The sequence below is a fragment of the Nonomuraea sp. NPDC003707 genome, from assembly GCF_053587055.1.
Window position 1 is genome coordinate 619,134 of record NZ_JBSFNK010000001.1, and the last position, 57,671, is coordinate 676,804.

Genomic DNA, 57,671 nt, shown 5'->3' on the forward strand with positions numbered 1-57,671 from the left:
CGGCGACATCCACGGCTGCCGCTCGGAGCTGGAGACGCTGCTGCGCAGGCTCGGCTGGGAGGGGCTCACGCACCCGGACGGGCGCACGGCCGTGTTCGTCGGCGACCTGGTCGACCGCGGGCCCGACACCCCCGGCGTGCTGCGCCTGGTGATGGACATGGTCGAGGCCGGCACCGCGATCTGCGTGGCCGGCAACCACGAGCAGAAGCTGGTGCGCGCGCTCAACGGCCGCAAGGTCACGGTCGCGCACGGTCTGCAGGAGTCGCTCGACCAGCTCGCGGCGCAGGAGCCGGAGTTCGTGGAGCGGGCCAGGACGTTCATGGACGGCCTGCTCAGCCACTACCGCCTCGACGGCGGCCGGCTCGTGGTCGCGCACGCGGGCCTGAAGGAGGCCTACCACGGCCGCGCCTCGGGCCGGGTCCGCGCGTTCGCCCTGTACGGCGACACGACCGGCGAGACCGACGAGTACGGCCTGCCCGTCCGCTACCCGTGGGCCGACGAGTACCGCGGCCGGGCGATGGTCGTCTACGGCCACACCCCCACGGTCCGCCCCGAGTGGGTGAACAACACGATCTGCCTCGACACCGGCTGCGTCTTCGGCGGCCACCTGACCGCGCTGCGCTACCCGGAGCGGCAGATCGTCCAGATCCCGGCCGAGAAGGTCTGGTACGAGCCGGCCAAGCCCCTCGGCACCGGATCGGCCCGCGATCCCGGCATGCTGGACATCAACGACGTGATCGGCACCCGGCACGTCGAGACCAGGTTCGGCACCAGGGTCAAGGTCCTGGAGGAGAACGCGGCGGCGGCCCTGGAGGTCATGAGCCGGTTCGCGGTGGACCCGCGCTGGCTGGTCTACCTGCCGCCCACCATGGCGCCGCCGGAGACGTCCCGGCTGGACGGCTACCTCGAGCACCCGCACGAGGCGTTCGAGGAGTTCGCCGCCGCCGGGGTGCGCGAGGTCGTGTGCGAGGAGAAGCACATGGGCTCGCGGGCCGTCGCCGTGCTGGCCAGGACGCCGGAGGTGGCGGCGGCCAGGTTCGGCGTGACGGACGGCAGCACGGGCGCCGTCTACACGCGTACCGGGCGGCCGTTCTTCGACGACACGGCGCCGCTGGTCGCGCGGCTGCGCGAGGCGTGCGAGCCGCTCTGGGCGGAGCTGGACTCCGACTGGGTGGTGCTCGACTGCGAGCTGCTGCCCTGGTCGGCGAAGGCCGGCGAGCTGATCCGCTCGCAGTACGCCTCCGTCGGTGCGGCCGCCCGCGCCGCGCTGCCCGAGGCGGTCGCGGCCCTTGAGGCGGCGGCCGGGCGGGGAATGGACGTGGGCGGACTGCTGACCCGCACCCGGCGCCGCTCCGACAACGCTGCCCTGTTCCGCGACGCTTATGCACGCTACTGCTGGCCGGTCGACGGCCTGGAGGGCATCCGGGTGGCGCCGTTCCAGATCCTCGCCTGCGAGGGGCGGGCCACGGCGCTGGAGCCGCACGCCTGGCACCTGTCCACGCTGGCGCTGCTCGACTCGCCGCTGATCGCCCCCACCCGGCACGTCTCCGTCACGCTCGACTCGCCCGGGTCGAGGGCTTCGGCGACCGAGTGGTGGGAGTCCCTGACGGCGGCGGGCGGCGAGGGCATGGTGGTCAAGCCCGCCGCGTACGCTCCCGGGCGGGTGCAGCCCGGGGTGAAGGTGCGCGGGCGCGAATACCTGCGCATCATCTACGGCCCCGACTACACCGAGTCGCTCGACGTGCTGCGCCGGCGCTTCCTGGGCAAGAAGCGCTCGATGGCGCTGCGCGAGTACGCGCTGGGGCTGGAGGCGCTGTCGCGGCTGGCGGACGGCGAGGCGGCCTGGCGGGTGCACGAGCCGGTCTTCGCGGTGCTGGCCCTGGAGTCGGAGCCTGTGGATCCCCGGCTCTGACTAACGCCATGACCTGCGGGTATGTCCCCCACCACGGGGAAGGACCTGCATGGCAACGAAGTTCGCGCACCACGAGCACCTCGGCCACGTCATCTTCATCACGGCGGCCGCGGCCATCGGGGGGTTCTTGTTCGGCTACGACAGCGCCGTGATCAACGGCGCCGTCGTCGGCATCCAGAAGTACTTCCACGTGGGGCCGGTCGAGATCGGGTTCGTGGTGGCCATCGCGCTGCTCGGGTCCGCCGTGGGGGCGTGGGCGGGCGGCGGGCTGGCCGACCGGCTGGGGCGCACCAGGACGATGCAGGTGGCGGCGCTGCTGTTCGCGGTCAGCTCGATCGGTCAGATGCTGCCGTTCGCCATCTGGGACCTCGCGTTCTGGCGCGTGATCGCGGGCTTCGCGATCGGCATGGCGTCGGTGATCGGGCCCGCGTACATCGCCGAGGTGGCCCCGCCCGCCTACCGGGGACGGCTGGGCTCGTTCCAGCAGCTGGCGATCGTACTCGGCATCGCGGTCTCGCAGCTCGTCGACTACGTGATCGTCCAGCTGGCCGGCGGCAACGTGAACAACCCCCTCTGGGGCCTGCAGGCGTGGCAGTGGATGCTGGGCGCCTGCGTCGTGCCCGCCCTGTTCTACCTGACGTTCGCGCTGATCATCCCCGAGTCGCCGCGCTACCTGATCATGTCGGGGCGCACCAGGAGGGCCCGCGAGGTGCTGTCCGAGATCGAGCCCGAGGACGTGGACATCGAGGCCCACATCGCGGCGATCCAGCACGTGCTGCGCACCCAGCGGGTGCCGGGGCTGAAGGACCTGCGCGGGCCCGCGCTCGGGCTGCTGCCGATCGTCTGGATCGGGATCGGCCTGTCGGTCTTCCAGCAGTTCGTCGGCATCAACGTGATCTTCTACTACTCGTCAGTGCTGTGGCAGTCGGTCGGCATCAACCAGAGCGCCTCGCTGCTGATCAGCTTCTCCAGCTCGATGATCAACATCGTGGGCACGTTCATCGCGATCTCGCTGGTGGACAGGATCGGGCGCAAGCCGCTCCTCCTGATCGGCTCCGCGGGCATGGCGGTCTCGCTGGCCACCGCGGCGTGGGCGTTCAGCGCGGCCAGGGAGGTGGGCAAGACGGTCACGCTGCCCGACCCGCAGGGGCTGATCGCGCTCGTGGCGGCCAACGTGTTCGTGCTGTTCTTCGCCCTGTCCTGGGGTGTGGTGGTCTGGGTGCTGCTGGGGGAGATGTTCCCGAACCGCATCCGCGCCGCCGCCCTGGGCGTCTCCGCCGGGGCCCAGTGGATCGCGAACTGGGCGGTCACGGTGACGTTCCCGGCGATGGCGGCCTGGAACCTGCCGCTCACCTACGCCATGTACGCGTTCTTCGCGGTGCTGTCGTTCCTGTTCGTCGTCAGGTGGGTGCGCGAGACCAAGGGCCGCAAACTCGAAGAGATGGGCTAATCTCCGGCACGTGATCGACGACGTCCTGGCCCCCGAGCTCGACGTGCTGTTCTGCGGCATCAATCCCGGCCTCATGTCCGAGGCCACCGGCCACCACTTCGCCCGGCCCGGCAACCGCTTCTGGCCCGCGCTGCACCTGTCCGGCTTCACCCCGCGCCTGCTGGCCCCGGCCGAGCAGCACCTCCTCCCCTCGTACGGCCTGGGCATCACGAACATCGTCGCCCGCCCGAGCGCCAAGGCGTCGGAGCTGACCCGGGAGGAGCTGGTGGAGGGCGGCCTGGCCCTGACCGCGAAGGTGGCGGCCGCGACGCCGGCGTTCCTCGCGGTGCTGGGGATCTCGGCGTACCGCATGGCCTTCGCCCGCCCCAAGGCCCGCATCGGCCCTCAGGAGGAGCTCGTCGGTGGGGCCAGGGTGTGGGTGCTGCCCAACCCGAGCGGGTTGAACGCCCACTGGACCCTGGCCACCATCGCCGACGAGATGGGACGGCTGCGCGGCCACTTGGCCTGATCGGCCTGCCTGGCTTACTTGACCTACTTCGCCGCGAAGTCCTGGGTCCAGTAGATCCGGCCCTGGGAGTTCTTGGCCACGCCGACGCCGATCAGGTTGTACCGGCAGTTCATGATGTTGGCCCGGTGGCCCTCGCTGTTCATCCAGCCCTGGACCACGGAGGCCGGGGAGGGCTGGCCGAAGGCGATGTTCTCGGCGAAGGCCGTGCCTCCGCTGAAGCCGGCCCCCCGGATGCGGTCCATGAAGCTGCGGCCGTCCTTGGAGGTGTGGTCGAAGTAGCCCTGCTTCGCCATGTCGTCGGAGTGGCCGAACGCGGCGGTACGGAGCTGCGGGTCGTGCTTGAGCGGCTGGCAGCCGCCCTTGGCCCGCTCGGCGTTGGTCAGCCTGAGTACCTCGTTCTCCTCGGCCGTGCCGACCGTCCCTCCGGACGACGGGGGCGGCGCGGTGGGCGTCGGGGTCGACGTGCCGCTGGGGCTGGGAGTGGTGGGGGTGGGCGTCGGCGTGCTGTCAGGGGTACAGGTCAGCCGGACGGCCCGGGACTTGGCGGTGCCGCCGCGATAGTCGGTCGCGACCGCGTAATAGGTGCCCGGTTTGCAGGCGAGTGTCAAGGTGATGCGGCCGTCCTTGGAGGCCCCGCTCTTGACGACGGGGTCGGGACCCGGGACGGCGCGCTTGAGGCGGATGCGCAGGAGTGCGCTGTCGTCGCAGTTGCGACGGGTGGCGAACGACTTGATCTTCAATGCGTTGGTCAGGCTGGGCTTGGCCACGTTCACGCGGCACGAGGCCTGCGCCTCGACCGAGCTCTGCGCCGCGGCCTCGGCCGCACTGATCGGCGCGCAGAGCGCCGCCAGGCCGATGAGCCCGGCAAATACCCCAATGGGTCTACGCATAGGGGATTCCCTCCAGTTGCCATAGACGCTGGATGGCAAGGCATTCTGTCGGGAACGAGACCGACTTGTCACTAAATTGCGATATAAATCTCGCAACTCGGGTAAACCAGAGTGCCACCTGAGGCGTCTGTGCCCCCGCTGCCACAGGCCCGAAACTCCTGTCCCACCGGGCTTTGCACGCCCCATGGCCCCCATGGGAGCCACCTAGAGGTACGCGGGGGATCGCTTGAGGGTTCACGAAGAAACCCGCGGCGCATCGTGCGCCGCGGGCTGAGGAGGACCCGGCTCACCCGCGAGGCGGGCCGGGACGACGGATCACTGCTTGGCCAGCAGGGCCACGCACTCCACGTGGTGGGTCATCGGGAAGGCGTCGAAGGCCCGCAGGTCGGAGAGCGGGTAACCGAGCTCCGCCAGCCAGGCCAGGTCCCGCGCCAGCGTGGCCGGGTCGCAGGAGACGTACACGATCCGCTGCGCGTCCAGCGCGGCGATCCGCTCCACCACCTCGCGCCCCAGCCCGGAACGGGGCGGGTCGACGACCACGAGGTCGGCGCGTTCGATCTGGAAGCGGTCCAGCGCCTCCTCGACCCGTCCCCGCTCCACCCGGGCCTGCGGCAGGTCGCGGAGGTTGGCGCGGGCGTCGCGGACGGCGGCCGCCTCCGACTCCAGCCCGAACACCGCCCCCTCGGCACCCACGGCCTCCGCCAGACCGGCGGCGAACAGCCCCACCCCGCAGTAGAGGTCGAGCGCCCACTCCCCCGGCTCCGGCGCCGCGTAGGCCAGCACCGCGTCCAGCAGCGTCTCGGCGGCGCCCGGGTGGACCTGCCAGAAGCCGCTGCCCGCGACCCGGAAGCCGCGGTCGCCGACCTGCTCGTGCAGCACCCCCGAGCCGCGGCGTGGCACCGTACGGCCCTTGCCCTGGTCGAGGAGGATCGAGGCGGGCGCTTCGAGCTCGGGCACGGTGACACTGCGGCGCGGCCTGGGCGAGACGACCACGGCCCGGTCGCCGGACGAGGACGCGATGACCTCGACGCCGGCCGCGCCCGGCCAGGAGTGCTGCTCCGCCCCGACCGCCTCCACCTCCGGGTGGGCGATCAGGCAGGCGTCCACGACCTCGATGTCATGCGAACGGTGCCGGCGGAAGCCCAGCTCACCGCCGGGCCGGGCGGCGAACTGGACGCGGGTGCGCCAGCCGAGCCCGTCCTTGGCGCCCGGCACCTCCTCCACCACGACCTCGCGCGACAGGCCCGCGAGCCGCTTGAGCTGCTCGCCCACGACCTGCGCCTTGAGCCGCCGCTGCGCCTCCAGCGTGGCGTGCTGCCAGTCGCACCCGCCGCACCGCCCAGGGCCGGCGTACGGGCAGGGCGGGACGACGCGGTCGGGCGAGGGCTCCAGGATCTCCACGGCGTCGGCACGCAGGAACCTGGTGGTCTCCTCGGTGACGTCGGCGATCACCCGCTCGCCTGGCAAGGCGTGGCGTACGAACACCACGCGCCCTTCGTGGCGCGCCACACACCAGCCGCCGTGCGCGACCGGACCTACCGTCAGCTCGAGAGATGCCTGTTCCACAGGGACACCCTATGCCCGAGCCTGCTCTCCATCCTTTGCGGTCTGGTCCCAGGGACGTCGCACCGCGCCCGGCGCGAACGGCTCCGGCCTGCCCTTGAGGCGGTCGGAGGAGTGCAGCTGCCAGGGCACGCTCGTCACCATGACCCCCGGCTTGAACAGCAGCCGTGCCTTCAGCCTGAGCGCGCTCTGGTTGTGCAGCGCGTGCTCCCACCAGTGGCCGACCACGTACTCGGGGATGAACACGGTCACCACGTCGCGCGGCGAGCGCCGCCGCAGGGTCTTGACGTAGTCGAGGATGGGCTGCGTGATCTCGCGGTACGGCGAGTCGAGCATCTTGAGCTGCACCGGGATGCCCCGCCGCTCCCACTCCTCCTGCAGCTTGCGCGCGTCCTCGCCCTCGACGCCCACCGTGATGGCCTCCAGCGTGGACGGCCTGGTGGCGCGGGCGTAGGCCAGCGCGCGCATGGTCGGCTTGTGCAGCTTGGAGACGAGCACGATCGCGTGGTTGCGCGCGGGCAGCATGGTCGGCTCGTACTCCTCGCTGATCTCCAGCTCGGCCGCCACGTTGTCGTAGTGGCGCCTGATGCCCTTCATCATGAGGAACAGGATCGGCATCGCGATGCACACGATCCACGCCCCGACCAGGAACTTCGTCAGCAGCACGACCACCAGCACGAGCCCCGTCATGATCCCGCCGAAGAAGTTGATCACGCGGGAGCGGTGCATCTGGTGGCGCACCTTGGGGTCGGTCTCGGTCTTCAGGTGGCGGGTCCAGTGGATGACCATGCCGATCTGGCTGAGCGTGAACGAGACGAAGACGCCGACGATGTAGAGGTTCAGCAGGCGGCTGACGTCGGCCTGGAAGCCCCACAGCAGCAGGCACGCGCCGAGCGCGAGGATGATGATGCCGTTGGAGAAGGCCAGCCGGTCGCCGCGGGTGTGGAGCTGGCGCGGCAGGTAACGATCCTGCGCCAGGATGGAGCCGAGCACCGGGAAGCCGTTGAAGGCCGTGTTGGCGGCCAGGAAGAGGATCAGGGCGGTCACCGCCGAGATCACCACGAACGGCAGCGACCCCCCGCCGAACACCGCGTCGGCCACCTGGGAGATGATCGGCTGCTGGTAGTAGCCGGGGCCGACGGGGTTGCCGTTGGGCAGGCGCAGGTCGGTGGGGACCACGGACGGCTCGGCGATCTTCACGCCCGACGCGAGGCCGAGCGCGATGATGCCGCCGAACATGGTGATCGCGACCAGGCCCATCATCAGCAGCGTGGTGGCGGCGTTCTTGCTCTTGGGCTTTCTGAAGGCGGGCACGCCGTTGCTGATGGCCTCGACGCCCGTCAGGGCGGCACAACCGGAGGAGAACGCGCGCAGGATCAGGAACGCGGCGGCGAAGGCGGTCAGGTTGGTCTGCTCGGCCTCGATGGTGAAGTGGGCGCTCGGCGCCTGGAGCTGCTCACCCAGCACCAGCAGCCGGAACCCGCCCCAGGCGATCAGGGCCAGAACGGCGATCATGAACGCGTACGTGGGAACGGCGAAGGCGGCGCCGGACTCGCGGATGCCGCGCAGGTTGATCACCGTGAGGAGGATCACGATGGCGATGGCGATGGCGGGCTTGTGCTGGCCCACGAACGGAATTGTGGCGCCGACGTAATCGACGCCGTTGGCGACGGACACCGCGACCGTGAGCACGTAGTCGACCATGAGCGCGCTGGCGACGGTGAGCCCGGCGTTCTTGCCGAGGTTGGTGGTCGCCACCTCGTAGTCCCCGCCGCCGCTCGGATAGGCGTGCACGTTCTGCCGGTACGACGCCACGACGGTGAGCATCACGACCACGACGGCGATCGCGACCCAGGGACTGTAGGTGTAGAAGGAGACTCCGGCCAACGACAGGATGACCAGAATCTCTTGGGGCGCATACGCCACAGAAGAGAGCGCGTCACTCGCGAAAACCGGCAGTGCTATCCGTTTTGGGAGGAGTTGCTCGTGAAGCTGCCCGCTACGCAGGGCGCGCCCCACGAGCAAGCGTTTGACAAGATCCGTTACCTTCGCCACGTAACGAGATGCTAGCCCCATGCCGAGGCCTTAAACGAGGCGCTCCCCCCTCGGGCCATACTGGTGTCCAGCAATGGGCCGACCGCGAAAGTGCGGGGGGAAATGCATATAGTGATCATGGGGTGTGGCCGAGTCGGTTCGACTCTCGCTCATATCCTCGAGGACAGCGGCCATTCCGTCGCCATCATCGACCGCGACCCGCAGGCGTTCCGGCGGCTTCGCGCCGGGTTCCGAGGGCGGCGGGTGACGGGCGTGGGCTTCGATCGCGACGTGCTCACCGAGGCCGGCATCGAGTCCGCCGCCGCGTACGTCGCGGTCTCCAGCGGCGACAACTCCAACATCATCTCCGCTCGCGTGGCCCGCGAGACGTTCGGCGTGGACAACGTGGTGGCCCGCATCTACGACCCCCGCCGCGCCGAGGTCTACCAGCGGCTCGGCATCCCCACGGTGGCGACCGTACGGTGGACGGCCGACCAGATCCTGCGCCGCATCCTCCCCGAGGGCGCCGAGCCGCTCTGGCGCGACCCCACGGGCACGATCATCCTGGCGGAGGTCACCGCCAACCCCGAGTGGATCGGCACCCGCGTCGTCGACCTCGAGCACCGCGTCAAGACGCGCGTGGCCTTCATCAACCGCATGGGCGAGGCCCTGACCATCACGGAGGACACCGTGGTGCAGGAAGGCGACGTGCTCCACGTCATCGCCGCGGAGAACGACATGGACCGGATCAACAAGGTGCTCGCCGCGGCACCGGAAGAGGACGAGTGATGCGCGTCGCCATCGCCGGAGCGGGCGCCGTGGGCCGCTCCATCGCGGCCGAGCTCCTGGAGAACGGCCACGAGGTCCTGCTCATCGACGTGGACCCCCGGGCCATCAAGATCGACAGCGTGCCGCGCGCCGAATGGCTCCTCGCCGACGCCTGCGAGATCGCCTCCCTCGACGAGGCCGGGCTCAACAACTGCCACGTCGTGGTCGCCTCCTCCGGCGACGACAAGGTCAACCTGGTGGTCTCCCTGCTGGCCAAGACCGAGTACGGCGTGCCGCGCGTGGTGGCCCGCATCAACCACCCCAACAACGAGTGGCTCTTCAACGAGTCCTGGGGCGTCGACGTGGCCGTCTCGACCCCGCGCCTGCTGAGCGCCCTGGTGGAGGAGGCGGTCAGCGTCGGCGACCTCGTACGCCTGATGACCTTCCGCCAGGGCCAGGCCAACCTGGTGGAGCTCACGCTGGCCGAGGACGCCCCGGTCGTGGGCCAGCGGGCCGGCTCGGTGCCGTGGCCCGTGGACTCCGCCCTGGTCGCGATCCTCAGGGAGGGCCGGGTCCTGGTGCCGACGGCGGACGATCCGCTGGAGGCGGGGGACGAGCTGCTGTTCGTCGCGAACCAGGAGGTGGAGCAGGAGCTCGCCCACCTCCTCTCCCAGCACTAGCCGGTACGAACCCGGGCCCCTTGGGGGGTTCCGGGGCCGAAACACCGGGAGGCGCTTCGCGCCATTCGAGCACTCGGGCCCCGACTCCCAGGGGCTCCGCCCCTTCGACCCCGCAACGGCGCGGTCCTCGCTTGAAGGCGCGCTGCGCGCGACGAGAGCTCGGGCAGCGCCCTGTGGGGGCAGGCCCCCACACCCCCAGGCGGGGACCTGCCGGCCCCCGCGCCCCCGGACGCGACCCCGATGACCGTGGCGACCAGCGTGTCAGACGAGCTGGGCGCGACCGGACTGAATGCCATCCAATGCATGTGCTGCAAGGAGATCTTTGGGATGATGGCTCCGATGCGGGTTCTCGTTCGAGAAGAGGGAGGGGGCGGAGCCTATGTCCTACAGTCCGAAGCTTGCGGCGGCGTTGTCGGGTGCCACGCTTCGCCAACTCGCGCATTGGCGTAAGGCCAGCGCCGGCCGTGGAGCCGTACTCATCCCCGAGATCTCCGAGAACCGTCCCATCCTCTACTCCTTCCGCGACCTGGTGGCACTACGAACCTGTGTGAAGCTGCGCAATGACACCTCGCTGCAGAAGATTCGGCGCGCTCTGGACACGCTTCGTGACGACCTGCAGGAGCGTGAGCACCTGTCGGCTTACCGCCTGGTGGCCGATGGCTCCACGGTCTATCTCGTGGAGCCCGGACAGGCGACCGACCTCGTGCGTCGTAAGGCCCACGTGGTCATCCATGAGATGGTGGACGTCCTACGCCCGTTCTACCGGGATGGCCGGCACATTCCCGATCTGCTCCGGCCTCGTGACCACGTCACCGTCGATCCGGCCATCAGGGGCGGGGTACCGGTGATCGAGGGCACCCGCGTGCCCTATGACGAGGTCGCCGCGTTGTTGCGCGACGGGGTGCCGGCCGAGCAGATCTCCACGTACTACCCGAACGTGACGGCTCCCGCGGCATTGGACGCGAAGGACTTCGCCGATTACGTCGACAGCTATGACCCCCCGAGGGAGCCGCGTGAGGCTGCTGCTGGATGAGAACGTCCCCAAGCCGCTCCATCAGGTTCTCACCACATTTATTCTGAACCACGAAATCGTGCATTTGCTCGATCTTGATGGCTGGTCTGGAACCCGCGATGAGACGCTCTACCCCCGAGCCGCGGCCGACGGGTTTGATGCGATCCTGACAAACGACGGACGACAGATGCAGCGTCCCCGAGAGGTCGCGGCCATCGCCGCCTCCGGAATACATCGAGTCGAATACTCACACAAGCACCCAGGGCTGGTTGGGATGGGCATCGCGATCGCGACCGTTGCGGCCGGCATGCCTGGTGCGTTGGCCTTGCTGGAGGAGTCTGACGGTCAGCGGTTGATCAGCTTGCGTGGGATCGATCCGACTGCGGCAAGCCGCCTCCGTCTCATCGATCCAGCCAAGACGCCGCCGAAGTTCTGGCCCTCGCTTCTGTAGGCATGGCCGCGCCAATTCACGCGAACGGCTGCCCGTGACCCATGGGCAACAGCACGAAGACCCCTCGCCACGGGCGGCGAGAGGTCTTTCCGGAGCGGAACCGGCGCTCAGTCGAAGGTCACGCTGAAGCGCCTGGAGTCATCCGCGTCCATGCAGTTGACGACGACACTCATGGGCAGCACGACGGAGCCCCTGTCCAGGCTCTCGAGGAACCGTTCGCACAGAGTGTCATCCGGCCCCCTCCAGTCGTCGTCGGCGACGGCCGGCCCCGCTGCCAGGAGCAGGGCGGCGGCGGTCGTGGCCAGGGCGGTGACGGCACGTGCGTACATTGGGGCCCCCGATTGGCTCGAAGTGATCCTTCGCCAGCCTTCGTACCCGCGCAAGTGGATCAGCTCTTCTAGGAAATGATCCGGAGATCTTTACCAGGGATCGTCAGGCGGGGGCCACCGGGGGTTTGATCGGGGTGCGGCCGCGGCCCAGGACCCAGAGCATGGCGCCGAGGGCGGCCACCTGGAGCGGCCAGCCCATGGCGATCTTGGCGACGCCGAGGGCGGCGACCGCCTCGTTGCCGCCTCCGAACCAGTAGACCGGCCCCTGCACGGCCACCCGGACCGCGCACGGCAGCAGGAGCAGCCAGGTCAGCCGGGTGCACAGCTTCACGATGCCCGGGTCCTTGTGCCAGGCGGTCGGGTCGCCCGTGACCGAGCCGATCAGGAAGCCCACCACCGGCCACCGGGTGACGATGGACAGCAGCATCGCCACCATGTAGCCGGCGTTCCACAGGATGCCGGGCAGGAAGTAGTCCTTCGCGTCGCCGGTGCGGCTGGCGAAGAACGCGCCGATCGCGATGCCGATCAGGCTGTTGATCACGAACTGCGGCGTGGACCGCTGCACGATCCTGACCGCCAGCAGCACCACCGCGATCGAGACGCTCACGATGAGCGACAGCTTCAGCTCCTCGGTGCTGACCCAGCACACCGTGAACGCGATCGTCGGGATCGCCGCCTCGATGATGCCGCGCACCCCGCCGAAGGCCTTGGCGAGCTGGGCTCGCACCGCCGCCTCAACGGTGTCGTGGGCGACCTCTTCCGCCTCAGCACTCACGTGTCAACTCCCTGGGCGCAGCTCGTAACGCGGATTGAACATCACCTTGCGTCCGTCCTGCATGCTGACCAGGCCCTCGGCCTTGACCGTGCGGCCGGGCTCGATGCCCGCGATCTTGCGGCGGCCGAGCCAGACCAGGTCGATCACGTCGGACCCGTCGTAGAGCTCGGCCTCGAGGGCGGGGGCGCCGCCCCTCGGACGGAGTGTCACCGTACGTAGCGTACCTGCCACGCAGAAGCGCCGACGGCCGCCACACGAGACGATGGGGGTCGCGCCGACCTCGTCGGCGTCTTCTCGCAGTTCCTGGGCCTCGATCTCGGACTGGGGTGAGGCCAGCCGACTGAAGAACCCGCGCAATCCCCCGCGTTTCGGAGGCTCTGCCGTACTCATGATGAATCAGCCTATGTGATGTCGGCGCGATGTCAGCCCTCAGCGAATCTCGCTGATTTCGGGTCCCCGTTTGAACGGGTTGAACCCGGGCCGATCGTCGCCCGTCTCGCCTGCTTGTTCGTTGGGGCGGCGCAGCGGGATGGGCTCCTCGCGGGCCATCGGGTCGCCGCCCCGGACCACCACGACGTCCTTGACGAAGTCGATGTACGCCGCCGCCACGGCCTCGTCCAGCGCCGCCTTGCCGGAGATCACGGCGAGCAGGAACCAGCGGGGCCCGTCGATGCCGAGATATCGGGCGGGACGGGAGCCGTCCTCGACCTTCATCTCGCCCCTCAGCTCGCTGCCGAACGGGCCCTCCCGCTCCTCCAGATGCTGCGCCTGGGCCAGGATCTTGGTCTTGACCTCGTCCCACAGGCCCGAGCTGCGCGGTGCGGCCAGGGCCTGGAGCTGCAGCGAGCTCTCCTCGTAGAGCACGACGACACCGACGTGCTGGTCTCCGACGGAGGCCAGCCGCACGTCGAAGTCGGGATTGTGCGGCAGCCGCAGGCCGCCCAGGTCGATCCTGTCGGTCTCCGGGTGGGGCTCGTCGGCGTCCCACGGGCCGGAATCTCGCGCAAGGGCGGCAGGATCCTGCTCGACGACCTGCTCCGGCTGCTCACGACGACGACGTCGGAACACGTTCCTCACTCTCCTCGCTCGCGGGCCGTCAGCGCGGCCCGATGCTCATCGTCCTGTAGATCCGAACCCGTTGGCGCCGCGCACCGAACCCGGCAGGCTCTCCACCTCGTAGAAGGCCGCGCGCTCCACCCGCTGGACCACGAGCTGGGCCACCCGGTCGCCCCGCTGGAGGCGGAACGGCTCCTTGGCGTCGGTGTTGATCAGCGTCACCCTGATCTCGCCGCGGTAGCCCGCGTCGACCGTGCCCGGCGCGTTGACCAGCGTGACACCGTGCTTGGCGGCCAGCCCGGACCTCGGGTGGACGAACGCGGCGTAGCCGTCGGGCAGGGCGATCGCGACGCCCGTCCCGATGACGGCCCGCTCGCCGGGCAGCAACTCGACGTCCTCGGCCGCGTAGAGGTCGGCGCCCGCGTCTCCCGCGTGGGCGTAGGACGGCATCGGCAGCCCGGCGTCGAGCCGCTGGATGAGGACCTCTACGTTGCTCAAGGGTTCACCTCGTAGTCCTGGGTGTTCTGTACGGTGGCGTGCTTGGCGAAGTGTCCCATGCTCACCTCGACGAACAGCGCCGCCGCGCGGACGGACGGACCGTCGGAGGGCTGTTTCGCCCCTCAGCCTCAAGGTACGCCTTCCCGCCCGCATTGCCGTCGCACCCGGCACGCAAGTGGAGTGTCGTGCCCACGGGAGCGGAGAGGAGACAGGGAGTCACGGCTGACGAGGTTACTCGGTGTCCACCCGCCGGCCGTTCTCGCCCTGGCTTCCGGGCTCGGCGCCTCTGCCGCCGGGCTCCACGCCGCGCGATCCGGATACGTCGTCGCGGGGAGCGGCCCCCTCGCCGCGCGGACGGGGAACCTCGCCGGGCCCTCCCCCGGCGTCCCCTCTGGGCCCCTTGTCCTCGCCGGGACCATGGCTGGGCGGTGGCAGGGCAGGTGGTTGATGCATGAGCTCGGGCAGCGCGCGGTAGATCACCGCGGCCACCGGCACGGCGACGGCGGCCCCCGCGATGCCGGCCAGGATGCCGCCGATGGCCAGCACCAGGATGATCGCCAGCGGATGGAAGTTGAGCGCCCGGCCCACGATCAGCGGCTGGAGCACGTGATTTTCCAGCTGCTGCTCGACGATGAGGATGCCGAGGAAGATCAGCGCGTAGACGAGCCCCTTGGCGCCCAGCGTGACGAGGGTGGCGACCGTGCCGGCGAAGAAGATGCCGACGATGGGGATGAAGCTGGCGAAGAAGATCAGCACGGCCAGCGGCGCCCACAGCGGCACGCCCATGCCCGCCAGCACGATGCCCATGATCAGCCCGTGCACCGCGGCCACGGCCACGGTGCCCTGCACGTAGTGGGAGAGGGTGGCCCAGGCGGCCCGCCCGGCCCGGTCCACGCGCGGCGCGACGTTGCCGAACCCCCGCAGGACCCACGACCAGATGCGCTCGCCGTCCTTGAGCAGGAAGAACGTCACGAACAGCAGCAGCACGATGGACGCGAGCACCTCGAAGGCGACCGCCCCGGCCGTCAGCACGGTGCCGGTGATGGCCGTGCGCTGCGTGTTGACCATGGTGGCGATCTCGTCGACGTAGCTCGTGATCTGCGCCTCTTTGAGGTGCAGGGGGCCGGTGATCAGCCAGTCCTGCACCGATCGGGCCGTCGCCTGCACCTGCTGGACGAGGTTGGGGAACTCGTCGCTGGCCCGCGCCCCCACCAGCCACCCGGTGCCGACGAGCACGGCCAGGGCCACCAGCATGGTGATCCAGGTGGCGTAGATGGGCCGCATGCCCGTCTGGCGCAGGCTGTTGGTCAGCGGGAACAGCAGCGCGGTCAGCAGCAGCGCGATCGCCACGGGCAGCGCCACGAACGTGAGCCGGGCGATGACGAGGGCGAAGAAGTAGACGACCACGCCGACGAGGATCAGGCACGCGCACCACGCGGCCATCTTGGCCAGCACGGGCGGCACGAGCTTGGTAGGGCGGTCGGGAAACACATATTCCAGACTGGCATGTCCGCGGCCCGGATGCGCGCCCATAAATCATGGGGCGGCTGACCACAGAGCGACGCGAAGGCCGCGCGACCAGCACAAGCCCACCTCGCCAAGGTCGGGCCTGTGCAAGGGATGGACGGCGTGTCACCGTCATGGTCATGAAGGCTGTGGTGGTCCTCGCCGTGCTCGCGTCGCTCTTGCCCGCCCCCGCGTACGCCTCCCGCGCAGATCTGGCGCTGGACGTGCTCTCCAGCCGCCCCGACCAGGTCACCGGCGGTGACGCCCTGCTCAGGGTCCGCCACCGCGAAGGCACGCGGCTCCGGGTCACGCGCGACGGCGAGGACGTCACGGCGGCCTTCAAGCAGACCAGGGACGGCCTCACGGCTCTGGTCACCGGCCTGAGGACGGGAGCGAACACGATCGTCGCCACGGCGGGCCGGGAGCGGCGGACGCTGACGTTGCGCAACCATCCCATCGAGGGCCCGGTCTTCTCGGGTCCGCACCAGTACCCGTTCCTGTGCAAGACCGAGCGCAGCGGGCTGGGCCCGCCCGCGGCGGACAACCAGGACGGCCAGGGCATGCGCGTCGCGGACGGCTGGAGCAGGGACTGCTTCGCGCCGGCCGTCACCGACCGCCTCTACCGGTCCACGGACGGCACGTTCAAGCCCCTACCGGACGAGCGACCCGCCGACATGGCCACCACCACGCTGCCGGACGGCCGCACGGTCGACTTCGTGGTACGCAGGGAGCGCGGCGTGATCAACCGCTTCCTCTACTCCATCGCCATGGTCGAGGACGGCTGGACCGGCCGGGCGATCTACCGGTTCGACGGCGGCGTGGGGATCGGCCACGACCAGGGCACGCTCGGCGGCAACGCCCTCGACCCGTACGGGCTGGGCCAGGGCTACGCGATCATGTACTCGTCGGGCACCCGCACCTCCACCCACTACAACCTGATCCTGGGCGGCGAGACGGCCCTCATGGTCAAGGAGCGCTTCATCGAGCAGTACGGCGTCCCGCTCTACACGGTGGGCGTGGGCGGCTCGGGCGGGGCCATCCAGCAGTACATCTACGGCCAGAACCTGGGCGACCGGCTGATCGACGCCGCGATCCCGCAGTACTCCTATCCGGACATGGTCACCCAGACCATCCACGTGGGCGACTGCGAGCTGCTCGAACGCTACATGGACCACAATCCGCGCTGGGCCCGGTGGGACGACAGGACGGCCCTCATCGGCATGAACGCCGGTGACACGGTCGCGAACCCTTACACCGGTAAACAGGGCTCCGACGAGTGCGTCAACGGCTGGCGCGGCCTGACCCCGCTGACCATGAACCCGCGGTGGACCTCGAACAACGACCCCGAGTGGCAGCGCATGGACCCGCCGGGCGTCAAGGACACCGTGCAGTGGACGCACTGGGACGACGTGCGCAACGTCTACGGCGTGGACGAGCACGGATACGCCCGCTCGACCTGGGACAACGTGGGCGTCCAGTACGGGCTGAAGGCGCTGGCCGACGGCGTGATCACCCCGGCCGAGTTCCTGGACGTCAACGCGAAGGCGGGCTCGTGGAAGGAGGCGGCGGACATGGTCCAGGAGGGCTGCCCGTTCGTGCAGTCCGCCTGCCCGGCCGACTTCGACCCCTGGAGCGCCCGCAACGTCAACCTGGGCGACCCGGCGCCCAGGCGCGCGGGAGACCCGATCGCGATCAGGAACGTGCGGCGCAGCGGCCTGGTGTTCAGGGGCGACATCGACATCCCGATCATCGACTGGCGGCACTACCTGGAGGACCGGCTCGACATGCACGACTCGCACCAGTCGTTCGCCTCCAGGCAGCGGATGCTCGACCACGACGGCCGGGCGGGCAACCAGGTCATCTGGTTCACGGACGCGCGGCCCGACGGGCCGACGTTCGACCAGACGCCGCAGGCGCTGCAGGTGATGGACGCCTGGATGGCCAACATCCGGAAATATCCGGCGCGCGGCGTGGTCGGCAACAGGCCGCCCGAGGCGGTGGACCGCTGCTTCGCCACGGACGGCACGCAGATCGCGGCCGGCCCGCACGTCTGGGACGGCATCCTCGACCGCCGCTCCCCCGGCGCCTGCACGCAGCGCTTCCCGCTCTACTCGACGAGCCGCGTGGTGGCGGGCGGCCCGCTGGCGGGCGGCGTCTACAGGTGCCGCCTCCAGCCGGTCGATCGGGCCGTCGCGAGGGGCCTGTACGGCTCCTGGCACCCGACCGAGGAGGAGCGGGCCAGGCTGAAGCAGATCTTCCCTACCGGAGTGTGCGACTACTGACGGGCAGCTCGCGCATCGAGCGCAGGGGCGAGGTGACCAGCGGCAGGAACGCCAGGCAGGCCCCGGCAGCGGCGACCAGGAGCGTGTTCCGCACCCCGATCGCCCCGCCCAGCGCGCCACCGATCAGCCCGCCCAGCGGCAGCGTGCCCCACACCAGGAAGCGCATGGTGGCGTTCACCCGCCCGAGCAGCGGCTCGGGCGTGATGGCCTGGCGGAAGCTGACCTGCGTGACGTTGTAGATCACCACCCCGGCCCCGACGCAGAACTCGTAGGCCACGAACAGCCCCAGCCGCCAGTCGGCCGCCATCCACGGCAGCACGAACGTCAGCGGCGCGGGCACGGCGATGCCCAGCCACATCGCCGGCCCCTGCCCGAGCCGCCTGACGACCCGGGCGTTGACCAGCGCGCCGACGATCCCGCCGAGGCCGCCCGAGGCCATGAGCAGCCCGATGGTGCCCGCGTCCAGGCCGAGCTCCCTGGCCAGGAGGAGCAGGAGCATGGGCTGGGCCACGGAGACGAAGAAGTTCGCGGTGGCGGTGCAGCCGGCGATGCGGCGCAGCAGCCGGTGCCCGAGCACGAATCGCACGCCTTCGGCGATCTCCTGGCCCAGGTTGGCCCGGCCGGGCTCCGGACGGGCCTCGTGCCTGCGGATCGTCCCCAGGCACAGCGCCGACCAGGCGAACCCGGCCACCGTGGCGACCAGCGCGAACGGCGCGGTGAGGAGGTGGATCAGGTAGCCGCCCCCGCTCGGCCCGCCGACCTGCGCCACCGTGCGGACGATCTCCAGCGTGGAGTTGCCCTCGACGAGCCGCTCGCGTTCGACCAGGCAGGGCAGGTAGCTCTGGTACGCGACGTCGAAGAACACGGTGAACACGCCCAGCACCAGCGCCACCGCGTACAGCTGGTGGATCGTCAGCACGTCCAGCCACCACGCGACCGGCACGGACGCGAGCGCCAGCGCCCTCGCCCAATCGCTGACCACCATGACCACGCGCTTGCGCAGCCGGTCGACGAGGGCGCCGGCGGGGAGCCCGATCACCACGAACGCCAGCGTCTGGCATGCCGCCAGCAGGCCCACCTCGAACGCAGAGGCCCGCAGCGCCGACACGGCCACCAGCGGCAGCGCCAGCACCAGGAGCTGGCTGCCCGCCTGGCTGGCGACGTCGGCGAGGAACAACCGGCGGAAGTCGTGATCGCGTAACAGGCTCACCCGTCAGAGCATCCCTGACCGATTGAGAAAAATCAACCGGTTATAGGGTGGCGGTCCATGGGCACCCAACGCCGCCCCGCCACCGAGGCCGAGGCCCGCGCGCTGGCCTCTGCCGTACGGCTGCGCATACTGCGGCTCTGTCTCGACCAGGCGCTCACCAACAAAGAGATCGCCGGCCGCCTCGACGCCAACCCCGCCACCACCCTCCACCACGTGCGCAAGCTCGTGGAGACGGGTTTCCTGTCCGCCGAGCCCAGCCGGCCAGGGCCGCGCGGCTCCACGGAGATCCCCTACCGGGCCACCGGCAAGTCGTGGGAGATGGACGTCCGCGAGAGCGGCGTGAGCGGGGGCAGCGCGGCGATGCTCGACGCGTTCCTGCAGGAGAGCAGGCTCATCGACATCGAGCGGGCCGACCTCGTCAGGCTGGGGCTCAGGCTCACCCCCGACGGGCACGCGGAGCTGCGCAGGCGGCTGGAGGAGCTGTTCGACGAGTTTCGCGGGCGGCAGGCGCCGCCGGACGGGCAGGCGTACTCGATCTTCCTCGCCATGCACCGCGACGTCACCCGGGACCCCTGAGGACCCCCGAACGCACGGACGCCGGGCGCCCCGCAGAGGGGGGCGGCCCGGCGTCCTGCCATCCGGACGTCAGCCCAGGTGGACCTCGACTTTCAGCTCGTCACCATACTCCAAGACGAACTCCTCCACAGTGCCTGCGGCACAAAGGTCGTCCTGAGCTTGGCGGACAAGCCCGACTTCGGGCGCCCAAACGGTCAGCCTGGAGACCTCGGCCCGCATCGACTGCTTGGCCTCGGACTTGGCTTTGCGCACCTGGCCGAGCACCTCGGACGCCACGGCCAGCACGGCCGGGTCGCCGGCCCCGCGCGAGAGAGCGGGCCACGGGGCCCGGTGCACCGACCCCTCGCGCCACCACGACCACACCTCTTCGGTCACGAAGGGCAGGAACGGCGCGAACAGCCGCAGCAGCACGTCGAGCGCCTGCCGCAGCGCCGCGTGGGCGGAGGCGGCGGCCGGACCGGACTCGTAGGCCCGGGCCTTGACCAGCTCCAGGTAGTCGTCGCAGAACGCCCAGAAGAAGCGCTCCACGGCCTCCAGCGCCCTGGTGTGGTCGTAGGCCTCGAACGCCTGGCCGGCCTCGCGCACGGCGTCGGACAGGCCCGCGAGCATCGACAGGTCGAGCGGCTCGGTGACCGTGTTTGATCCTGGCCCGTCGTTCATAGCCAGGCCGAGGACGAACTTGGACGCGTTGAGGATCTTGATCGCGAGCCGCCGCCCGATCTTGAGCTGCCCGGCGTCGAACGCGGTGTCCACGCCGTAGCGGCCGTTGGCCGCCCAGTAGCGCACCGCGTCGGAGCCGTGCTGCTTCAGCAGGTCGAGCGGGGTGACCACGTTGCCCTTGGACTTGGACATCTTCTTGCGGTCGGGGTCGAGGATCCAGCCCGAGATCGCGACGTCGCTCCACGGCAGCCGGCCGAACTCGTAGTGCGACCTGACCACGGTCGAGAACAGCCAGGTGCGGATGATCTCGTGCGCCTGCGGCCGCAGGTCGGCCGGGTAGACCCGCTTGAACAGGTCGTCGTCGGTCTCCCAGCGGCCCGCGATCTGCGGCGTCAGCGACGAGGTGGCCCAGGTGTCCATCACGTCGGGGTCGGCCATGAACCCGCCGGGCACGCCGCGCTGGTCCTCGGTGTAGCCGGGCGGCACGTCGGAGGACGGGTCGACCGGCAGCATGTCCTCCGTGGGCACGATCGGCGCGTCGTGGACGGGCTGCCCCGACTCGTCGATCGGATACCACACCGGGAACGGCACGCCGAAGAAGCGCTGGCGCGAGATCAGCCAGTCGCTGGTGAGCCCCTCGACCCAGTTGTCGTAGCGCACGCGCATGTGCGGCGGGTGCCACGTCAGCTCGCGCCCGCGCCCCAGCAGCCGATCACGCAGCTCCTCGTCGCGCCCGCCGTTGCGGATGTACCACTGGCGGGTGGTGACGATCTCGAGCGGCCGGTCGCCCTTCTCGTAGAACTTGACCGTGCGCGAGACGGGCCTCGGCTCGCCCTCGAGGTCGCCGGACTCCCGCAGCAGCTCCACGATCCGCTCGCGGGCGCTGTGCACGGTCTTGCCGGCCAGCTCCTTGTACGGCTCCGCCTCCACGCCCTCCGGCGGCTCGGCCAGCAGCCGCCCGTCCCAGCCGATGATCGGCCGGGTCTCCAGGTGCAGCTCCCGCCACCAGGTGACGTCGGTGATGTCGCCGAACGTGCAGATCATGGCGATGCCGGTGCCCTTGTCGGGCTCGGCCAGCCGGTGGGCCAGCACCGGCACCTCCACCCCGAACAGCGGCGTCAGCACCGACGTGCCGAACAGCGGCTGGTAGCGCTCGTCGTCGGGGTGGGCGACCAGCGCCACGCACGCCGGGATCAGCTCGGGCCTGGTCGTCTCGATGAAGACCGGGCCCTTCTCGCCGTAGAACGAGATCTTGTGGAACGCGCCGGGCCACTCCCGGTCCTCCAGCTCGGCCTGGGCGACGGCGGTGCGGAAGGTGACGTCCCACAGCGTCGGCGCCTCGGCGAGGTAGGCCTCGCCGCGCAGCAGGTTGCGCAGGAAGGCGCGCTGCGAGACCGCCTGCGCCTCGTCGCTGATCGTGGTGTAGAGCAGCGACCAGTCGACCGACAGGCCGACCCGCCGCCAGACCTCCTCGAACGCCTGCTCGTCGAGGGCGGTCAGCTTGTGGCACAGCTCCACGAAGTTACGCCGCGAGATGGCGATCTCACGTTTGCCGGGCTTGTCCGGTGGCACGAAGTCAGGGTCATAGGGCAGCGACGGGTCGCAGCGCACGCCGTAGACGTTCTGCACCCGGCGCTCGGTGGGCAGGCCGTTGTCGTCCCAGCCGATCGGGTAGAACACCGACTTGCCGATCATCCGCTGGTAGCGGGCCATGATGTCGGTGTGGGTGAAGGAGAAGACATGACCGACGTGCAGCGAGCCGGACACGGTCGGCGGCGGCGTGTCGATGGCATAAACCTGCTCGCGCGGCGCGGACCGGTCGAAACGGTAGGTGCCCTCGTCCTCCCAGCGAGCTACCCATACCTGCTCCAAGCCGTCGAGGGTCGGCTTTTCCGGCATGGATGCATGGCGTAGTCGCTGTTGAGTCATGCCTCCATATGGTACGGCTTCGCAGGCCCGGCAAGCGGTGCAGACTAGTCTTCGTTACAGAGGGGAAGGGAGATCGACATGGCGGAGGACAAGCCCGATGTCGCCTGGCGTGTGATCGGCGGCCTGGTCGGTCTGGCCACCGGCTGGGCGGCAAGGAAGGTCCTCGGGTTCGTCTGGGTGAAGGCGACCGGGAAAGAGCCGCCGCTCGACACAGACTCGCCCGAGGTCAGCATGGGGGAGGCGATCGGTTACGCCGTGCTCATGGGTGTCGGCATGTCCGTGGCGCAGATCGTGGTCAACCGGACCGCCAAGAAGCGTTACGACGCGTGGAAGTCTGTGAAGCAGGTGACTCAAGGGCAGTGAGAAACTCGTTGGCCCAGCGGTCCACGTCGTAGGTGGCTACCCGGCGGCGCATCGTGCGCATCCGCCGGGCCAGCTCGTGCGGCGTGGCCCGCATCGCGGCCACCATCTGCCGCTTGACGTCCTCCACGTCGTACGGGTTGACCAGGTAGGCCTGGCGCAGCTCGTCGGCCGCCCCGGCGAACTCGCTGAGCACCAGCGCGCCGTGCAGGTCGTGGTGGCAGGAGACGTACTCCTTGGCGACCAGGTTCATCCCGTCACGCAGCGGGGTCACGACCATGACGTCGGCGGCCAGGTAGAGGGCGGCCAGCTCGGCGTGGTCGTACGACTGGTGGAAATACTGGACCGGCTGGTAGCCGAGCTGCGCGTGCTCGCCGTTGATCCGCCCGACCTGCAGCTCGATGTCGTCGCGCAGCCGCTTGTACTCCTCCACCCGCTCCCTGCTGGGCGTGGCGATCTGCACGAACACGGCCTCGTTCGCCTTCAGCCGCCCGTCCTTGAGCAGCTCGCCGAACGCCTCCAGCCGCTGCCCGATGCCCTTGGTGTAGTCGAGCCGGTCGACGCCGAGCAGCACGTGCTCGGGATCGCCCAGCTCCGCCCTGACCTCCTTGGCCCGCGCCATGATCTGCGGGTCGCGCACCAGCGAGTCGAGCTGCCCGAAGTCCACCGAGATGGGGAAGGCCTGCGTGGTCACCACCCGGTCGTCGAGGAAGATCTCGTTCCCCTTGTACGGCAGCCCGAGCAGCCTGCGGCACAGCCGCCGGAAGTTGGAGGCCCCGCCGGGCAGCTGGAAGCCCACCAGGTCGGCCCCGAGCAGCCCTTCGACGAGGTCCTTGCGCCACGGCAGCCGCCAGAACAGCTCGGTCGGCGGGAACGGGATGTGCAGGAAGAACCCGATCCGCAGGTCCGGCCTGAGCCTGCGCAGCATGGCCGGGACGAGCTGGAGCTGGTAGTCCTGCACCCAGACCACCGCGCCCTTCTCGGCGGCGTCGGCGGCGGCGTTGGCGAAGCGCTCGTTGACGGCGCGGTAGGTGTCCCACATCGCCCGGTCGAACACCGGCGGCGCCACCACGTCGTGGTAGAGCGGCCAGAGGGTGGCGTTGGAGAAGCCCTCGTAGTACAGCTCCACCTCACCGGCCGACAGGGGGATCGGGATGAGGTTCATGCCGTCCTGCTCGAACGGCTCCAGCTTCTCGTCGGGGGCTCCGTGCCAGCCGAGCCAGGCTCCGTGCCGGCGCTTCATCACCGGTGCGATCGCGGTCACGAGCCCGCCAGGGCTTCTGCGCCACGAGGCCGTTCCGTCAGGCTCGAGCATCCGATCCACCGGCAACCGGTTCGCGACGATCAGAAACGAGCTACGGCCAGTCACGCAGTTCCTCCTATTGTTCGCCGAGCACGCGGCGGACGGCGTCCGCCACCGAGTCGGGACCCGCATGGGGGATGATCGCGGCGATGTGGGAGTCGGGCCTGATGAGCCATGCCTCATCCGGTCCGGCGCCGAGCCTTTCAGCGAGCGAGCCGGTCCCATCCATCTCCGCGAGCCCGCGCACGGCGAGCGGCGCCGTAATGACCTTGCCCAAGACCTGCGCAAACAAACGCGAATCGCACATATCACCCAACAACACGAGAAAACCGTCACGACAGAACTCCCGCAACCTGCCGCCCGAAAGTCCCACGTCAGGAAGGATCACGCCGGGCGCCGGAACGCACAGCGCGCCCTTGGGCGGCCTGCCCCCGAACGGCCGCGTCGGCTCGGGGGTCGTCAGCGGCGAGTCCACATACCAGAACGGCTCCGCGAACCGGCCCGAGTCCACCTCCGCCACCAGCCCGCCCTCCAGCACGGCCCGCCTGCGCATGCGCTCCGCCACGGTCCTGGGGGCGAGGAAGCGCATCGTGGCGGCGGTGATCTCGAGGTTCTCCCGCGCGGCCGCGTGCCGCTCGGCGTGGTACGACTCCAGCAGCCCCTCCCCCGCCCAGCCGTTGAGCACGAAGGCCAGCTTCCAGGCCGCGTTCTCGGCGTCGGGCACGCCGGAGTTGAGCCCTCTGGCGCCGAACGGGGCCACCAGGTGGGCGCTGTCGCCGGCCAGCAGGACCCGGCCGACGCGCATGCGGGAGGCGATGCGGGAGTGGAAGCGGTACGTGCTGTGCCAGAGCAGGTCATAGGGCCGGCCGCCGATGATCTGCCCAATTTTTCTGGAAATATCGGCTTTTGTTGGGATGAAGTCGGGCGCGATCTGCCAGTCGATCCGGAACGTGCCGCCCGGGCAGGGATGGATCAGGACCTGGCGGCCCGGGTTCCACAGCGGGTCGAAGTAGAAGCGGCGCTCGTTCTCCCAGCCGGGCAGGTCGGCCCTGATGTCGCAGATGAGGAACTGGTCGTCGAACGTCTCCCCGTCGAACGAGACGCCGAGCGCCTGGCGTACCTGCTGGGCCCTGGCGCCCGCGCAGACCAGCGCGTAGGACGCGCGCAGCAACCGCTGACCGCAGCGGACCGTCACCCCCGAGGGGTCCTGGTCGAGGCCGGTGACCTCGTGGTCCCAGCGCACCTCGATGAGCGGCTGCGCCGCGATGGCCTCGTCCAGGATCTGCTCGGTGCGGGTCTGGGAGATGTTCACGCACGCCGGCAGCGGGCCCTCGCGCTCGAACGACCAGGAGAACAGCTCGCGGTCGCGGTAGTAGGTGCGGGCGGTGGTCCAGGCCAGGCCCTCCTCGGCGATCTTGCCCGCGCCGGCGGCGGTCCAGATGTCGAGCACGTCGCGCTGCTGGCAGATGGACTTCGACCCGGTGGAGTCGCGCCCGGCCCGCCGGTCGAGCACCAGCACCTGGATGCCCCAGCGGGCCAGCAGCAGCGCGGCACTCTGCCCGACCGGCCCCGCCCCGACCACGATGACCTGCGCACTGGATTGGGCGTTCATGACTGGAGCTGGTCCCAGACTTCGCGGTCGCGCTCGGCGGTCCAGATGCGCGGGCGCTCGACGCCGTGCAGCTCGTCCCAGAGCCTGGAGACGTTGAACGGCAGGCAGTGCTCGAAGATCGGCCAGGACCCGTACCGGGGCGCCAGCGCCCGGTGCGTGCGCTCGAACGCCTCCTTGAGCGAGCCCGCCGCGCCGACCTCGCGCAGCATCACGGCGAGGAAGTCACGCGTCTGCGCGATGGCCGCGTCCACCCCCTGCCGGCCGCGCGCCACCGCGCCCCTGCCCCCGACCAGCGTCTCCGCCCCGAACGACGCGACCTTGTCGAGCGTCGCGGCGGACCAGTCGAGGTGGAAGGCGTCGCCGGTGTAGAGGGCGGCCTGGGACTCGACGAGGTCGCCGGCGAACATGATCCGTCGCTTCGGCAGCCAGGCCACCAGGTCGCCCTCGGTGTGGCCGCGCCCGCAGTGGGCCAGCACCAGGTCGCCCCGGTCGCCGCCCAGGTCGATGGTGAACGTGTCGCTGAACGTCGCCGTCGGCCACGTCAGCCCCGGGATCGACCCGGGCTCCTTGAACAGGCGGGGCATCCTGGCGTACTCGCTGGCCCAGTCCTGCTCGCCGCGCTCGGCGATCAGCTCGCGGGTCTTGTCGTGCGTCACGATCACGTCCGCGCCGAACGCCGACGCGCCCAGCACGCGGACGGCGTGGTAGTGCGACAGCACCAGGTACCTGATCGGCTTGTCGGTGTGCTCCCGCAGCCTGGCCAGCCATTCGCGGGCGGCCACGGGCGTGGCGAGCGCCTCGAAGCAGACGAGGAAGTCCTCGGCCTCGATGGCGCCCACGTTCGGATCGCCTTCTGCCGTGAGCGCGTACACGCCCTCGGCCAGCACCTCCAGGGACTGCTTCTTCTCGCCGAGATCGGCCGACGAGGCGAACGGTCTGGCCATCACCACTCCTCCCGCGACGCGGTCAGCACCCGCCAGGACCCATTCCCCCTCCGACGGCCCCTCTCCCAACGCCGCCCCACGTCACGCCGGGCGCCTGGTCTGGACGATGTGGAAGCGGCCCGCCACGTAGCCCGGGTCCGTGAGCGAGGCCGTGGCGGCCGGGTTGGCGCCCGTGCCGTGGTAGTCGCTGAACGCCGCCGACTGGTTGACGAAGACGCCGCCCGTCAGGTTGCACGACAGGTTCACCCCCGCGTCGAGGGCGGCCCGTTCGGCCTGGTCGAGCACCTCGTCGGAGGTCGAGTAGGCGGCGGCCGTGAGCGCCCCGCGGGCCTTGATCGTGCGCCGTAGCACCTCCAGGCTCTCCTGCGTCGACCCCGTCGGGATGACGAACGCGATCGGCCCGAAATGCTCCCGCCCGTAGACGTCGGAGTCGTCCGGCGAGACCTTCACGATCACCGGCGTCCGCACCACCGCGTCCGGGAACCCCGGGTGCTTCACCGCGCGCGACTCCAGCACCACCTCGCCCAGCGACGGCGCCGCCTCCACCCGGGCCAGCACGTCGGGGTTGACGATGGCCCCGGTCAGCTCCACCGCACGGGCGTCGTCCCCGAGCAGCCTGCCGACGGCGCCCGCCAGCCCGGCGCAGACCTCGTCGAAGCTCTTGTGGCCCTCGTCCGTCTCGATCCCGCCGGCCGGCACGAGGAGGTTCTGCGGCGCCGTGCACATCTGGCCGCTGTAGAGCGACAGCGAGAACGCCAGGTTGCCCAGCATGCCGCGCCAGGAGTCGGTCGAGTCGACGACGATCGTGTTGACCCCCGCCTTCTCGGTGTGCACGAGCGCCTGCCGCGCGTTCCGCTCCAGCCAGTCGCCGAACTCCGTGGAGCCGGTGAAGTCGACGATGCGGACGTCGGGGTGGGTGGCGAGCGTCCTGGCCAGCCCCTGCTCCTCCTCCACCGCGAGCGAGACCAGCCCGGGGTCGAAGCCCGCCTCGGCCAGCACCTCGCGGGCGATCCGCACGGTGATGGCGAGCGGCAGGACCGCGCGCGGATGGGGCTTGACGATCACCGGGTTGCCGGTGACGAGCGAGGCGAACAGCCCCGGGTACGCGTTCCAGGTCGGGAACGTGTTGCAGCCGATCACCAGCGCGACGCCCCGGGGCACGACCGTGAAGCGCTTGTCCATGACCAGCGGCTCGCCCTTGGCCGGCTTCTCCCAGCGGGCGCTCGCGGCCGAGGAGGTCATGGCCGCGTAGCCGTACGCGACGGCCTCGAGCGCGCGGTCCTGCGCGTGCGGCCCGCCCGCCTGGAAGGCCATCACGAACGCCTGCCCGGTCGTGTGCTGCACCGCATTGGCCAGCTCGAAGCTGCGCCGGTTGATCCGATCGACGATCTCGACGCAGGCCAGCGCGCGGGCCTCGGGCCCGGCGTCGCGCCAGGCGGGCAGCGCCGCCCGGGCCGCGGCGATCAGGTCGTCCACGAGCGGCTGCGGGTAGGTGACGCCGAGGTCGATGCCGTACGGGGAGCGCTCGGCGCCGATCCAGGACCCGGTGCCCGGCTGGTCGAGGGGGAACGGCCTGCCGAGGTGGGACTCGAACGCCTCCTTGCCCCGCTCGGCCGCCCCCTCGCCGTAGACGCGCGGGCTCGGCGACTCGGGATAGGCGCTCCAGTATCCCCGCTCGGCGATGGCCGACAGCGCCTTCTCCAGAGTCTCGCGGTGCTGCTCGAACATGGTGTTCATCCTCTTGACAGGGATGGTCCGGACGGTGAAGTGTTTACCGAACATTCGGTCAGTTGACAAGGGAGACCTGCGTTGGAGAGCGCGCGTCGCATGATGGACGCCGACACCGCCTCCGCCGCCCTGGGCATCGAGCTGACGGAGCTCGGCGAGGGCCGGGCGGTGTGCCGCATGACCGTGACCGACCAGATGATCAACGGGCACGACCTGTGTCACGGCGGCTACGTGTTCCTGCTGGCCGACACCGCGTTCGCGTGCGCCTGCAACAGCCACGGCCCGGTGACGGTGGCGGCGGGCGCGGAGATCACGTTCGTCTCCCCGGCCCACGCGGGCGACGTGCTGGTGGCCGAGGCCGCCGAGCGCACCCGCTACGGCCGCAGCGGCATCTACGACATCACGGTGCGCGGAGCGGCCGGCCGGGTGGTCGCCGAGTTCCGCGGCCGCAGCAGAGAACTGAGACAGGTGGAGGGCTGATGAGACTCGGCGATCCCCCCGCGCCGGAAGATCTCGATCCCATCGAGCGGGCGTCCCGCGACGAGCTCATGTCGATCCAGTTGGAGCGGCTCCAGCGGACACTCACTCACGCCTACCAACATGTCCCGATTTATCGGCAAAAATTCGACCAGGTGGGCGTGCATCCGAGCGACTGCAAAGAGCTCGCCGACCTGGCGAAGTTTCCCTTCACCACCAAGCAGGACCTGCGCGACACCTACCCGTTCGGCATGTTCGCTGTCCCGCGCGAGCAGGTGGCCAGGATCCACGCCTCCAGCGGCACCACGGGCGCGCCCACCGTGGTCGGCTACACCAGGCACGACCTGGACGTCTGGGCGGACGTCGTGGCCCGCTCGATCCGCGCCTCCGGCGGCCGGCCGGGCGACATCGTGCACGTGGCCTACGGGTACGGCCTGTTCACCGGCGGGCTGGGCGCCCACTACGGGGCCGAGCGGCTGGGCTGCACGGTGGTGCCGGTCTCCGGCGGCATGACTCCCCGGCAGGTCCGGCTCATCACCGACCTGCGGCCCGACATCGTCATGGTCACGCCGTCGTACATGCTGGCCCTGCTGGACGAGTTCGAGCGGCAGGGCCTGGACCCCCGCGCGTCCTCACCGCGGATCGGGATCTTCGGCGCCGAGCCCTGGACCGAGCGCATGCGCGCGGAGCTCGAGGACCGCTTCGACCTGCACGCCGTGGACATCTACGGCCTGTCGGAGGTGATCGGCCCCGGCGTCGCGAACGAGTGCGTCGAGACCAAGGACGGCCTGCACGTCTGGGAGGACCACTTCTACCCGGAGACCGTCGACCCCCTCACCGGGGAGCCCGCGCAGGCGGGCGAGCTGGTCTTCACCAGCCTCACCAAGGAGGCCATGCCGGTCATCCGCTACCGCACCGGGGACCTGACCAGGCTGCTGCCGGGCACCGCCAGGCCCGCGTTCCGGCGCATGGAGAAGGTGACGGGCCGCACCGACGACATGATCGTCCTGCGCGGCGTGAACGTGTTCCCGACCCAGATCGAGGAGCTGGTGCTGTGCGTGGAGGGCCTGTCACCGCACTTCCAGCTCCACCTGACCCGCCCGGGGCGGCTCGACGTGATGACGGTCAGGGTCGAGGCCCGCCCAGGCCTCGCGAGCCGTGGGGAGGCCGGGGAGGCGCTGCGCCGGGCCGTCAAGGACACCGTGGGCGTGAGCGTGGAGGTCGAGGTGGTGGATCCGGAGACGCTGGAGCGCTCGGTCGGCAAGCTCAAACGAGTCATCGACAAGCGGGATAATTAAGACATGGCCTCTCCGACCCCCACCCGCCGGCGCAAGCGCGGACACGACCCGGAGTCCGTGCTGTCCACCGCCGTCGGCGTCTTCAACGAGCGGGGCTACGACGGGACGAGCATGGAGGACCTGGCCAGGGCTCTCGGCGTGACCAAGTCGGCCATCTACTACCACGTGCCGGGCAAGGAGCAACTGCTGGCGCGGGCGCTGGACCGGGCGCTCGACGGGCTGTTCGCGGTGGTGACCGACGAGCGCGCCGCCTCGGGACCCGCGATCGACCGCCTGGAGTGGGCGGTACGGCAGAGCGTGCGCATCCTCGTGGACCGGCTGCCCTACGTGACGCTGCTGCTGCGGGTGCGCGGCAACAGCCGCACCGAGCAGGCGGCGCTGGAGCGGCGGCGGGAGTTCGACAGGTTCATCAGCCACCTGGTCAAGGAGGCGGCGGCGGAGGGCAGCATCCGGCCGGACGTGGATCCGGCGCTGGTGACGCGGCTGCTGTTCGGCGCGGTGAACTCGATCACCGAGTGGTACCGACCGGCGCGCGGGGCCTCTGCGGACGACCTGGCCGACGCGCTGCTCAAGATGACCTTCACCGGCCTACGGGTCTAACGCGTCCCGCCGCGGAGGATCGACCTCGGGGGTCTCGGCGCCGCGGGGCAGCTTGACGCGCAGGTCGTTGCGTACGGCCTCGCCGAGTTTCTTGGTGGCGATGCGGTTGAGCGCGCCGCCGGCGATCGCTCCCGTGAGGAACGGGCCGAGCGTGGTCAGGTGGCGGCCGAGCGTCCGGAGGAGGCGGTTGCGCAGGGCGGTCTTGGTGGCCGCGCCGAGCGCCAGCGAGACGGACGTGGGCGTGAGGGGGTCGATGCCACGTTGTCTGGCCCATGCGGCCGTGAACGCGACCGCGCGCTGGGTGCCCGAGCCCTCGACGCGTACGCCGTAGACCTCGTGCAGTTCGGCCAGGAGCTTGACCTCGATGGCGGCGACGACGATGGTCTCGGCGACGAGTTGCGCGGGGGCGGAGAGCAGAAGGGGCGGTGCGGCGAACTCTGCCGCCGCGAGCGCTCCGCCGATGGCGCCGACCGTCATCGTGGCCTTCTGGGCGGTGCGCACCAGGTCGTCGGCGAGTTGCTCGCCGGTCAGGCCGTGATGGTGCTCGGAAAGGGTGTGCAGGTCCCTGATCGGGATGCGCGGCGCAATGTTGAGAAAGACGTCCGCCAGCCAGCGGCCCCGGCCCGCGCCTGTGGCGCGTGCCTTCTTGGCCCCCTGGGACAGCGCGCGGGCTAGTCGGCCGAGCAGCCTGCGGCGCTCGGCCGGCTCCAGCTCGCCGGGCGCGGTGAGCTTGCCTACGAGCTCGCCGACCTCGCGTTCGGGGCCGGCGACCTCGTTGTCTGGTTGCTTGTCCTGCTCAGGTACGGCCACGCGTTGCCTCCGTCCTCATGGTCGCGATCGCTCAAGGTCGGGCTTCGTCTCCCTACCCCGAGCATTTCGCTCCAGTCGATTAGGCGGCGCACTCCCGGCAGACCTGCTGGCCGTTCTTCTCGGAGGCCAGCTGGCTACGGTGGTGCACCAGGAAGCAGCGCGAGCAGGTGAACTCGTCGGCCTGACGGGGGATCACCCGCAGGGAGAGCTCTTCGTTCGACAGATCCGCACCGGGCAGCTCGAGCGACTCGGCCAGGTCGGTCTCGTCGATGTCAATGCTGCCAGACGACTTGTCGGTGCGCCGCGCCTGCAACTCCTGGAGGCTGTCCTCCCCCAGGTCGTCGTCTGTCTTGCGTGGGCTGTCGTAGTCGGTAGCCATTGTGCTTACTCCATCCCCCTCATCTATATGTCCTCGCGCTCATCGCGCGTCTTCTAACGTCCAGGAAGCCCATCTTGTGCCCGTTCCGCCGGGGAGATTTCCCATGGGTACCCCGCTGGAACGGACGACGAACCTCCCAACACGTCAGGGCCTGCTGCCGTCGGCAATGGTTAGCCAAATATGGCGAAACCCACAGCCTTGGCGCCATGCACCACCGTGTTCGACGGCACATCCAACCACATGTGCGGCGTGAATGAGACGCCCCCCACGCCTCAACACGGGCACCAACACACGGACGAACGTGCCGGAGCAAGACGATCTCAGCGTCTCGGGAGCCGAATGGTCACGACGAGCCCTCCACCATCACGTGGCACCGCGGCCACATTTCCACCGTGAGCCTGAACCACCGCACGAACGATGGACAGCCCCAGCCCCGATCCCTTCGCCGAATCCACGCGGTCCGCGTGGAGCCTCCTGAAGGGCTCGAACAGGCTGTTCACCTCGTACGCCGGGACATGCTGCCCTGTGTTGGCCACCTGAACAACCAAGGCACCGTCCGCCATTCCCGTCCGGATCCATACTTTTCCGTTTTCAGGAATGTTGTACTTGACCGCGTTCTCCAGGAGGTTGCTGACCGACCGCTCCAGGAGCACCGGATCGCCTATGGTAGGCGCGCTGACCAGTTCGGCCGTCACGGTTACCCCGTGCTCCTCGGCGAAGGCCGTCACCTGTTCCACGGCCGTCTGAGCGACTTCCCGGACATCGACCGGTTTGCGCACGGCGAGTTCGCGCTCGCTCCTCGCCAGCAACAGCAGTCCCTCGATGAGCTTCTCGTTACGCGCGTTGACTTCGAGAAGGGTACGGCCGAGCGCTTTGAGATCCTCGGACGCCTCGGGATCGGACAGGGCGATCTCCAGGACGGTCCGGTTAATCGTGAGGGGAGTTCGCAATTCGTGGGAGGCGTTGGCCACGAATCTGCGCTGGGTGTCGAAGGCGACGTTGAGCCGGGTGAGCATGGCGTCGAACGTGTCGGCCAGCTCCTTCAGCTCGTCGTTGGGGCCCTGCAGGTCGATGCGCTGATGGGCCAGGGTGCTTTCGGACAGCTTGCGCGCCGTCGCGGTCATCTGGGCCACCGGCCGCAGCGCCCGGTCGGCCACGAAGTAGCCGATGATCAGCGCCAGGATGCCGACGCCCATCAGCGCGAGCAGGGAGTTGCCGAACAGCGCGTCCCGCGCACGCTGGATCGCCAGCGCCTGCATGTTGTGCCAGGCGTTCTGGAGCTGCTCGTCCGCGCTGGGAGGCAGTCCCAGATCGATGGTCGGCCAGGCCCAGGTGATCGCCGACCCGACGATCATGTAGACCGACCCCAGCAGCACGGCGGCCGCCACGAAGACGAGCGCGCCGTACGTGAGCGTCAGCCGCCACCGGATGCTGACCTTGGCGGGCAGCTCCCTCATCCGCTCCATCGGCGTCCGCTGCACCGGCGACTGCTCGGGCGGCGGCGGGCCGTCCCAGGCGGGCGGCCCGCTGGGTGGTGGCGCCTGCTGCACGCGCGTCGCCTTCCTCGCCGAATGCGGGCTGATCATCGGATGCGTCGGCCCCGACTGGAGCTCCTCCGACCTCTCCATCACGGGGTCTCCCCCGCGACGGCCGTGCGGCGTTCAATGGATCGCCGTTTTCTCACAGTTTGTACCCAACCCCGGGCACAGTCTCGATCACCTGAGGCTCGCCCAGCTTCTTCCGCAGCGTCATCATGGTCACGCGGACCACGTTCGTGAAGGGATCGATGTTCTCGTCCCATGCCTTGTCCAGCAGGTCCTCCTGGCTGACCACGGCGCCCTCGGCCCGCATCAGCTCCTCGAGCACCGCGAACTCCTTCTTGGTCAGCACGACCTCCTTGCCGTCGCGCTCCACCAGCCGCTTGCCCGGGTCGAGCCGGATGCCGCCGCGCTCCAGGACGGGCGGCAGGGCGGGCGCGGAGCGGCGGCCGAGCGCGCGCACCCTGGCGACCAGCTCGATGAACACGAACGGCTTGGCCAGATAGTCGTCGGCCCCCAGACCGAGACCCTCCACCTTGTCGTCCACGTCGCCCGACGCGGTCAGCATCAGGATCCGCGAGGCGCTCCGCTGCTCCACCAGGCGACGGCACACCTCGTCGCCGTGGACCACTGGCAGGTCGCGGTCCAGCACGATCACGTCGTAGTCGATGTAGGAGGTCCGCTCGAGGGCGCCGCCCCCGTCGTAGGCGACGTCGACCGCCATGGCCTCGCGCCGCAGCCCGGTCGCGATCGCGTCGGCGAGCACCCGCTCATCCTCAACCACCAGCACCCGCACGCCTGATGCACCTCTCTCCGATTCTGGTCACTCATTCTGTCCACAGCCTCGATAAGCGCACGGTAAGGCATGTTCAGAGGTGGGTGACCCCCCGGTCAGGGAGAGGAGCACAAAATTCATGTTTCGGGGTGCGACGGGCCGGGGTATGCCTGCGGGACACCCATCGCCCGGACATCACCCGGCAATGGGCGTGCTTCGCCCAAGAGCATGGATCGGACCCCAGAGAGTAGGTGAGATGGGCGAGTTCACGACTACGATCGAACACCGCCTCGACCAGGCTTATAAGGGCCTTCGGGAGGCCCGTAGCGTCGGCGACGAATATCTCGCTGACACGCTCACCGCCGAGATCGAGGACCTGCGCAGGCTGGCCGACGATCACGGCATCCCGTTGCCCCGCTGACCAAGCGCGGACGGCCGGAGCCCGCGGGGGCTCCGGCCGTTCGCGTTCAGGCGTCCCGGTCCGGGTTCTGCGCCGCCAGCAGGTCGTGCAGTTCCTCGAAGAGCCCCGGCGCCGCGCAGAGCGCGAACTCCGGGCTGACCGGCCTGCCGTGCAGGCCTTCGAGCCTGGCCCCCGACTCGGTCGCCACCAGGCCGGCCGCGCCGTAGTCCCACGGGTTGATGCCGCGCTCGTAGTAGGCGTCCACGCGGCCCGCCGCGAGCGAGCACAGGTCGATCGCGCACGAGCCGCCGCGCCTGATGTCCCGCACCCGGGGCAGCACCGCCGCGACCACCTGGCCCTGGACCGCGCGCCTGCTCACCGCGTAGCCGAACCCGGTCGCCACCAGCGCCTGCGCGAGTGGCACGCCCGTGTTGCAGCGCAGCCGCTCCGCGCCGAGCCAGGCGCCCTCGCCGACCGCCGCGGTGTAGACCTCGCCGCGCGCCGGCAGGTTGACGACCCCGGCCACGACCTGTCCGTTCACCTCGACGGCGATCGACACCGCCCACTCCGGCAGGCCGTACAGGAAGTTGACGGTGCCGTCGATCGGGTCGACGACCCAGCGCACGTCCGAATCGCCGGGCTTCTCCCCGCCCTCCTCGCCGAGGATCCTGTCGCCGGGCCTGGCGGCCAGGATGCGCTCGCGGATGAGCTCCTCCGACGCCTTGTCCAGCGCGGTGACCACGTCGGTGGGGCTGGACTTGGTCTCGATCTCCTCGGACATCGTGGGCCGCTTGGCGAGCAGCATGTCGCCCGCCTCGCGTGCGATGTCCTCGGCCAGTCTCAGGAAATCCGTCATCAGGCCACCGAGTCCGGACGCTTCCACTCCTCGCCGAGCACGTGCTGGGCGAGGAAGGCGAAGACGGTCTCGTACCAGGCGACGATGTTGCCCGGCTTGAGGATCCAGTGGTTCTCGTCGGGGAAGTACAGGAACTTCGACTCGACCTCGCTGCGCCGCAGGTCCCACCAGAGCCGCAGGCCCTCGCCGATCGGCACGCGGTAGTCCTTGTCGCCGTGGATGACGAGGAGCGGGGTGGTGATCTTGCCGAGGGAGTTGTGCGGCGACAGGAGCTGGTACCGCTCGGAGCCGGGCTCGCCGAACTCGCGCTGCCAGTACATGGAGGCGTCGGTGGTGCCGGCGAACTGGTCGAGGTTCCACAGGGACGCGTGGGTGACGATGGCCTTGTAGCGGTCGCTGTGGCCGGCGAGCCAGTTGGCCATGTAGCCGCCGTACGAGCCGCCCATCGCGCCGATGCGCTCGCTGTCGATGTCGTCCCTGGCCAGGGCCACGTCGACGATCGCGTCGAGGTCGGCCTGGGTGCGCGGGCCCCAGTTGCCCCAGCCGCGGTCGATCATCTCCTGCCCGTAGCCGGTGGACAGGCACGGGTCCGGCATGAGCACGGCGTACCCGCGCTGGGTCATGAGCCACACCTGCCAGCGCCACTGCCAGTCGTTCCACGAGGCGACCGGGCCGCCGTGGATCCACAGCACGAACGGCGCCGGCTCGTCGGCCGAGGCGCCTTCGGGCAGCGCGAGCCAGCCGCGGATCGTGGCGCCGTCGTCGGCGGTGGCGGAGATCTCGGTCAGCGTGCCCGGCGCCTCGGGGCGCGGCCCGGGCGAGGGCAGGTCGACGATCTCGCCGCCGGCCACGTCGATCCTGGCCGGGCCGGGGGCGAGGGCGATGCCGCTGCGCAGCGCGTAGACGGAGCCGCCGTCGGAGGAGACGTTGAGCCCGGTGTACGCGGCGTCGTCCAGGGTGAGCCTGCTGCTCTCCCCGTCCAGCGGGACGCGGAAGACCGGGCGGCGGCCCTGGTGATCGGCCACGATGTAGACGGCCGAGGAGTCCGGCGCCCACTCGATGTCCGCGGGGAACAGGTCGGGCGCGTAGGCGCGGCCCTCGCCGGTGGCCACGTCGGCGATCCACAGCTCGCTGCGCGCCGAGACCTCCAGCCCGGTGAACCGGTCGCGGGCGCAGGCCACCCTGGAGCCGTCGGGCGAGATCGCGAGCGGGCCCGTGTAGTCGAAGCCGTCCTCGGTGAGCACCGTGCGCCGCTCGCCCGAGGCCACGTCGATGGCCACCAGGTCGGTACGGCTCTCGCCCTTCGGCAGGTACGTGCGCCAGGTCGTGAACACCGTGGCGCCGTCCGGGCTCAGCTCGAACGAGGCGTCCCGCAGCCCTTCCCCCGCGTCGGGGGTCAGCTCGCGCACGTCCTCCAGGCGGTCGCCGCCGAGCCTGGCGGCGAACAGCCTGGTGCGGCCCGGGCCGAGGTCGTGGTCCCAGAAGCGGATCGGGTAGCCCTCGTGCAGGATGGCGCTGATCCCGGCGTCCTTGCGGGCCTTGCGCCTGTCCTCGTCGGCCGCCTCCTCGCCGTCGAGCACGTCGGCGGAGAACACCACGACGTCGGCGGCCGTACGCACCGCGCCGACGCCGCCGGGGCGGGTGGCCACCTGGCGGGCCTCACCGCCCGCGCGGGGCAGCAACCAGAGCGCGGGCACCTCGTCGGAGGAGTCCTTGACGGTGGGGTCGGGGCGGGCGGAGGTGAACAGCACGTCGCCCGCGGCCGTGAAGACCGCGGCCGACTCGCCCTTGGCCGAGCGGGTCAGCCGGTAGGGCTCGCCGTCGACCGGAATCGCCCAGAGCGCGGTGCCGTAAGACTTGCCGTCGGGGTTGAGTGACTGGACTGTGGAGATCAACCTGGAGCCGTCGGGGGAGAGCTTCAGCGAGAGAACCCGGGGGATGGCCACGTAGTCGCGTATGTCATTGAATGCGCTCACTCAATCGAACCTACCTGTTCATGGCCTCACTCCGTGAGGCTGTGCTCGGTCGCTCGGGAGCCGTTGGCTTCCCTCGTCGCTCCCTCGCTGCAGAGACCTCCCGCACTCCTGAATACTGTGGTCACGTGGGAACATACGACGCGTTGCTGGTTCTGTCGTTCGGCGGGCCCGAGGGGCCCGAGGACGTGCTGCCGTTCCTGGAGAACGTCGTGCGCGGCAGGGGGGTGCCGCGCGAGCGGCTGCTCGAGGTGGCCGAGCACTACCAGGGCTTCGGCGGGGTCAGCCCGATCAACCGGCAGAACCGCGACCTGGTCGAGGCGCTGCGGCCGATCGCCGACGTGCCCGTCTACTGGGGCAACCGCAACTGGCACCCGTTCGGCGAGGACACCGTCCGTCAGATGAAGGCCGACGGGATCAGGAAAGCGGCCGTGTTCGCGACCTCGGCGTTCGCGGGCTACTCGAGCTGCCGCCAGTACTACGAGGACATCGCCAGGATCTCCGTCGAGGACGGCCCCGAGCTGGTCAAGATGCGCCACTTCGGCGACCACCCGGGGTTCGTGGCCGCGATGGCCGACCACACGCGGGCCGCGCTCGAACGGCTCGGCCGCGACGACGCCCGGCTGGTGTTCACCGCCCACAGCATCCCCGGCTCCATGGCCGAGACCGCGGGCCCCTCGGGCGGCCTGTACGAGGCGCAGCTCCGCAGGAGCGCCGAGCTGGTCAGCCAGGCGCTCGGCCGCACGCAGCCGTGGGACCTGGTGTGGCAGTCGCGCAGCGGCCCGCCGCAGGCGCCGTGGCTGGAGCCGGACGTCTGCGACTTCCTGCGCAAGACGGACACCCGTTCGGTCGTGCTGGTGCCGATCGGGTTCGTCTCCGACCACATGGAGGTCGTCTACGACCTCGACACCGAGGCCAGGCAGGTGGCCGCCGAGCTGGGGCTGCCCATGGAGCGGGCGGCGACCGCCGGCACGCACCCGCGCTTCGTCCAGATGGTGCGCGAACTGATGGACGAGCCCGAGCCCCTCCCCTGCGCGCTCACCTGCTGCCCCCCACCCCGCAGGCGCCCTCAGGCGTAGGTGCGGGCGTAGGCCTGGGCGATCCCCATGACCTTGTTCACGTAGTCCCACGAGTGGTTGTAGAACCAGATCGCCTTGCGTAGCTTCTCGCCGCCCTGGCCGGCGCCGTTGGCACACAGGTAGTTGGCGGCGCCGGGCACCGCGTCGTACGGGCTCCAGATGTCGGACTTGCCGTCCCCGTCGCCGTCCACGCCGTAGTGCTTCCAGGTGGCGGGCATGAACTGCATGGGCCCGAGCGCGCCCGCGCTGGACGGGCCGTTGTTGCGGCCGTGGCTGCTCTCCACCTGCCCGATCGCCGCCAGCACCGTCCACGACAGCCCCGGGCAGCGGGTGGCCGACGCCTTGTACAGGTCCAGGTAGCTGCCCGGGCGGCCCACGTTCACCGTCGTCTGGGGCTTCTGCTGCTTCGGCGTACGGTGCGCCGCGTCCAGCATGACGACCTGCGAGCCCTTGCCGAGCACCTTGCGCACCCCCGCCTCGCTGATCTTGCCGGCCTTGCCGTGCAGCAGCACCGCGACCCCCGGCGCGAACCCCAGCGACCTGCCCAGGTCCGCGCTCACCAGCCCGTCCACGCCCATGAGCCCGAGCGTGGCCGAGGCCGCCACGCGCAGCCGGGGACCGCCGTCCACCTGGTACATGCCGCCCAGGATCATCCCGAACTTGCGCATCGCGCCCGCGTCGGCCACCAGCTCGCCCCTGGCCAGCGCGCTCCACACGGCGGGCTGGTCGGCGACGGGCTGCGGCGTCCAGGAGCGGAAGTCGGCGGGATCGACGGCCAGCAGGTTCAGGCCGGTGCCGGCCACCTTGATCGCGCCCGCGTCCACCACGGCCACCTTCTGCACGTACTTCAGCCCGCTGAGCGCGAACCTCGTGGTCTTCGGCACCGTGCCCGCGGCGATGGCCAGCACGCGCGGCGGTGTCGCGGTTACCCCGGCGCCGCCCTGGCCGAAGTCCTTGACCGGCGCGGCCGTGGGCACGAGCTGGTCGAGGCGCGGCGAGGGCTGCTGCGGCCGCTGCGTGGGCTTCCTGCGCACCGGCTCGTTCGCGGTTTTGACCAGGTCGTCGCCCAGGATCACGACGACTCCGCCGGCCGCGGCCGTGACCACGAGCACGGCGGCGACCATGAGGATGACCGCGCGGAACGAGGGAAGACCGGACACTCGGGACACGTTAACCCACTCGGCCGCTAAATCACTTGCCATACGGACATACGGTGCGCCATGGTTACTTGGCTCAAGTAAGGGGGAAACGGCGTGGTCGGGCCTTACCGGGGATTGTTCGACGGGCCCGGCGTCAAGGGGTTCGTCCTGGCGGGATTCATCGGCCGTATGCCGATGTCCATGATCGGCATCGGGGTCGTGCTGCTGGTCTCCGCGCTCACCTCGTCGTACGCCACCGCCGGCGGCGTCGCCGCCATGACCAACCTGGCCTTCGCCGTGGCCGCCCCCATGTCGGGCCGCCTCGTGGACAGGTTCGGGCAGGGCCGGGTGATCCCGCCGTTCGCCGTCGTCAACGCGCTCGCGCTGGTCGCCCTGATGCTGTGCGCCGGGTTCGGGCTGCCCGACTGGACTCTGTACGCCTCGGGCCTGCTCGTGGGCGGCACCTCGCTGTCGCTGGGCTCGATGGTGCGGGCCCGCTGGTCGGTCATCCACGGCGGGTCGGGCAGGCTGCACACCGCGTTCGCCTTCGAGTCGGTGGTGGACGAGGTCATCTTCGTCACCGGGCCCGCGCTGGTCACGGTGCTGGCCACCGCCGTGAACCCGTACGCGGGGCTGGTCGTGGCCCTGGTCTGCATGCTCCTCGGCACCTTCGCGCTGGCGGCCCAGCGGCGCACCCAGCCGCCCGTGCAGCCGGTCAAGTCGACGGCGGGCACTCCCATCCTGATCCCCGGCATCGCCCTGCTGGCGTGCGTCTACCTGGCGCTGGGCGCCGTGTTCGGCTCGGTCGACCTGATCACGGTGGCCTTCGCCGAGGAGCACGGCGTGAAGGGCGCCTCCGGGTTCCTGCTGGCGGCGTTCGCGGGCGGGTCGATGGTGTCGGGGCTGTGGTTCGGGTCGCGGGACTGGAGGATCTCGCTGCGCGGGCGGTTCGTGCGGACGCTCGCGCTGTTCGTGGTGGGACTCATACCGATCATGTTCATCGGTGACGCGCGGATCATGGCGCCGGCGCTGTTCCTGGCCGGATTCGCCATCTCGCCGACGCTCATCACGGGCTTCTCGCTCACCGAGCGGCTGGTGCCTCCGTCCCTGCTCACCGAGGGCATGGCGTGGATCTCGACGTCGATCGGGTTCGGCGTGGCGGTCGGGGCGTGGGCCGGCGGGCGGCTCACCGAGATGTTCGGCGCGTCCAACGCGTACGCCTTCTCCTGGGGGGCGGCGATCCTGGCCGCGGCCGTGGGCATCGGAGGTTCGGGTTTGCTGAGACTTCCCGAGGCTCCTTCACCCGCCCAGAGTTGATCCGCTACGGTCGGGACATCCCTCGCAACACCCATCTCATTGGAAGCATTACCTATGTCCCGACAGATCAGTTCACTTCTAGCTATCGCGGCTGTCTGCGTCACTCTGGCCCCGGCGCCCGCCTTCGCACAGGCGCCGAAGAAGGCCGCGCCGGTCGACTGCGAGCAGGTCAAGTGCCTCGCGCTGACGTTCGACGACGGGCCCGGCCAGTACGCGGGAACGCTCCTCGACACACTGAAGAAGTACGACGCGAAGGCGACGTTCTTCCTCGAGGGCCAGTACGTCAAGAGCCGCCCCGCGTTCGTCAAGCGCATGGTGGCCGAGGGCCACGAGGTCGGCAACCACAGCTACAGCCACCCCGACTTCACCAAGTCCGACGCGGGCGCCATCAGGAACGAGATCAAGAAGACCCAGGACGCGGTCAAGAAGGCTTCGGGCGTCGAGCCCAAGCTGCTGCGTCCGCCGTACGGGCTGGCCGACCTGCAGGTCGCCGACGTCGCCACGGAGTTCGGCATGCCGATGATCCTGTGGACCGCCGGCTCCGAGGACTGGTCCAGCAAGAACGTCGACGCCATCAAGAAGAAGACCATGGAGGTCGCGCAGCCCAACGGCATCATCCTGATGCACGACTGGGTGAAGCAGACCGTGGACGCGATGCCGGCCCTCATCAAGTCGCTCCAGAAGAAGGGCTACCACCTCGTGACGGTGTCCGACATCGTCAAGCAGCAGAACCTGCAGCCCGGCGACATCTTCCCGGTTCCCGCCGGCTGGGAGAAGTGAGTATCGTTCGCGTCTAACCGAACGATGCTCTGGAGGGGTGCTCATGACGTTCGCGAATTGGGCGCGTAACCAGTCGGGCACCCCTGCCGAGGTGCGTACGCCGGCCTCGGTCGAGGACGTCGTACGCGCCGTGCGGGACGCCGCCGCCTCCGGGCGGCGGGTCCGCATGGTGGGCACGGGCCACTCCTTCACGGGGGTGGCCCTCACCGACGGCGTCATGCTGCGCCCCGGCGCGCTCACCGGGATCAGGTCATGGGGCGACGACCGCGTGACCGTGCTGGCCGGCACCCCGCTCCGCGTGCTGAACGAGCTGCTCGACGAGCGCGGCCTGGCCCTGGCCAACATGGGCGACATCACCGAGCAGACCGTCGCGGGAGCGATCCAGACCGGCACGCACGGCACCGGCCGCGACAGCGGCGGCCTCGCCGACCAGGTCGCCGAGCTGGAGCTGGTGCTGGCCGACGGCTCGGTGACGACGGCCGGGCCGGGCGAGGACCTGTTCGACGCGGCCAGGGTCGGGCTGGGGGCGCTCGGGGTGCTGACGGCCGTGACGCTCCGGGTGGAGCCCGCGTTCCTGCTGCACAACCGGCGGCGCAGGCTGTCCCTCAGCGAGGTGCTCGGCTCGCTCGACGAGCTGACCTCGGCGAACGAACACCTCGACTTCTTCTGGCTGCCGCACACCGACGCCTGCCTGGTCAAGACCAACAACCGCAGCCCGGGCCCGGCCCGGCCGCCGGGCGCGTTGCGGCACTGGCTGGACAACGTCTTCCTGGAGAACACCGTCTTCGGCGCGGCCTGCGCGCTCGGGGGCCGCTTCCCCGACCTGATCCCGCGGATCAACGCCGTCAGCGCGGCGGCGCTCGGCGACTCGGAGTCGGTGGACACGTCGTACAAGGTCTTCACGGCGCGGCGGGACGTGCGCTTCCTCGAGATGGAGTACGCGGTGCCGCGCGAACGCCTCGGCCAGGCGCTGCGCGAGACCAGGGACCTGATCGACCGGATGGACTGGAAGATCACTTTCCCGGTGGAGGTGCGGGTCACGCCGCCCAGCGACGCGTGGCTGTCCACCGCGTACGGGCGGTCGTCGGCGTACATCGCGTGCCACATCTACCGGCCGACGCCGAACCCCGCGTACTTCGAGGGCGTGGAGGAGATCATGACGCGGCTGGACGGGCGGCCGCACTGGGGCAAGCTGCACACCAGGGACGCTTCCTACCTGAACAAGGTCTATCCCCGCTTCGCGGACTTCACGGCCCTGCGCGACCAGCTCGACCCGGGGCGCCTATTCGGCAATGAGTACCTGGATCTAGTGCTCGGCTAACGCATCGTTAGGTAAAGAGCTTGCTCGAAAACGTGTCCTGGGATCCGCGCGGGCCTCGTGGCGGGCATCCTCGTAACTCGTGCCCCGACGACTCGGCCTGCCCTCCGTGTACCTCGCCGCGGCCGTGGCCACCGCCGCCACGACCGCCGTTCCTCTCGCCATGACGCCCGCGTCAGGACTCGCCCTGCGGCCCGCCCCCACCGAGCCCACCCGGCCCTTCATCGTCACGGCACGCAGCCGCGGCGCCGCCCGCGATCTCGTCGGCGAGGTGCGGTGGCGGGTGCGGCGCTATTACACCGCCGCACTACCCGGGTTCGCCACCTTCCTCACCGCCGCCGAACTGGTCGAGCTCCGGTCGGACCCGCGCGTGCTCGCGGTCGAGCCCGACCGCGAGATCCGCCCCATGGCGCTCGGGAAATCCCGCCCGCGCTCCCACTGGGCCACCGGCGCCGGCGCCACCGTGTACGTCGTGGACAGCGGCCTGGACGCGGCCCGGGCCGAGCTCGGCGACCGGGCCTGGCGCGCCTTCGACGCCACCGGCGGCACCGGGCACGACTGCGCGGGCCACGGCACCGAGGCCGCGCGGCGCGTCAACGTCATGGCGCCGAAGGCCCGGATCGCCTCCGTGCGGGTGCTCGGCTGCGCCGGCTACGGCACCCTGGCAGATCTGCTCGCCGGGCTGGACTGGATCGGCAGGCACGCCCACGGCCCCTCCGTCGCGAACCTGGCCGTCGACGGGTCCGACTCCCCCGCGCTCGACGCCGCCACGCGGTCGCTGGTGCGGTCGGGCGTCTTCGTGGTCGGCGCGGCGTCCTCCGGCGCCTGCCGGGCCGTGCCCGGCGCTCAGGCCTTCTCCGCTCACGCCCCGTATCTGGCCGGGGTCGCCGCCCAATACCTGGAGCGCCATCCTGGCGCCGCCCCATCCGTTCTGGCCTCTTGGCTCAAGTGCACGACACCACGCGCCGCGATTCGTCAGAATCCGTCAGGGGCCTCTAACCTCCACTTGCACAACGGCGGGCTCTAGAGGGATGGATTCGACAAATGTGACCGGCGTCACACCGTCCCGGGAGTATCCCAGGAAGGCGATGTTCGGACATGCCGGGTACGGTGCTGGCAGGCAACCGGCACACGCGAGAGACTCAAGGGTCCGGGGGAAGAATGGCGACGCTGACGAAGGGACTCGCATGCAGGAGCTCCGACTCGTCGCGGTGAGTGAGGACGGCACCTATCTCGTGCTGGCTACTGCCGGGCGAGGTACGCGCTTCACGCTTCCCGTGGACGACCGGCTCCGTGCTGCCGTCCGCGGCAACTTCTCCCGTCTCGGCCAGTACGAGATCGAAGTGGAGAGTCCGTTGCGCCCCAAGGAGATCCAGGCTCGCATCCGCGCCGGAGAGACGGCGGAGGAGATAGCCGCGACTGCCGGGATCCCGGTCGAGCGTGTCCGCTGGTTCGAGGGTCCGGTGCTGCAGGAGCGGGAGTACGTCGCCCAGCAGGCGCAACGTGTGGCCGTCCGGATGCCCGGTGAGTCGGCGCCCGGGCCCACCCTGGGCGACCTCGTCGCCGAGCGGCTGACCAGGCGGGGCGTGCCCACCGACGAGATCGACTGGGACTCCGCCAAGCGCGACGACGGGCTGTGGCGCGTCAAGCTCGGCTACGTGTGGAACGGTCACACGCGCCACGCCGAATGGCTGTTCGACCCGCGCAAGCGGCACGTGACGCCCCATGACGACGAGGCCATGCGGCTGTCGTCGGCCGACTTCGACCCGGATCCCGTCGTCGTGGAGGACACGACGGTGACGCCGTTCACGCCGCGGGTGGCCAAGCTGCAGCCGGTGCCGCCGCTCGCCTCCGACCCGCTGCCGTTCCCGTCGGTGGTGCGCCGCGAGCCGGAGGAGCCGGCGGTCGGCTACAACTCGCCGCCCAGGTCGCCGGAGACGGCGTACGGCCGCGCCCCGGAGGCGGCGCCCCCGTTCGAGCGGGGCGCGCCTCCACGTGAGCCTGACACCTCCAGAGAGGTGTCTTACGACACGCCCGACCCCGGCGAGCACTACCGGCCGGAGCCGCCCGCCCGGGAGACCGGCTATGCCCGCCCCGGCGACACCTCGTCCCGCCGCGGCGGGTCTTCGCCGTGGCTGCCCGACTTCGGCTCCGGCCGTCCTGGCGGGCGCGAGGCCGACTCCTCCATCTACGCCCCTGCCGACACTCCCGGCACGCCCGCGGACTCCCGCACCTCACCGCCGCCCGCCGTCGAGGAGCCGCCCGCCCAGGAGCGCCCGGTGGCCTGGCGCGAGCAGAGCCCTGCCCCGCAGGCCCCCGCACCGTCCCAGCCCGCCGCGGCCACACCGCCCACGCCCCAGCCCCGGCCTACCACCGAGCCCCACCACCAGCCCACCACCCACGACCAGCACACCACCCCGGCCCAGCCCGCGCCCCAGGCCCAGCCCGCAGCCCAGGCTCAGCCCGCTGCTGAGACCCAGCCCGGCGCTGACGCCCAGTTCGCCGCTGAAGCCCAGCGTGTCGGCCAGGGCCAGGCGAGCGCCGCCGTGGAGTCGCCCGCGCAGCCCGAGGCCGCAACGCCCGCTGCGGTGGAGCGGCCTGCCGCACCGGAGCCGTCCACGGAGCCCGCTCAGGACGCCCACTCCGCCGCGACCACCGAGCCGACGCCGGCCACCGAGCCAGCGACACTCGCGGAGCCGACCACGGTCAGCGAGCCCGCGGCATCCGCGGAGCCGACCCCCGTCGCCGAGCCCACGGCGACCACGGAGCCGAGCGCAGCCGCCGAGCCCACGGCGACCACGGAGCCGAGCGCAGCCGCCGAGCCCACGGCGACCACGGAGCCGACCGCGATCACCGAGCCCGCAGCGACCTCCGAGCCGACCGCAGTCAGCGAGCCCGCAGCTGTCTCCGAGCCGACGGCAGTCACCCAGCCCGCGGCATCCGCGGAGCCGACCGCAGTCGCCGAGCCGGTGGTTGCCTCGGAGTCGGCGGCATCTGCGGCGCCGGTGGTGTCCGCGGAGCCGACCCCGGTCACCGAGTCGGCACCAGTCACGGAGCCGGTCACTTCTTCGGCCACCGAGCCGGTCGCGTCCTCGGCCACCGAGCCGGACACGTCGTCGGCCGGCGAGCCGGTCGCCTCGGCCAGTGACGCCGAGCCCACTCCTGAGCCCGCACCCGCGCCGGTCTCCGAGGCCGTCTCCGCGCCCGCCGACGCGCCCGCCGACGCGCCCGCCGATGGGGACACCACACCCACCACGGACGCCCAGGCCGCCGACGCCGTAAAGGCCGAGACGTCCAAGCCAGCGGCAGACGCGCCCACCGCCGAGCCGACGGTCGCCATGCCCGAGCAGAAGGCGACCCAGGCCGTACCGGACGCCCAGCCGCAGCCCGAGGCGACCCCTGAGGTCGCCACAACGGAGGCCGCCAGCACCCCCACAACGGAGGCCGCGAGCACTGCTGCGACGGAGCCTGCCGAGGCCGCCGCGCCGGAGCCCACGGCTCAGCCCGCTGCGCCGAAGCCCGAGAGCGCGGCCGAGCCCGAGCAGCCCGCTCAGGAGGCCAAGCCGCCGGCGCCCGCTCCCAAGCCCAAGCCCACGGAGCCCAAGACCGCCCCGGCGGTCCCGGCGGCGCGGTCCGGCAAGGACGCGCCCAAGGAGGAGCCGCCCGTGCCGGTGCCGTCTCCCCCGCCCGCTCCGGCGGCCCGCCAGGCGCGCAAGGGTTCGCGGGGCCGCCGCGCCTCGGTCCCGACCTGGGACGAGATCATGTTCGGCGCCCGCCGCCAGGACTGACCCGCCCCAGGCGCGGAGACCGACCTCGGCGGCCCACCGCCAGCCACGGTGCCACGACCTCAGCGGCACCACACCGGCGCGAGGGCCGTGACGAAGGCCGGGGCCTCCCGGTCCGCCGCCGAGGGAAGAGGGATCGATGCCTCGGCACGAACTTCCCGGTGCACCGCACAGAGGAGAGGGACCGGGGGCTCGGGCGGTGCCGGGGGTCAGGCCGTGGGCGGTGTGCCGGGGGACTCGAGGAAGGGGGCGAGCCACTCCGGCGTCACCTCACCGGGGAACGCCGCCCCCTGGGCCACCGACACGTCGATCGCCGAGTAGCCCCCCTTGCCCGCCCCGACCCCGGCGATCAGCGTGAGCACTCCGGCCCGCCGCTGGAACCACGTCTGCCGCAGCCGCCACCCCACCACGGCCCGGCGTTCGATCACGGCGTGGGAGCGCCGCAGCGACCCCGACCGCACCGCCACGCGTACGCCGTCGTAGCCGTGCCCCAGTGACCGGTACCGGTCGAGCCCGAGCGGAACCCCGGCCCCGGCCAGCAGCAGCGCGAGCACCAGCAGGACCCACCAGAGGATCATCCCCGTCGCCCAGATCCCCACGGCGCTCGCCACCGCCGGCACGGCCCACGGGAAGACGGCGCGGAACAGGCGGCGGTTGCGCGCCACGGGCGGGTGGCGGCGGAGTTCGGCCTGGTGGGGGCCGATGGCCTCCGCGGTCACCTGGTACGCCACGGCCCGGGGCACGTCGGGCAGAAGTTGCCCGCGCGTCTCGGAGTCGCCGAGCCCCGTGACGATGGCCCAGGCCCGTACGACCCCGGCCCAGCGTTCGGCGAGCCCGTCCACGATCTCGTAGCCGCGCACCCGGGCGGACTCCAGCGACACGCTGCGCCGGTTGATCAGCCCTCGTTCGGCGACCAGGTAGCCGTCGCGGTGCTTGAGCTTGAAGTCCCAGTTGAAGACCGCGTACATCAGCCCGCCCACGACCGGCATCGCCAGCACGAGCAGCACCGCCACGGCCACCAGCAGGTAGGGATGGTCCCAGACCCATTCGCCGGCGCTCCAGGCGGCGTCCTGGTCGAGGCCCAGGTCGTCGCCCCACTGGAACGCCAGGCCCACGGCGCCGCCCGCGAGGGCGAAGGGGGTGAGCAGGTACGCGCCGGACAGCGGCCCGTACAGCAGCCACTTCCGCGGCACCCCGATGATCACCCGCTCGTGAGGGACCGCCGCCTCGGACACCTGCGCCTCGGGCCGGGGCGCGCGCCGCAGCAGCACCGACTTGAGGCGGTCGGCCTCCTCCGGCGTGACCCCGTCGAGCTCGGCCTCCTCGTCGCCGCCGCTGGCCCCGGTGTCGATCTTGAGCACGGTCAGGCCGAGCAGGCGGTGCAGGGGCGGCGTGGACACGTCGACGCCACGGATCCGCTCAAGCGGGATGGTACGGACGGAACGGCTGATCAGCGACCGCTTGGTCTCCAGCCGGTCGCCGACGATCTCGTAGCTGAAGGTGGCCCACCTGATGATCGCGAACACCACGGTGCCCGCCACGCCCAGGGCCGCCCATACGTACGAGTGGGCCGAGAACCCGCCCACGAACAGCACGCCGACGAGGGGCAGGAGGAGGGAGGGCAGCATGCGTACGGGGTCGATGAGCAGCACCTTGGGGCTCAACCGCAGCGGCACCCGGACCGGAGGACCCGGCGGCCCTCCCATCGGGCCGGGCGGACCGCTCCACTGCTCGGATGCCTGCCCGCTCCCATCGCCGCCGCCCGGGTGCGCGACCCAGGGCGGAGCGCCGTCCCGGGGGTACGGCTGCGGAGGACCGGCAAGAGGACGCGGCTCGCTCAGAGGCGGAGGACCAGGGTCGCTTCGAGGGGCGGGATCCGGCTGAGGACGCGGGTCGCTCCAAGAGGGCTGAGGGGGCGGGTCGCCTTGCGGGTGGTGGGGGTCGGTCATGTCGCGTCGTCCCTGAGCGCCTCGGCGCGGTGCGCGAGCTGCTCGGCGAGCCCGGCCGCCACCGCGTAGTCCAGACCCTTGATCGTCGAGGACCCGGCGTGGGACGCGGTACGGATCTCGAGCGTGGCCAGCCCGAGCAGCCGCTCCATCCACCCTTGCCCCTTGTCGACCGTCTGGATGCGGCTCACAGGCACGAACACCCACTCCCTGGTCAAGAACCCCGACCTGGCGTAGACGACGTCCCCTGAGAGCTCCCAGCGGTGCACGGCGTACCGTACGAACGGCTCGGCCACCAGGAACGGCGCCGTCAGCAGCACGACCGCGGCCGGCAGCAGCCATGAGTTGTCCGCGAACCAGCCGGGCACCCACGACCAGCCGCTCCCGCCCACCCACCGCGCCACCAGAAGCGAGCCGCCGAGGAAGAACACGAAGGCGACCAGCGATTCGAGCAGCCACAGGCGGACGGCTTTCGGCGAGACGCGGTTCGCCGGATCGCGCAGTGGGCCAGTTGACGTCACAAGGCCAGCTTAGGGCGCGCGGAGGCGGGGCGATCAGCCCGCGAGCCGCCAAAGATCGACCGAGATCCTCGGCGTGTCGGCCGTCGCGCCCCTCCGCCCCGGTGCCATGCTCGGTGGCGGCCGGCCGCAGGCTGTCGAGCTTGGCCACGTCGGCGGCGCCACGTACGTGCCAACCAGGCTCGGCCAGCGCATGACCGCACCACCGCGCAAGCGCCTCACGCAACGTGGCAGCCGCCGTCACCCGCTCGAACCACCACCGGCCGTGACTCCCGGTCCCCGACCACCGCGCCACCGGCCGTCGCGCCGGCACCCCTCACCCCGCGAACCACCACCGCCCGATTCGGGCCACCAGAGCCGCCCGAATCACCACGAGCTCCTACATCCAGGGGCCAATACGGCGCACCTGGTTTTTGCCGCATCACCGCGACCGAAAACGCTGTCCGTTTTGTCGGATCCGGGCGCATGACTCCACCCCCGTCCCACCGCATCGAACCAGCAGGCCAGGCCGGGTCCCGAGGCGCGACCCGATTCCGGTCCCCCAACAGACACGCAGGCCACTCCTGTGGCCAACGTCACTCCACGGATCCCGCGATTCTGACCCGTTTCGGATCCTTTACCGAGCACCGACCATCGAGAAACGGTCTGCGCACCGCCGAGAGCCGCGTAGCATCGTCCGGCATGGGGCTGTGTAACGCGGCAACACGCATGCGACGCATCACCGTCAGTGTGACGGCGGTGACTGCGGCGTTCGCGTTGGCCGGTTGCGGCAGCTTCATCGGCAGATCTCAGGCCAAGGACATCGCGGAGATCAACGTCTCGAGCCCGGAGTTGGGGGAAGGCAAGCCGCTCCCCGCCGAATACTCCTGCCGGGGTGGCGAGGGCAGTCCTCCGCTGCGCTGGTCGAGCCAACCGTTGTCCGAGGCGAAGTCGATCGCGATCGTGGTCGACTCCCACACACCGTCCGATTCGGCCGTCAACTGGGTGCTCTACAACATCCCGGCGACCACGACCGAGCTGGGGCCCAACGCCGCGGCGGACCCGCCCGAAGGGTCCGGCCAGGCGAAGGTCACCGGCGGCAAGGAGGGCTATGAGCCGCCTTGCACAAGCCCGGGCAGCTATCGCTTCACCGTCTACACGTTGAACGGACGGGTCGACCTCAAGCAGGGTGACGAGCTCCCCGACATCCTGAAGGAGATCGCGGACAAGACGATCGCCCGGGGTCGGCTCACAGCGGTCGACATCCAGTGAGAGAGCGATCACAGCAGGTAGTCCGGTGTACCTATTCTTCACGTAGGGTGTGACAACGCTCATAGTGGTCCGACACAATCAGATCCAATCGTTAGGCACTGGTGATCAAAGGGGGCAGGTCGCGTCGATGGCCGCGCGATCTCACCGGCGCCGAAGGGAGGCCATGGCTTTGAGGGTGGTGCAATGATCGCGGTCGTAGTGAGCTTGGTCGCCGTCGTGCTCCTCGTGCTCGTCGTCGTGGCACTGGGCATGCGTTCCATGAGCCGCCGGGAGAGCTCTCTCCCTCCGGAACGCCTGAAGGAGATGGCCGAGAAGGAGGAGAGGACCCAGACGCGGTCCACCGACGAGTTCGCCTCGCATGAGCCTCGCATGGCCAATTTCAGCCCCGATTTCAGCCCCATCGGCGAGCGGGAGCCCAAACCGGTGCGCACCGGTCAGCGTGGCAGGCGCGGCGTCGACGAGTGGGGCAACCCGAGCACGGATGACGACGACGAGGAGTTCTGGGCCAACATCCGCAGCGACGCGGAAGAGGGCGGCTTCGGCGCGGGTGGCACCGTGGCGGCCAGGAAGGCCTCCTCCCGTCCGGTCGAGCGTGAGAAGCCCGCCGAGCGCCCCGCGGCCCCCAAGCGCCAGGAGCGCACCGCGAAGCCGCGGCCCGCTGCCGCCGCCGTCGACCCCGACGCGACCACCGTCCAGGCCCCCCTGCCGCAGCGCCAGCCGGCCTCCGCCGCGGCCAACCTCGCCGACCTGGTGGAGCCCGCCAAGCGCCCCGCTCCGTCCCAGTCGGAGATGGCCGACCAGCGTACGGTGACGTTCGCGGCCCCCACGGCCGACGTGATGAGCATCCTGGGCGCGGGCGCCCAGCCGGTCCCCTCCCCCCGCCCCGACTCCCTGTCGTCCAACAACTCGCCCAGGAGCGGCACCGGCTCCTTCCCGGCGGCCCCCGCCGCCAACGGCACCTTCCCGGCCAGCCCCGTGAGCCAGCCCGGCGGGAGCGGCGCCTACCCCGCCACCCCCTCCTCGAGCGGCTCCTTCCCCGCCCAGCCGGCCCCCATCCACGGCGCGCCCACGAGCGACCCGTTCCCCGCCTACAACAACGCGGCCGAGACCACCTGGACCAACCCGCCCGCGACGCCCTCCTCGTCCGGCTCCTGGCCCGCGCAGCCCGACATCCTCGACGACCCCGCCCCCGCCGCCGGTTACGGCTCGGGGACGTCCTGGCCGGCGTTCGAGCAGCCCGCCGCGCGCTCCTCCTACCCCGCCTCGTACGAGGTGCGCTCCGGTTGGGCCGTGGCCGACGACACCGACCCGCTCACCGGCCCCTCCCCCGCCACCGGCACCCCGACCGTGCCCGGCAGGGCGGTCTCGGCCTACGACGACGTGCTGTCCACGTCGACTCCGGTGCCTCCGACGCCACAGGGCGCGCCGTTCGCGTACGAGACGGGCGACATCACCACCGCCCCGGCCGCCGCCTGGCCGGAGCCGCCGTCGAGCGCGACCTCGTGGCCGACGTACGGCTCCCAGAACGGCAACGACGGCGGCAACCACCGTCGCGGGTCCGACCAGGAACACCCGCACGACTACTACCGGTGAACGCACGCGCCCATTAATGGGTAAAACCAGCGTGAGACACACCTAAAGCAGGGTCGACGGAGCAATAGGGTTTGCTCCATGATCCCCGACACGAAGAGTAGCTGGCTGAGCACCCTCCGGCATGACGTGCCAGCCTCGCTCGTGGTTTTCCTCGTCGCGGTGCCCCTGTCCCTGGGCATCGCGATGGCCTCCGGCGCGCCACTGGCCGCCGGTCTGATCGCCGCCGTGGTCGGCGGGATCGTGGCGGGCGTCCTGGGCGGCTCCGCCGTTCAGGTCAGCGGACCCGCCGCCGGGTTGTCGCTGGTGGTCGTGGATCTCGTGCAGACGTACGGATGGCGCGCCACCTGCATGATCACCCTGCTGGCGGGCGCCGTACAGCTCCTGCTGGGCGTGTTCAAGGCGGCTAGGGCGGCACTCGCGGTGTCGCCGGCGGTCATCCACGGCATGCTGGCGGCCGTCGGCGTGATCATCGCCCTCTCCCAGCTCCACGTGGTGCTGGGTGGCAGCTCGCAGCGTTCGGCCGTGGCCAACCTGATCGAGCTGCCCGGCCAGATCGCGAACCTGCACGGCCACAAGGTCGCCGTCGGCCTGCTCACGATCACGGTGCTGGCGCTGTGGACGCGGCTGCCCAAGCGGGTCAAGGTCGTGCCCGCGCCACTGGTGGCGCTGGTCGTGGCGGCGGTGACGGCGTGGGTGTTCGAATGGGACGTCACGCGCGTGGACCTGTCCCACAGCGTCACCGAGTGGGCCTTCCCGGTCCTGCCGCACGGCGACTGGCACCTGATCGTGGGGGCGGTGCTGCTGGTGGCGCTGCTGGCCGGGTGCGAGTCGCTGCTGTGCTGCGTGGCGGTGGACGGGATGCACGGCGGCCGCCGCGCCGACCTCGACCAGGAGCTGACCGGCCAAGGCGTCGCGAACATGGTCACCGGCGCCCTCGGCGGCCTGCCGGTGGCGGGGGTGATCGTGCGCAGCACCGCGAACGTGCAGGCTGGCGCGCACACCCGCTGGTCGGCGATCCTGCACGGGGTGTGGGTGCTGGTGTTCGCGATCGGGTTCGGCTGGACGATCAAGCTGATCCCGCTGGAGGCGCTGGCCGCGTTGCTGGTGTTCATCGGCGTGCAGATGGTGAACCTCGGTCACATCAGGAAGGTGCACGGCCACGGCGAGGTGCCCGTCTACGTGGTGACGATGCTCACCGTCATCGCGCTCGGGCTCGCCGAGGGCGTCGTGGTGGGGCTGATCCTGGCCGCGCTGCTCGCGCTGCGCCGCCTGACCTGGGTCACGGTCCTGAAGCGCGACGGCGGCGACGGGCGGCTGCACGTGACGGTGTCCGGTTCGCTGACGTTCCTGGGCGTGCCCAGGCTCACGCACGAACTGCGGACGATCGCCCCGGCCACCGCCGTGGACCTCGACCTGAACATCGACTTCATGGACAACGCCGCCTTCGAGGCCATCCACTCCTGGCGGCTGGACCACGAGCGCATGGGCGGCACGGTCGACATCGACGAGCTGCACGACGAGTGGTACACGCTGGCGGCCAGCGGCGCGCGCATGTTCCCGGTGAAGTCGCCGCCCAAGGTGCCGGACCGCTGGTGGCTGCCGTGGTCGCACCGCCGTCATCCCGTCCGTCCCTCGGCTCCCGACTCCACCGAGGCGGAGTGCCTGCTGACGGCGGGGGCGCGCGAGTTCCACCGGCGTACGGCGCCGCTGGTCCGGCCCATCTTCACCGAGCTGGCCCGCAAGCAGCAGCCCTCGCACCTGTTCATCACGTGCGCCGACTCCCGGATCGTGCCCAGCCTCATCACCGCGAGCGGGCCCGGAGACCTGTTCACGGTGCGCAACATCGGCAACCTGGTGCCGCGCCGGGGTTCCGAACCGCACGACGACTCGGTGGTGGCGGCGATCGAGTACGCCACGCAGGTCCTCGGCGTACACACGATCACGGTGTGCGGGCACTCCGGGTGCGGCGCCATGGCCGGGGTGCTGAGCGGCGGGGTGCAGGCGGGCAGCCTGCCGGGGCTGAGGAGGTGGCTGCGGCACGGAAACCACAGCCTGGCCACGTTCATCGAGACCGAGGGTGACCGGCTGCACAGCGGCGCTCTGGACGTGCTGTGCCGGGTCAACGTGCAGCAGCAGCTGGAGAACCTGCGCACGTACCGGAAGGTCGACGAGCAGGTGCGCGCCGGGAAGCTGGAGCTGGTGGGGCTGTTCTTCGACATCGGCTCGGCCAGGGTGCACATGGTGCCGCCGCTGCGCCCCGCACCGGCCGAGCGGATGATGAGCTTCTGAGTAATCCTGCGCAGACGCGGCGCCGGGAGGCGGATTAGTGTCGCGGGGGCCGGCGAGGTTCTCCATATGCCCATGGCGCTCCTCGCGACGCCGGTCCTGACTCCCAGGGGCCGGAGGGGCGGAGGTGTCGATGCCTCCGCCCCTCACTTTGCGTTACATAATAACTGAATGGGTACATAGTCTCACGTAGAGTAATGAATCGCCCGAAGCAGGAGGAATGGGCGGTGACGGCACTTCGGAGAGCAGCGGTAGCCGCGGCGACGGGAATGCTCGCGGTCGCGTGCGCCGGCGCGCAGAGCATGACGATGACGGCGACCGGGCCGGCATCCGGCCTTGAGCCGTTTTATCAGCAGAAATTGTCGTGGTCGGACTGCAGAGAAGGCTTTCAGTGCGCCACGTTGAAGGTGCCACGGGACTACGCCCGTCCCGAGGGTCACCAGCTGAAGATCGCCGTCATCCGGCTGCCCGCGAAAGACAGATCCCGGCGCATCGGCTCACTGGTGACCAACCCTGGAGGGCCCGGCGCATCCGGCGTCTCTTTCCTCCGTACCTCCAGCCAGGCGTTCGGCGAGGCACTGCGAGATCGCTTCGACCTCGTCGGGTTCGACCCCCGCGGCGTGGGGCGGAGCGATCCGGTGCGCTGCCTCGACTACCGGCAGGCCGAGCAGCGCCTCCTCTACGATCCGCCCACCACGCGCGCCCAGGTCAACGCCGAGGTCACGTTCTGGCGGGCGTTCGTGGCCGCCTGCGAGGCCAGGTCCGGGGCCAATCTTCGGTACGTCGGAACGGTCAACGCCGCCCGCGACATGGACGTGCTGCGGGCGGCGCTCGGCGACAGGCGACTGACCTACCTCGGATTCTCGTACGGCACCTACCTGGGCGCCTTCTACGCCGACCAGTTCCCGCGGAACGTGCGGGCCCTGGTCCTGGACGGCGCGTCCGACCCGAAACTGACGGGCGAGGAGTTCCTCCTCGGTCACGCCGAGGGCTTCGAGACGGCACTGCGCGCCTTCGCCGCCTACTGCGTCAGCACCGCCGGCTGCCCGTTGGGCACGGGGAGCGTGGACCGGGCCGTCGGCAAGATCTCCGGCCTGCAGGAACGGACCGCCCGCGTGCCCCTGAAGAACCGGGCGGACGGCCGCGTCCCGGTGGACGACGACGGGGTGACGCAGGGAATCTACACGGCCCTCTACAACCGGAACTACTGGCCCACGCTGCGGCAGGCGCTGATACAGGCGATCGACGACGGTGACGGCACCGGCCTGTTCAAGCTCGGTTATGCGCAGGAGATGATCGCCCCGTTCGGGGCGCTGCAGGCGATCAACTGCGTCGACAAGCCGTTTCCCGCCGATCTCGCGGCCGTTCAGGACCTGGCCGACCGGGCCGGGAAGGTCGCGCCGCACTTCGGCTCGTTCGTCGTGTGGCCGTGGCTGGCATGCGCGTACTGGCCGGTCAGGCCCACCCGGCAGCCCAGGGCGGTGACCGCGACCGGAGCGCCGCCGATCCTCGTGATCGGCACCACCCGCGACCCCGCGACCCCGTACAAGTGGGCTCAGAGCCTGGCGGACCAGCTCACATCCGGCGTCCTGCTCACCTACGACGGCGACGGACACACCGCCTACCTGACCAACACGGAGAAGTGCATCCGCGAACCGGTCGAGCAGTACCTGATCAGCGCTCAGCCCCCGAAGCGCGGTATCACCTGCAAGCAGACGCCGCTGGACCCGGCAGGCAAGGGCTCACCGAGCTGAACCCGCCCTGGCTAACACCGGAGAAACAGCTGCGCCGCAATGCTGCCTGCCATGGCTTCGCACTCTTTGTCGCTTTTCTCCCCCATGTAGGCCGCCGTGCCGTCCCAGCCCGGGACGCGACCGCTCCGGCGAACCCTGCTGGCGTCCGTCCTCTCGTCATCCCTGCTCATCTCATGCAGCCCCGCCCCCGCACCCGTACCCGCCCCGCTCGTCCCTCGCCCGGTCGCCGCGACCACGCCGTCAGCGCCTGGTCCGCGCGGTTCGTCGTACAGGAAGGCGCTGACCCGTTCCCTGCACCGCTACCTGGACGACCTCCCCGGCCAGCTCTCGGTGTCGGTACGCGAGCTCTCCACCGGCCTGTCCTACACCTACAACCACCGCCTCAGAACGGCCACCGCCAGCATCGTCAAGGTCGACCTCGTGGTCGCGCTGCTGCTCAAGGCCCAGCGCCGGCACCGTGGCCTCACCGGCCGGGAACGGCGGTCGGCGGCGCGGGCCGTCAAGGTCAGCGACAACGCCGCCGCGTCCACGCTGTGGTCCGCGATCGGCGGCGCGCCGGGCCTGGCCGCCGCCCACCGGAAGCTCGGCCTGCGCGACACCACCCCCGGCCCCGGAGGAGCGTGGGGAGCGACCACGACCAGCGCCGCCGACCAGCTCCGCCTCCTGACCGCGCTCACCTCCCCCAAGAGCCCCCTTTCCGCCAAGAACCGCCGGTACGTGCTCGGCCTGATGAGCGAGGTGACGCCGGAGCAGTCGTGGGGCGTCAGCGCGGCCGGACGTGGGGACGTGGCCCTCAAGAACGGCTGGCTGCCACGGCCGCGCGACGGGGGCCGGTGGACGGTCAACAGCATCGGCCGGGTACGCGACCGCCACGGGTACACGTACCTGATCGCCGTCATCTCCCACCGGCACCGCACGATGGGGGCCGGGGTGAAAGCGGTCGAGCACGTCGCCGAACTCGTCACCAAGGCCCTCTTCAAGGCTGCGGACCACAGGTGAGGCCGAGCCGGTCCATCCCGGCCCCGCCCATTCCTCCGCTCCACCCCGCCCTGGCGGCGAAGGGCGGCGGCGTGGGACGGACGAGGGCGCGTTACGCCGCGGCTGTCAGACGTCCCAGGTGACCGGGAGGCTCTTGACCCCGTAGATGTCGGCGGTCTCCGGGCGCAGGGCGACCTCGTCGGCCGGTACGGCCAGGCGCAGGGTGGGGAAGCGGTTGAGCAGCGCGGGGAGCGCGACGCGCAGCTCGACGCGGGCCAGCTGCTGACCCAGGCACTGGTGGATGCCATGGCCGAAGGTCAGGTGGCCGCCGTCCTGCCTGCGGATGTCCAGCACGTGGGGGTCGGTGAAGCGCTCGGGGTCGCGGTTGGCGGTGTTGCCCGACAGGATGACCGTCGTACCGGCCTTGATGGTCTGGCCGCCCAGCTCGACGTCCTCCAGCGTTACCCTCTGGAACGCCCTGAGGACGCTCAGATACCGCAGCAGCTCCTCCACGGCCGGTTCGATGAGCGTGGGCTCGGCGCGCAGCGCCGCCAGCTGCTCCGGGTTCTGCAGCAGCGCGAAGGTGCCCAGCGCCAGCATGTTGGCAGTGGTGTCGAACCCCGCCGACAACAGGATCAGGGCCATGCCCTGCAGCTCCTCGTTGGTCAGGTCGCTGTCGGTGAGGTCGCTGAGCACGTCGTCGGTGGGATTGGCGCGCTTGGCGACCACCAGCTCCGCGAGGTACTGCTGGACCGCGGTGTAGGCCGCGATCAGTTCCTCGTCGC

The 57,671-nt window shown here is 70.7% G+C and carries 50 protein-coding genes (2 of these 50 cut by a window edge); 25 read left to right on the forward strand and 25 right to left on the reverse strand.

Annotated elements, in window-relative coordinates; translation table 11 throughout:
• The 3 genes in view from ACWDRB_RS02890 to mug are tightly spaced (at most 49 nt apart) and all read left to right on the forward strand, a layout consistent with a single transcriptional unit that may run on beyond the window.
• On the forward strand, positions 1–1,912 hold the 3' portion of the coding sequence (locus ACWDRB_RS02890) for a polynucleotide kinase-phosphatase (protein ID WP_449891611.1). It extends 596 nt beyond the left edge of the window; the window shows 1,912 of its 2,508 coding nt (coding positions 597–2,508); its start codon lies beyond the left edge, outside the window; its stop codon occupies positions 1,910–1,912.
• A gap of 49 nt (positions 1,913–1,961) precedes the next feature.
• Complete coding sequence (locus ACWDRB_RS02895; protein WP_355194410.1) at positions 1,962–3,362, forward strand: sugar porter family MFS transporter; 1,401 nt, start codon at positions 1,962–1,964, stop codon at positions 3,360–3,362.
• Positions 3,363–3,372: 10 nt separating this feature from the next.
• On the forward strand, positions 3,373–3,870 hold the full coding sequence (mug, locus tag ACWDRB_RS02900) for a G/U mismatch-specific DNA glycosylase (RefSeq protein ID WP_449891612.1): 498 nt from the start codon (positions 3,373–3,375) through the stop codon (positions 3,868–3,870).
• Positions 3,871–3,893: 23 nt separating this feature from the next.
• Here mug and ACWDRB_RS02905 read toward each other — a convergent pair whose 3' ends face one another.
• The 3 genes from ACWDRB_RS02905 to ACWDRB_RS02915 all read right to left on the reverse strand — a co-directional run bounded on the left by ACWDRB_RS02905 (position 3,894) and on the right by ACWDRB_RS02915 (position 8,378).
• Positions 3,894–4,760 carry a CAP domain-containing protein gene (locus ACWDRB_RS02905; RefSeq protein ID WP_449891613.1) on the reverse strand — a complete coding sequence of 289 codons (867 nt, stop codon included), beginning with the start codon at positions 4,758–4,760 and terminating at the stop codon, positions 3,894–3,896.
• Positions 4,761–5,075: 315 nt separating this feature from the next.
• Positions 5,076–6,326, reverse strand: coding sequence for a class I SAM-dependent RNA methyltransferase (locus ACWDRB_RS02910; RefSeq protein ID WP_449891614.1), 1,251 nt, complete (start codon positions 6,324–6,326; stop codon positions 5,076–5,078).
• 9 nt (positions 6,327–6,335) lie between these two features.
• Positions 6,336–8,378, reverse strand: a complete 2,043-nt coding sequence (locus tag ACWDRB_RS02915) for an APC family permease (protein ID WP_449891615.1) — start codon at positions 8,376–8,378, stop codon at positions 6,336–6,338.
• A 102-nt stretch (positions 8,379–8,480) separates the two neighbouring features.
• Here ACWDRB_RS02915 and ACWDRB_RS02920 point away from each other — a divergent pair, with 102 nt between their 5' ends.
• The 4 genes from ACWDRB_RS02920 (at position 8,481) to ACWDRB_RS02935 (ending at position 11,268) form a co-directional block, all read left to right on the forward strand.
• The gene (locus ACWDRB_RS02920; RefSeq protein ID WP_350722857.1) at positions 8,481–9,146 is read left to right on the forward strand and encodes a potassium channel family protein; all 666 of its coding nucleotides are present in this window, start codon (positions 8,481–8,483) and stop codon (positions 9,144–9,146) included.
• The gene (locus tag ACWDRB_RS02925; protein ID WP_350722859.1) at positions 9,146–9,805 is read left to right on the forward strand and encodes a potassium channel family protein; all 660 of its coding nucleotides are present in this window, start codon (positions 9,146–9,148) and stop codon (positions 9,803–9,805) included. Before ACWDRB_RS02920 ends, ACWDRB_RS02925 begins: the two co-directional genes overlap by 1 nt.
• 379 nt (positions 9,806–10,184) lie before the next feature.
• The gene (locus tag ACWDRB_RS02930) at positions 10,185–10,838 is read left to right on the forward strand and encodes a DUF433 domain-containing protein (RefSeq protein ID WP_449891616.1); all 654 of its coding nucleotides are present in this window, start codon (positions 10,185–10,187) and stop codon (positions 10,836–10,838) included.
• Positions 10,819–11,268: a PIN-like domain-containing protein gene (locus ACWDRB_RS02935; RefSeq protein WP_449891617.1), complete on the forward strand. Its 450-nt coding sequence runs from the start codon at positions 10,819–10,821 to the stop codon at positions 11,266–11,268. The genes ACWDRB_RS02930 and ACWDRB_RS02935 overlap by 20 nt, the downstream gene beginning before the upstream one ends.
• Before the next feature lie 107 nt (positions 11,269–11,375).
• On the opposite strand, the gene ACWDRB_RS02940 is transcribed toward ACWDRB_RS02935, so the two are convergent.
• From ACWDRB_RS02940 to ACWDRB_RS02965, 6 genes are all read right to left on the reverse strand, one after another.
• Complete coding sequence (locus ACWDRB_RS02940) at positions 11,376–11,597, reverse strand: hypothetical protein (RefSeq protein ID WP_449891619.1); 222 nt, start codon at positions 11,595–11,597, stop codon at positions 11,376–11,378.
• 103 nt (positions 11,598–11,700) lie between these two features.
• Entirely contained in the window at positions 11,701–12,372 is a 672-nt protein-coding gene (locus ACWDRB_RS02945; RefSeq protein WP_449891620.1) for a DUF3159 domain-containing protein, read from the reverse strand.
• A gap of 3 nt (positions 12,373–12,375) precedes the next feature.
• Complete coding sequence (locus ACWDRB_RS02950) at positions 12,376–12,582, reverse strand: OB-fold nucleic acid binding domain-containing protein (RefSeq protein WP_225289212.1); 207 nt, start codon at positions 12,580–12,582, stop codon at positions 12,376–12,378.
• Between the two features lie 219 nt (positions 12,583–12,801).
• Entirely contained in the window at positions 12,802–13,440 is a 639-nt protein-coding gene (locus ACWDRB_RS02955) for a DUF3710 domain-containing protein (RefSeq protein WP_397365100.1), read from the reverse strand.
• Between the two features lie 45 nt (positions 13,441–13,485).
• Entirely contained in the window at positions 13,486–13,926 is a 441-nt protein-coding gene (dut, locus tag ACWDRB_RS02960; RefSeq protein WP_355194384.1) for a dUTP diphosphatase, read from the reverse strand.
• 231 nt (positions 13,927–14,157) lie between these two features.
• On the reverse strand, positions 14,158–15,417 hold the full coding sequence (locus ACWDRB_RS02965; RefSeq protein WP_449891621.1) for an AI-2E family transporter: 1,260 nt from the start codon (positions 15,415–15,417) through the stop codon (positions 14,158–14,160).
• 155 nt (positions 15,418–15,572) lie between these two features.
• On the opposite strand from ACWDRB_RS02965, the gene ACWDRB_RS02970 reads away from it, so the two are divergent.
• Complete coding sequence (locus tag ACWDRB_RS02970; protein WP_449891623.1) at positions 15,573–17,714, forward strand: DUF6351 family protein; 2,142 nt, start codon at positions 15,573–15,575, stop codon at positions 17,712–17,714.
• On the opposite strand, the gene ACWDRB_RS02975 is transcribed toward ACWDRB_RS02970, so the two are convergent.
• The gene (locus ACWDRB_RS02975) at positions 17,692–18,924 is read right to left on the reverse strand and encodes an MFS transporter (protein WP_449891624.1); all 1,233 of its coding nucleotides are present in this window, start codon (positions 18,922–18,924) and stop codon (positions 17,692–17,694) included. The two genes, ACWDRB_RS02970 and ACWDRB_RS02975, sit on opposite strands and share 23 nt — an antisense overlap.
• A gap of 57 nt (positions 18,925–18,981) precedes the next feature.
• Between ACWDRB_RS02975 and ACWDRB_RS02980 the strand changes: the two genes are divergently transcribed.
• On the forward strand, positions 18,982–19,500 hold the full coding sequence (locus tag ACWDRB_RS02980; RefSeq protein ID WP_449891625.1) for an ArsR/SmtB family transcription factor: 519 nt from the start codon (positions 18,982–18,984) through the stop codon (positions 19,498–19,500).
• Positions 19,501–19,569: 69 nt separating this feature from the next.
• Here ACWDRB_RS02980 and valS read toward each other — a convergent pair whose 3' ends face one another.
• Positions 19,570–22,059, reverse strand: coding sequence for a valine--tRNA ligase (gene valS, locus ACWDRB_RS02985; protein ID WP_449891626.1), 2,490 nt, complete (start codon positions 22,057–22,059; stop codon positions 19,570–19,572).
• Between the two features lie 108 nt (positions 22,060–22,167).
• Between valS and ACWDRB_RS02990 the strand changes: the two genes are divergently transcribed.
• The gene (locus tag ACWDRB_RS02990) at positions 22,168–22,452 is read left to right on the forward strand and encodes a DUF4235 domain-containing protein (protein ID WP_185077851.1); all 285 of its coding nucleotides are present in this window, start codon (positions 22,168–22,170) and stop codon (positions 22,450–22,452) included.
• On the opposite strand, the gene ACWDRB_RS02995 is transcribed toward ACWDRB_RS02990, so the two are convergent.
• The 4 genes from ACWDRB_RS02995 to paaN form a co-directional block, all read right to left on the reverse strand.
• A complete protein-coding gene (locus ACWDRB_RS02995) occupies positions 22,385–23,818 on the reverse strand; it encodes an alpha,alpha-trehalose-phosphate synthase (UDP-forming) (RefSeq protein ID WP_350722881.1) in 1,434 nt (477 codons plus the stop codon). The two genes, ACWDRB_RS02990 and ACWDRB_RS02995, sit on opposite strands and share 68 nt — an antisense overlap.
• A gap of 10 nt (positions 23,819–23,828) precedes the next feature.
• Complete coding sequence (locus ACWDRB_RS03000) at positions 23,829–25,364, reverse strand: FAD-dependent monooxygenase (RefSeq protein ID WP_449891627.1); 1,536 nt, start codon at positions 25,362–25,364, stop codon at positions 23,829–23,831.
• Positions 25,361–26,308 (reverse strand): MBL fold metallo-hydrolase, encoded by a 948-nt coding sequence (locus ACWDRB_RS03005; RefSeq protein ID WP_449891628.1) that lies wholly within the window; start codon positions 26,306–26,308, stop codon positions 25,361–25,363. The genes ACWDRB_RS03000 and ACWDRB_RS03005 overlap by 4 nt, the downstream gene beginning before the upstream one ends.
• A gap of 81 nt (positions 26,309–26,389) precedes the next feature.
• Entirely contained in the window at positions 26,390–28,036 is a 1,647-nt protein-coding gene (gene paaN / locus ACWDRB_RS03010) for a phenylacetic acid degradation protein PaaN (RefSeq protein WP_449891629.1), read from the reverse strand.
• 99 nt (positions 28,037–28,135) lie between these two features.
• Between paaN and paaI the strand changes: the two genes are divergently transcribed.
• The 3 genes from paaI to ACWDRB_RS03025 are packed head-to-tail and all read left to right on the forward strand — an operon-like array spanning position 28,136 to position 30,411.
• Complete coding sequence (gene paaI / locus ACWDRB_RS03015) at positions 28,136–28,516, forward strand: hydroxyphenylacetyl-CoA thioesterase PaaI (RefSeq protein ID WP_350723237.1); 381 nt, start codon at positions 28,136–28,138, stop codon at positions 28,514–28,516.
• A complete protein-coding gene (gene paaK / locus ACWDRB_RS03020) occupies positions 28,516–29,811 on the forward strand; it encodes a phenylacetate--CoA ligase PaaK (RefSeq protein ID WP_449891630.1) in 1,296 nt (431 codons plus the stop codon). Before paaI ends, paaK begins: the two co-directional genes overlap by 1 nt.
• 3 nt (positions 29,812–29,814) lie before the next feature.
• Positions 29,815–30,411, forward strand: coding sequence for a TetR/AcrR family transcriptional regulator (locus tag ACWDRB_RS03025; protein WP_355194362.1), 597 nt, complete (start codon positions 29,815–29,817; stop codon positions 30,409–30,411).
• Here the strand turns inward: ACWDRB_RS03025 and ACWDRB_RS03030 are convergent.
• The 4 genes from ACWDRB_RS03030 to ACWDRB_RS03045 form a co-directional block, all read right to left on the reverse strand.
• Positions 30,400–31,221: a hypothetical protein gene (locus tag ACWDRB_RS03030; protein WP_449891632.1), complete on the reverse strand. Its 822-nt coding sequence runs from the start codon at positions 31,219–31,221 to the stop codon at positions 30,400–30,402. The genes ACWDRB_RS03025 and ACWDRB_RS03030 overlap by 12 nt on opposite strands.
• Before the next feature lie 79 nt (positions 31,222–31,300).
• A complete protein-coding gene (locus ACWDRB_RS03035) occupies positions 31,301–31,600 on the reverse strand; it encodes a DUF4193 domain-containing protein (protein WP_020542847.1) in 300 nt (99 codons plus the stop codon).
• A gap of 320 nt (positions 31,601–31,920) precedes the next feature.
• Positions 31,921–33,228 carry a sensor histidine kinase gene (locus tag ACWDRB_RS03040; RefSeq protein ID WP_449891772.1) on the reverse strand — a complete coding sequence of 436 codons (1,308 nt, stop codon included), beginning with the start codon at positions 33,226–33,228 and terminating at the stop codon, positions 31,921–31,923.
• A gap of 52 nt (positions 33,229–33,280) precedes the next feature.
• Positions 33,281–33,934: a response regulator transcription factor gene (locus ACWDRB_RS03045; RefSeq protein WP_350722895.1), complete on the reverse strand. Its 654-nt coding sequence runs from the start codon at positions 33,932–33,934 to the stop codon at positions 33,281–33,283.
• Between the two features lie 235 nt (positions 33,935–34,169).
• Here ACWDRB_RS03045 and ACWDRB_RS03050 point away from each other — a divergent pair, with 235 nt between their 5' ends.
• A complete protein-coding gene (locus ACWDRB_RS03050; protein ID WP_165959788.1) occupies positions 34,170–34,334 on the forward strand; it encodes a hypothetical protein in 165 nt (54 codons plus the stop codon).
• A 46-nt stretch (positions 34,335–34,380) separates the two neighbouring features.
• Here ACWDRB_RS03050 and ACWDRB_RS03055 read toward each other — a convergent pair whose 3' ends face one another.
• Both ACWDRB_RS03055 and ACWDRB_RS03060 read right to left on the reverse strand, forming a co-directional pair.
• A complete protein-coding gene (locus ACWDRB_RS03055) occupies positions 34,381–35,169 on the reverse strand; it encodes an inositol monophosphatase family protein (RefSeq protein WP_449891633.1) in 789 nt (262 codons plus the stop codon).
• On the reverse strand, positions 35,169–37,145 hold the full coding sequence (locus ACWDRB_RS03060; RefSeq protein WP_449891634.1) for a prolyl oligopeptidase family serine peptidase: 1,977 nt from the start codon (positions 37,143–37,145) through the stop codon (positions 35,169–35,171). The genes ACWDRB_RS03055 and ACWDRB_RS03060 overlap by 1 nt, the downstream gene beginning before the upstream one ends.
• A 125-nt stretch (positions 37,146–37,270) precedes the next feature.
• Between ACWDRB_RS03060 and ACWDRB_RS03065 the strand changes: the two genes are divergently transcribed.
• Entirely contained in the window at positions 37,271–38,221 is a 951-nt protein-coding gene (locus tag ACWDRB_RS03065; RefSeq protein ID WP_449891635.1) for a ferrochelatase, read from the forward strand.
• Here ACWDRB_RS03065 and ACWDRB_RS03070 read toward each other — a convergent pair.
• Positions 38,212–39,381 carry a lytic transglycosylase domain-containing protein gene (locus ACWDRB_RS03070; protein ID WP_449891636.1) on the reverse strand — a complete coding sequence of 390 codons (1,170 nt, stop codon included), beginning with the start codon at positions 39,379–39,381 and terminating at the stop codon, positions 38,212–38,214. The two genes, ACWDRB_RS03065 and ACWDRB_RS03070, sit on opposite strands and share 10 nt — an antisense overlap.
• A 93-nt stretch (positions 39,382–39,474) precedes the next feature.
• Between ACWDRB_RS03070 and ACWDRB_RS03075 the strand changes: the two genes are divergently transcribed.
• The 5 genes from ACWDRB_RS03075 to sepH all read left to right on the forward strand — a co-directional run bounded on the left by ACWDRB_RS03075 (position 39,475) and on the right by sepH (position 46,563).
• The gene (locus ACWDRB_RS03075) at positions 39,475–40,677 is read left to right on the forward strand and encodes an MFS transporter (protein WP_449891637.1); all 1,203 of its coding nucleotides are present in this window, start codon (positions 39,475–39,477) and stop codon (positions 40,675–40,677) included.
• Between the two features lie 54 nt (positions 40,678–40,731).
• The gene (locus ACWDRB_RS03080) at positions 40,732–41,457 is read left to right on the forward strand and encodes a polysaccharide deacetylase family protein (RefSeq protein ID WP_350722907.1); all 726 of its coding nucleotides are present in this window, start codon (positions 40,732–40,734) and stop codon (positions 41,455–41,457) included.
• Positions 41,458–41,500: 43 nt separating this feature from the next.
• On the forward strand, positions 41,501–42,778 hold the full coding sequence (locus ACWDRB_RS03085) for a D-arabinono-1,4-lactone oxidase (protein WP_449891638.1): 1,278 nt from the start codon (positions 41,501–41,503) through the stop codon (positions 42,776–42,778).
• Positions 42,779–42,857: 79 nt separating this feature from the next.
• Entirely contained in the window at positions 42,858–43,802 is a 945-nt protein-coding gene (locus ACWDRB_RS03090; protein WP_449891639.1) for a protease inhibitor I9 family protein, read from the forward strand.
• A gap of 160 nt (positions 43,803–43,962) precedes the next feature.
• Entirely contained in the window at positions 43,963–46,563 is a 2,601-nt protein-coding gene (sepH, locus tag ACWDRB_RS03095) for a septation protein SepH (protein WP_449891640.1), read from the forward strand.
• 206 nt (positions 46,564–46,769) lie between these two features.
• Here the strand turns inward: sepH and ACWDRB_RS03100 are convergent, their stop codons facing one another.
• Together ACWDRB_RS03100 and ACWDRB_RS03105 are read right to left on the reverse strand one after the other, a co-directional pair.
• Positions 46,770–48,224 carry a PH domain-containing protein gene (locus ACWDRB_RS03100; RefSeq protein WP_449891641.1) on the reverse strand — a complete coding sequence of 485 codons (1,455 nt, stop codon included), beginning with the start codon at positions 48,222–48,224 and terminating at the stop codon, positions 46,770–46,772.
• 281 nt (positions 48,225–48,505) lie between these two features.
• A complete protein-coding gene (locus tag ACWDRB_RS03105; RefSeq protein ID WP_350722916.1) occupies positions 48,506–49,027 on the reverse strand; it encodes a PH domain-containing protein in 522 nt (173 codons plus the stop codon).
• A gap of 726 nt (positions 49,028–49,753) precedes the next feature.
• Between ACWDRB_RS03105 and ACWDRB_RS03110 the strand changes: the two genes are divergently transcribed.
• The 5 genes from ACWDRB_RS03110 to ACWDRB_RS03130 all read left to right on the forward strand — a co-directional run bounded on the left by ACWDRB_RS03110 (position 49,754) and on the right by ACWDRB_RS03130 (position 56,907).
• A complete protein-coding gene (locus ACWDRB_RS03110; RefSeq protein ID WP_350722918.1) occupies positions 49,754–50,275 on the forward strand; it encodes a YbhB/YbcL family Raf kinase inhibitor-like protein in 522 nt (173 codons plus the stop codon).
• A 183-nt stretch (positions 50,276–50,458) separates the two neighbouring features.
• Positions 50,459–51,868, forward strand: coding sequence for a hypothetical protein (locus ACWDRB_RS03115; protein ID WP_449891642.1), 1,410 nt, complete (start codon positions 50,459–50,461; stop codon positions 51,866–51,868).
• Positions 51,869–51,946: 78 nt separating this feature from the next.
• Complete coding sequence (locus ACWDRB_RS03120) at positions 51,947–54,157, forward strand: bifunctional SulP family inorganic anion transporter/carbonic anhydrase (RefSeq protein WP_350722921.1); 2,211 nt, start codon at positions 51,947–51,949, stop codon at positions 54,155–54,157.
• A gap of 404 nt (positions 54,158–54,561) precedes the next feature.
• On the forward strand, positions 54,562–55,908 hold the full coding sequence (locus ACWDRB_RS03125; protein ID WP_449891773.1) for an alpha/beta hydrolase: 1,347 nt from the start codon (positions 54,562–54,564) through the stop codon (positions 55,906–55,908).
• Between the two features lie 96 nt (positions 55,909–56,004).
• Positions 56,005–56,907, forward strand: a complete 903-nt coding sequence (locus ACWDRB_RS03130) for a serine hydrolase (protein WP_449891643.1) — start codon at positions 56,005–56,007, stop codon at positions 56,905–56,907.
• Positions 56,908–57,012: 105 nt separating this feature from the next.
• On the opposite strand, the gene ACWDRB_RS03135 is transcribed toward ACWDRB_RS03130, so the two are convergent.
• On the reverse strand, positions 57,013–57,671 hold the 3' portion of the coding sequence (locus tag ACWDRB_RS03135; RefSeq protein WP_449891644.1) for a cytochrome P450. It continues 550 nt past the right edge of the window; 659 of the gene's 1,209 nt are visible here — the last part of the coding sequence; its start codon lies beyond the right edge, outside the window; the stop codon is at positions 57,013–57,015.

Excerpts from the sequence above, each read along its gene's own strand:
- ACWDRB_RS02895 (WP_355194410.1), top strand. The coding sequence starts at position 1,962 with ATGGCAACGAAGTTCGCGCACCACGAGCACCTCGGCCACGTCATCTTC.
- ACWDRB_RS02905 (WP_449891613.1), bottom strand. The coding sequence starts at position 4,760 with ATGCGTAGACCCATTGGGGTATTTGCCGGGCTCATCGGCCTGGCGGCG.
- ACWDRB_RS02920 (WP_350722857.1), top strand. The coding sequence starts at position 8,481 with ATGCATATAGTGATCATGGGGTGTGGCCGAGTCGGTTCGACTCTCGCT.
- ACWDRB_RS02925 (WP_350722859.1), top strand. The coding sequence starts at position 9,146 with ATGCGCGTCGCCATCGCCGGAGCGGGCGCCGTGGGCCGCTCCATCGCG.
- ACWDRB_RS02930 (WP_449891616.1), top strand. The coding sequence starts at position 10,185 with ATGTCCTACAGTCCGAAGCTTGCGGCGGCGTTGTCGGGTGCCACGCTT.
- ACWDRB_RS02940 (WP_449891619.1), bottom strand. The coding sequence starts at position 11,597 with ATGTACGCACGTGCCGTCACCGCCCTGGCCACGACCGCCGCCGCCCTG.
- ACWDRB_RS02970 (WP_449891623.1), top strand. The coding sequence starts at position 15,573 with ATGAAGGCTGTGGTGGTCCTCGCCGTGCTCGCGTCGCTCTTGCCCGCC.
- ACWDRB_RS02980 (WP_449891625.1), top strand. The coding sequence starts at position 18,982 with ATGGGCACCCAACGCCGCCCCGCCACCGAGGCCGAGGCCCGCGCGCTG.
- valS (WP_449891626.1), bottom strand. The coding sequence starts at position 22,059 with ATGCCGGAAAAGCCGACCCTCGACGGCTTGGAGCAGGTATGGGTAGCT.
- ACWDRB_RS02990 (WP_185077851.1), top strand. The coding sequence starts at position 22,168 with ATGGCGGAGGACAAGCCCGATGTCGCCTGGCGTGTGATCGGCGGCCTG.
- ACWDRB_RS03000 (WP_449891627.1), bottom strand. The coding sequence starts at position 25,364 with ATGAACGCCCAATCCAGTGCGCAGGTCATCGTGGTCGGGGCGGGGCCG.
- ACWDRB_RS03005 (WP_449891628.1), bottom strand. The coding sequence starts at position 26,308 with ATGGCCAGACCGTTCGCCTCGTCGGCCGATCTCGGCGAGAAGAAGCAG.
- paaN (WP_449891629.1), bottom strand. The coding sequence starts at position 28,036 with ATGTTCGAGCAGCACCGCGAGACTCTGGAGAAGGCGCTGTCGGCCATC.
- paaI (WP_350723237.1), top strand. The coding sequence starts at position 28,136 with ATGATGGACGCCGACACCGCCTCCGCCGCCCTGGGCATCGAGCTGACG.
- paaK (WP_449891630.1), top strand. The coding sequence starts at position 28,516 with ATGAGACTCGGCGATCCCCCCGCGCCGGAAGATCTCGATCCCATCGAG.
- ACWDRB_RS03025 (WP_355194362.1), top strand. The coding sequence starts at position 29,815 with ATGGCCTCTCCGACCCCCACCCGCCGGCGCAAGCGCGGACACGACCCG.
- ACWDRB_RS03035 (WP_020542847.1), bottom strand. The coding sequence starts at position 31,600 with ATGGCTACCGACTACGACAGCCCACGCAAGACAGACGACGACCTGGGG.
- ACWDRB_RS03040 (WP_449891772.1), bottom strand. The coding sequence starts at position 33,228 with ATGGAGAGGTCGGAGGAGCTCCAGTCGGGGCCGACGCATCCGATGATC.
- ACWDRB_RS03050 (WP_165959788.1), top strand. The coding sequence starts at position 34,170 with ATGGGCGAGTTCACGACTACGATCGAACACCGCCTCGACCAGGCTTAT.
- ACWDRB_RS03055 (WP_449891633.1), bottom strand. The coding sequence starts at position 35,169 with ATGACGGATTTCCTGAGACTGGCCGAGGACATCGCACGCGAGGCGGGC.
- ACWDRB_RS03080 (WP_350722907.1), top strand. The coding sequence starts at position 40,732 with ATGTCCCGACAGATCAGTTCACTTCTAGCTATCGCGGCTGTCTGCGTC.
- ACWDRB_RS03085 (WP_449891638.1), top strand. The coding sequence starts at position 41,501 with ATGACGTTCGCGAATTGGGCGCGTAACCAGTCGGGCACCCCTGCCGAG.
- sepH (WP_449891640.1), top strand. The coding sequence starts at position 43,963 with ATGCAGGAGCTCCGACTCGTCGCGGTGAGTGAGGACGGCACCTATCTC.
- ACWDRB_RS03115 (WP_449891642.1), top strand. The coding sequence starts at position 50,459 with ATGATCGCGGTCGTAGTGAGCTTGGTCGCCGTCGTGCTCCTCGTGCTC.
- ACWDRB_RS03120 (WP_350722921.1), top strand. The coding sequence starts at position 51,947 with ATGATCCCCGACACGAAGAGTAGCTGGCTGAGCACCCTCCGGCATGAC.